Source organism: Pseudomonas sp. (genome assembly GCF_050739775.1).
GTDB lineage: Bacteria > Pseudomonadota > Gammaproteobacteria > Pseudomonadales > Pseudomonadaceae > Aquipseudomonas.
On the sequence record NZ_JBOICA010000023.1, the window covers coordinates 1 to 55,228 of the forward strand.

Consider the following 55,228-nt stretch of genomic DNA (forward strand, 5'->3'; position numbering starts at 1 on the left):
CCCTCTGTGGGAGCAGGCTTGCCCCGCGATGCTTTTAAAATCCGTTAGCCTGCTTTCTTTTATCCTCGCCGCCAGCGATTATGGGCCCTCTCCCACCGCCCGCCAGCGAACGAGCTCATGTCAGCGTTACAACCCACTTCCGCCAGCACCGCCCCGGTCACGCTGCAGATCCTTTCGATCGTCCTCTACACCTTTATTGCCTTTCTCTGCGTCGGCCTGCCAATCGCGGTGTTGCCTGGTTATGTGCATGACCAGCTGGGCTTTAGCGCGGTCATTGCCGGTCTGACCATTGGTCTGCAGTACCTGGCCACGTTGCTCAGTCGTCCGTTTGCCGGGCGTGTAGCCGACAGCAAGGGGACCAAACAGGCGATCATCTATGGTTTGATCTGCATTGCCGCCAGCGGTGTACTGACCTTCGCCTCGGCGCTGACGGTCAATGCGTCGCTGCTGAGCCTGCTGGCCTTGCTCGCCGGGCGCGTGTTCCTGGGGATCGCCCAAGGCTTGATCGGCGTCGCCACCTTGAGCTGGGGCATCAGTGCGGTGGGCGCCGAGCACACTGCACGCGTGATTTCCTGGAATGGCGTTGCATCCTACGGCGCCATTGCCATCGGTGCGCCGCTGGGTGTGTTGGTGGTTGATCAGCTCAACTTCGCCACCCTGAGCCTGATGTTGACGGTGCTGGCTGTGCTGGCCCTGCTGATGATCCGCAGCAAGCCTTCGATGGCGGTGGTGCGAGGTGAGCGCCTGCCATTCTGGACCGCATTCAGCCGGGTCGCACCCTGCGGCATGGGCCTGACTCTGGCTTCGATCGGCTACGGAACCCTGACCACCTTTGTCACCCTGTTCTACCTGGAACAAGGCTGGAGCGGCGCAGCCTGGTGCCTGAGCGCCTTCGGCCTGTGCTTTATTCTGTCGCGGCTGTTGTTCGTCAATGCAGTCAATCGCTTCGGCGGCTACCAAGTGGCGATTGTCTGCATGAGCACCGAAGCCCTGGGCCTGACCTTGCTGTGGCTGGCCCCCAGCCCGTTACTGGCGCTGGTCGGCGCCGGGCTCACCGGATTCGGTCTGTCGCTGGTGTATCCTGCATTAGGCGTGGAGGCCATCAAGCAAGTACCGGTGGCCAGCCGCGGTGCGGGCCTGGGTGCCTATGCAGTGTTCTTCGACCTGGCCCTGGCCATCGCCGGGCCGTTGATGGGGGCGGTGGCCCTGCATCTGGGCTATGCCTGGATCTTCTGTATCGCCGCCTTGTTGTCGCTGGCCGGCGTCGGCCTGACGCTGGGGCTGGCGCGTCGCGCCGGCGCTTACTGATCGGCAGTATCGAGGCCCGCAGGAAAAAACCGACAGCAGACCTAGCCTGCTGTCGGTCCTGGTCAAGCGCTGGCGCTGATCAAGCCGCCGCGAACAGTGCGTTGCTGATCTGCAACCGGGCAGCGTTCAAGGCATTGGCGCGATGCTCTTCACCATAGGCCAGGCCGTGGGCACGGACGATTTCCAGGTCGGTGATACCGATGAAGCCGAGGAATACCTTGAGGAACTCTTCGTGACCAACAGCGGTCGGTTGGCCGGCGTGCAGACCACCGGCAGTCGATACCAGGATCACCTTCTTGTCGCCGCACAGGCCTTCAGGGCCGGCTTCGGTGTAGCGGAAGGTCTGACCGGCCACGGCAACGCGGTCAATCCAGGCCTTGAGCTGGGTCGGGATGGTGAAGTTGTACATTGGCGCAGCAATCACCACTGCGTCGGCATCGAGAAACTCTTGCAGGGTTTCGCTGCTCAGTTGGGCTTCATGTTGCTGCGCGGCGTCACGCAGTGCTTGCGGGGTACCTGCAGCCACCAGGGTGGCGGCAGAGAAATGGCTGATGGCGTCGGCGGCCAGGTCACGGTAAACCACTTCCAGGGATGGATCGGCGGCTTTCCAGGCATCGACCACGCTGCGGCTCAGCTGACGGGAGGCGGAATTGTCGCCCAGGATGCTCGAATCGATATGCAACAGTTTCATGGGACTCTCCTATATGAAGACCGCATCTGGGCGATCACGATGGAGAGAATCCTATCCGGATGGCGAATAGCTGATAAGTCAGCAAAAATGCGTTAGTTTGTCCTACTGACAGGACAATGGTGATCGCCATGCAAGACCTCAACGACCTCTTCTACTTCGCCCGGGTGGTCGAAGCCGGTGGTTTTGCCGCCGCCGGACGCTTGCTCGGGATCCCCAAGTCGCGCCTGTCGCGGCGTATTGCCGAACTCGAGGAACGCCTGGGCACACGTCTGCTGCAGCGTACTACCCGCCAGCTTAAGTTGACTGCGGTGGGCGAACGCTACCTGCGCCACTGCCAGGCCATGCTGCTGGAAGCGGAAATGGCCGACGAGGCAGTCGCCAGCATGACCAGCGAACCCCGAGGCCGATTGCGAGTGTCGTGTCCGGTGGGTTTGGCTCATACCCTGTTGCCACAAGTGATCAGCCGTTTTCTCGAACAGTATCCGCTGGTGCAGTTGGACATGGTCCTGCTCAATCGCCGGGTCGACCTGATCACCGAAGGTATCGACGTCGCCCTGCGTGTGCGCGACTTGGGTGACGAAGACCCAGCCCTGGTCACCCGGCGCCTGCGCCAGGCGCAGATGTACCTGGTGGCAGCGCCAGCCTTTGCAGCGGCCCATGCCCCGGTCACGCCCGAGGACCTGACAGGTTTACCGGTGCTGGGCGCCGTCGACGCCGACCGCCTGGTCCACCTGCGATTGCTCGACCAGAGCGGCCACAAACATGAACTGGCCATGGAAGCACGCCTGGCCATTGACGATTTTGTCGTGCGCAAGACGGCAGCGATGGCCGGCCTGGGCTTCACCGCCCTGCCCATCATGCACTGTGAAGAAGAACTGGCCCGTGGTGAACTGGTGCGGCTGCTGCCAGACTGGTCGCTGCCTGGGGGTTATCTGCAAGCGGTCTACCCGCACCGGCGCGGCCTTCTGCCCGCTGTGCGGGTGTGGATCGACCATTTGCTGGCGTCCTTTGCCGACTGTGGGGAGCGTTATGTCTGAGGGGAAAATGAGCGAAGCGCAGGTGGCGGACTTCTGCCTGAGCCTGCCCGGCGCGCGGGAGGACTACAAATGGGGCGGTGTGCGAGTGTTCTCGATTGCCGGCAACAAGATGTTCGCGGTACTCGACCTGGCCGGCGCCGGCTTGTCGTTCAAGGTCGACAGTGACCTGTTTCTTGGCTACGCCGACCGCCCCGGCGTGCGCCCGGCGCCGTACCTGGCGCGGGCCCACTGGATCAGTATGACGCCACCCTACCCTATGGGCCGCGAGGAGCTCTGCGACCTGCTGCAGCGCTCCCACCAACTGGTGGTCAGGCGTCTGCCAAAGCGCCTGCAGCCGGGCCTGCTTATCTGAGCAGCGGCCCCAGGGCATTCCCCAGCCAGCGACCCGCGAACAACAGGTGATCGATCCAGAACAGCTGGTGCAGGGCGACAATGGCCCAGAAGCTCAACTGAAACGACAGTTTGCGGGTTTTATGCCGAAAGGCCTGTTGCGCCAACAGTGCCCCGGGCCAGCCCCCACACAGCTCACTGGCGTGCAGGAGCTTTTCCGGGGTGCGCCAGCCTTGGCTGCGGGCCTGGTGCTTGTCACGCCAATACAGCGCAAAACTCACCAGGCTGGCCAGCGGATAAGCCACAGCGGGCAGCCAGGACTGACCGCTTACCAGCATCTGCAGCGCACCACCCAGCGGCAACAGGCACAGGCCAACGAAGACCAACAGCTTGCTGCGCAGGTGCTGGACCGCGCCGTTGGCGGTACTGGCGCGTCGAACAGACGGTTGTGAACGGCTCATCGGTTCAACCGTGCGCCGTGGCCCAGTCAACCCAGCCGAACTGCCAGGTTGCCAGGATGATCAGGCCGAAGACAATGCGGTACCAGGCGAACATGGCATAGCTATGGTTGGCGATGAAGCGCAACAGCCCGCGCACAGCGATCATGGCAAAGATGAACGAGACCACGAAGCCGATGGCGAACACCGGAAAATCACCAGGCTGGAACAGCTCGCGGTACTTGTAGCCCGAATACACCGCTGCACCGACCATGGTGGGCATGGCCAGAAAGAACGAGAATTCGGTTGCCGCCTTGCGCGACAAGCCGAACAGCAAACCGCCAATGATGGTCGAGCCGGAACGCGAAGTCCCCGGGATCATCGCCAGGCACTGGACAAAACCGATCTTCAAGGCATCGGACCAGCGCATGTCATCGACCTGGTCGGCCTTGATCACATGCTTGCGGCGCTCGGCCCAGAGCATGATCACACCACCCACTACCAAGGCAGCAGCCACGGTGATGGGGTTGAACAGGTAAGCGTGAATCAGATCAGCAAACAGCACCCCCAATACCACCGCCGGCATAAAGGCGATCAGCAGGTTGAGGGTAAAACGTTGCGCTTGACGCTCCTTGGGCAAACCCACGACCACGTCGAAGATCTTGCGCCGGAACTCCCAGACCACGGCCAGGATCGCACCCAGCTGAATGATGATGTTGAAGGCCATCGCCCGCTCGCCACCGAAGTTGATCAGGTCCGCGACAACAATCTGGTGACCGGTGCTGGAAATCGGCAAGAATTCAGTCAAGCCTTCGACAATACCCAAAATGACGGCCTGCAGGCCAGTCCAAAGATCCATTATTCCCCCACGAAGCGATGCCAATGGCATGCCCCCGTTGTAGTTTCCATAAGCCAAAGCCGATTCGAATGCCCGGTCGTTCAACAGCGACAGTTGGTCGCAAAGTCGACAGAAAAGTTCAGTCACTCTTCAGGTTTGTCCCGACCGGGCCGAAATCCTATCAGACCTCTCGTGTAAACGCTGCTAGTTGGCACTACACACCTTGGTGAATCAGGCACTTAGCCCTTGGTCGAGTAGGTGGTTGGAAAAAAGCATGCTGGGATGCGCAGGACAATAAAAAGAACCCGGGGTGACCGTTGCATGAAGACTCTACGAAATATGTCGATCAACCATCGCTTGTGGCTGATCCTGGTAGTGGCAGTGGTGATGTTGTTGACCTTGGGGGCGCTGATGCTCTGGCAGATCCACGGCGACCTGTACCAGGCCAAGGCAGAAAAGACCCGCCATGTGGTGGAGACCGCCACTGGCGTGCTGACCTACTACCAGGGCCTGGAAGCGGCCGGCAGCCTAAGCCGCGAAGCCGCCCAGCAGCAGGCTTTGAGCGCAGTGCGCGGCTTGCGCTACGACCAGAATGACTACTTCTGGATCAACGACCTGGGGCCAAAGATGATCATGCATCCGGCCAACCCCAAGCTCGACGGCCAGGACCTCTCCGTGGTGCGCGACCCAGATGGCTTCGCCTTGTTCAACGAAATGGTCATGCTGGCCAAGACCCAGGGCGCGGGCAGTATCGGCTACCGCTGGCCCAAGCCCGGTGCCAGCGAGCCGGTGGAGAAAACTTCCTACATCCAGTTGTTCAAGCCCTGGGGCTGGGTCATCGGCTCGGGCATTTACATCGATGACATGCACAACGAATTCCTCCGCCAGCTACGTGACGTCTCTCTGCTGGGGCTTGGCATCGCCTTGGTCATGACCCTGCTGGTGGTGCTGATCGCCCGCAGTATCTCCCGCCCCTTGCAGGAGGCGGTGGACGCCATGGCCATGATCGCCAGCGGCGAAAGCGACCTGACCCGCCGCCTGGACACCCATGGCCGCGACGAGGTGACCCAGTTGGGCGAGCACTTCAATCGCTTTACCGGTAAGTTGCAGGGGGTGATCGGCCAACTGCAGGGTGCGGCCCATGCTCTGGGGCAATCAGCGCTGGATGTCGGCAGCAACGCTAACCAGGCCCAACAACACAGCGAACAGCAATCGGCGCAGATGGAGCAAGTGGCCACGGCGATCAATGAAGTGACCTACGCCGTGCAGGATGTGGCCAGGAATGCCGAACAGGCCTCTAGCGAAATGCGCGACGCCCAGCACTGTGCCGAGCAGGGCCAACACAGTATCCACGGCAGTCTGCAGCAGATCGATCAGCTGTCTGGCACCATCGATGAAGCGGTCACGGTGATCCAGACCCTGGCCAGCCAGAGCACACGAATCGGCAGTGTCCTGGAGGTGATCCGCTCGATTGCTGAGCAGACCAACCTACTGGCCCTTAACGCAGCCATCGAGGCAGCCCGGGCGGGCGAACAAGGCCGTGGCTTTGCCGTGGTTGCCGACGAAGTACGCCTGTTGGCCCAGCGTACGCAGCAATCGACGGCAGAAATCCAGAGCATGATCGAGCATTTGCAGGGTCAGTCCGAGGCGGCGGTCAAGGCAATCGACGCCAGCAGCGCCGCCTCGCGCCAGACCATCGAGCAGGCCAGCGAAGCCGGTGTCAGCCTGGACGCCATCAGCCAGGCCCTGCACAACCTCACCGCCCTCAACGCCTCGATTGCCAGTGCCACCCTGCAACAGTCGCATGTTGTCGAGGAAATCAACCGCAATGTTACTGAAACCGCTGATCTGTCGCGCCAGACGGCCACTGCGGCACAACAGTCGAGCAATGCCGGGGCAGCCTTGAACCAGTTGCGCGAACAGTTGGATCGGTTGTTGGGGCAGTTCCGGGTGTAACACTGTGGGCGGGCTTGCAATACAGGTACAATCCCCGCCTTTGAGCAAACTACCAAGGAACGCCGATGTCCGGCCTCGAACTGTTCGCCGCCGTGCTCGGCGTTATCGCCGTGTGGCTCACGACCAAACAGAATCCCTGGTGCTGGCCCATCGGCCTGGTGATGGTACTGCTCTACAGCTGGATCTTCTTTGAAGTGCGCTTGTATTCGGACATGCTCCTGCAACTGGTTTATGCCGTGCTGCAGCTCTATGGCTGGTGGCAATGGACGCGCCCGGACAGCCAGCACGAAGCCCGTCAGGTGAGCCACCTGGATACCCAACCGATGTTGTTCGGCCTTGGCCTGGGTCTGCTGGGCAGTCTCGCCCTGGGCGCGGCCATGGCCACCTGGACCGATGCCGCGCAACCCTGGCTGGACGCGGCGCTGACGGCCTTCAGCCTGGTGGCGCAGCTATGGATGGCGCAGAAACGCGTGCAATGCTGGCCGCTGTGGATCGTGCTGGATGTGATCTTCGTTGGGCTGTTCCTCTACAAGGCGCTCTACCTGACCGCCGCACTGTATGCCCTGTTCACCTTGATCGCGGTGCAGGGCTGGCGTGAATGGCGGCGCGCTCCTGCATTGGTCAGCGCATGAAGGTCCTGGTCCTGACCGGCCCCGAGTCCAGCGGCAAGAGCTGGCTCAGCGGCGAGATCCAGGCGCATTTCGGTGGAGAGCTGGTGGGCGAGTATGTGCGTCACTTTATCGACGAACAAGGCCGCGACACATGCTATGCCGATATCCCGGCGATCGCCCGTGGCCAATTGGCCTGGGAAGACGCCGCGCGCGCCAGACAACCGTCGCTGTTGATTCTCGATACGCATCTGTTAAGCAACATGCTTTGGAGCCGCACGCTGTTTGGCGATTGCCCGGCGTGGCTCGAAGAAGCTTTGTTGGCGCGCCATTACGACCTGCACTTGCTGCTCAGCCCCGAGTCCATCGCTTGGCACGACGATGGGCAACGCTGCCAGCCGCAGCTGAGCGAGCGCCAGGCGTTTTTCAAGGCCACCCGTGCCTGGCTGGCGCTGCACCAGCAGCCTTATCAGGTGGTGCAAGGCACCTGGGAGCAGCGCAAGTGCGCAGCGTTTGAAGCGCTAACCCGCTTGCTCAAGGCCTGAATAACCGCCCCGCTGCGGCCAAATGTCCATTCCTGAAACACTGGTCACTGCGCAAAGCCGCGATTTAAAGCGGCCAGAGCGCGTGCGCGCAAAAGTGTTAAACGCCTGAAACAGTCGAGTTGCGAGCCCCTTGATGAGCAATGGCGCCCGCAGGATCGACGCTTGTACGCCACCTATGTCTCAGCGGCGTTACAACATTTTTTTTGACCACTCCGACAAATAAAGCCAGACCGTTGTTTTTCAATAATAAATAAAAACCGGCATACCTTCTGCTCTCTTCCTCGCAACGCTGAACAGGGCCAGCACACTGAAGAAGGAATTGCCATCGTGCGCAAATTTGATAAAGGTATTTATCGCCTCCTGCTGCTCGGATGTGCATTGGGATCAAGCTTCAGCTTGCCGGTCCAGGCCGAAAAAAACGGGCTGGTCGTCATTACCCGCGATGTGCAAACGCGCAACGCAGTGCGTGCGCCCCTGGTTCCCGATCCAAACCCGGTCACCGTCAATACCAACCCGTCTGCGCAGATCCTCAAACAAACTAACGAGTTGAACGATGGTGACTTTGCCAGCATCAGCAGCGGTGCAGGCATTACCTCGCTGATCACGCAGCAGACCAACAACCTGGGCGGCAATATCAACAACCAGAGCCAACTGCCCAACCTGGCCGGTGGACGTAGCACAGGCTCCGGCAACGGCATCTCCAACATGGTCAACTCAAGCGTCCAGAAAGGCCTGGCGCCCCTGCAAATCTTGACTGGAGGCCAGTGAGATGAGGCACACGCTGCTGATTCTGGCCACGTTTTGCAGTGCACCGGCCTTCGCCCAACCCCCAGTGATCAATAACGCCAACATCGACAGTTCCGGCAAGCAATACCAGGGCAACCTCACGGTCAACCAGGCTGCTGGCGATCAACAGCAACAGGCAAACGTGCGGGCCTTCGCCATTGGCCATGGCGCCAGCGCGACCACACAGGTTCGCCAACGCTTGCGCACCCATGTCGACCCCACGATCGATGCCCGGTCCAGCATCCAGGGCGACGCCTTCAGCCACGGCAACGGCGCTCTGGGCGTCAACCAGAGCACCGGCGCCAGTAACCAGCAAGCCAACGCACTGCGTATCAGCATCAGTGCACAGCCGCAAAGTATCGACGACAGCGTCCTCATGCAACAGAACGTGGCGCTGCTCAACAGCTCCGATCCAACTGACTCTGCACCCGGCTATCGCCAGGTCGCTACCAGCGACCAGGCCTTCACCGGTAGCCGTGGGGTGATTCAGTTGAATCAGAGCGCCGGGGTGGGAAACCGAACGGCCAACACCCTGAGCGTACGGGTCACGGATTGACGCAAACAGGTAAGAACAACACTTAACCTAAAATAAAGTACGGAGAATCACCATGAAACCCTCGATGGCAATCAAGCCTCTGGTTTTCGCAATTGCTGCGGTCATGGCTGTTGCTGTACAAGCTGGAGAGAACGATCGGCGTGGTCATCACCACGGCTACAAAAAACCTCCAACCAAGATCAATGTCTACGCAGAAGCCAATGCGTACGATAAGCAAAGAAGTACCAACAACCGCATCAAGAACGAAGGGACTGTGAACAAAGCCGAGATGTCCGAGTCCGCCACCGGCACCAGCGGCAACGTCGGCGTCAACGTGGCTGCCGGCGCCGGCAACCAACAAGACAACGCCGCCGCCATCGCCAATGCCGGCTCCGTTTCGGAAATCGATAACACCTTCGTATTCGGCTATGGCGAAGCCACCGCCAAGGTCACTCAGTACAGCAACAACAACAAGGTCTACAACCACGGCGCCACCAACTCGGCGATCATGAGTGGATCGGGCAATAACGGCAGCGGCAACATGGGTATCAACATTGCTGGCGGCGACCTTAACCAGCAGAAAAACACCATGGCAATTGCCAACACCCACTCCCCGCTCGGCAACGCAGTAGCCACCGCCTCTGCCGATCAAAACGGTCCTGGCCTGGAGGTAATCAACAACGCCGATCGGACTTATCGTGTAGATACCCTGACAGTTACCACTACTGCCAGCGGTAGTTCCTCTCGCGAGAAGTCTTTCGAAGCTAGCGGAAGCCAGAGCGCCTCTTCGAGCTTCGAGGTGAGCGGCTCCAAGAGCTTTGAGGCAAGCGGCTCTAAACACTTTGATGCAAGCGGCTCCAAGAGCTTTGAGGCAAGCGCTTCCAAGCGCGCCTCTCTGGAAGCTGATCTGGAAGCTAAATTGAACGCATCCAAGACTGTTTCCTGGGATAATGGCTATCACCACTCGGGCAGCCGCACTAAATCCGTGGAAGCCGAGCTGACTGCATCGCTGGATGTATCGGTCGAAAAATCGTGGGAGAAATCGCACAAATCCTCGTTCGATAAAGAGTTCAACTCCTCGTTCGAGAAAAAGTTCGAGTCCTCCTTCGAAAAATCGGGCAGCACATCGTCCGAATCTGAGTGGGAGAAAGCGAAGAGATTCAGTGAAAGCAGCTCTTTTGATTTGAGCAATACGTTCTCCTACCAAGTGCTGACTCCAACCGGCTGGGCAAACCCTGTAACCAACACTGCAACCCTGAGCGGTTCGGTGAATGGCGGCAGTGGCAACCTGGGCGTCAACGTGGCTGCTGGTGTGGGCAACCAACAAAGCAACTCGCTGGCCATCTCCAACACTTCGATGTAATGACTGAGGCCTGGAGGCCCCCTTCGGGGGGCCTTTTTTCAACCGCACCCGGGGGCGTCCGATCATGCGTGTTATCGCCTTGGCGTTTTTGCTTTGCCTGGCCAGTCTGAGCGAAGCGGCCCAAATGCCGCTTTCCGTGTTGCCGGGTGGTGCGGTGGTGTTCAAGCCCCTCCAGAGTGTGCGCGAGCGCAAATTCGCCGACCTGGTACAACAGAAAACCGACTTCAGTTGCGGCGCAGCCGCGCTGGCGACCATCTTGCGCCAGGCCTATTGGCTGGACGTGAATGAAGAGCAGATCATCGAGGGCATGCTGGCCTACTCCGACCACGATCAAGTCCGTGTCCAGGGCTTCTCCATGCTCGACATGAAGCGCTACATAGAAAGTCTCGGCATGCGTGCCCGTGGTTACCGGGTACAACCCGACACCTTGCATAGTGTCCGCATTCCGGTGGTGGTACTGATGGATGTGCACGGCTACAAGCATTTTGTGGTCATGCAACGCGTCGACAAAGGCTGGGTATACATCGGCGATCCGGTGCTCGGCCATAAACGCTACAAGATCGACGACTTTGTCAAAGGCTGGAACGGCATCATCTTCGCCGTCATCGGCAAGGGTTACGACAAAACCAATGCCTTGCTCGACCCACCTCTGCCGCTGACCGCCAAGAACCGAATCAACACCTTCACCCCGGTGCAAGACGCAGAGTTGATGGATTTCGGATTCATCCAAAGCGACTTCTTCTAATGACAAGGGAGCACGACGCTCCGGGAGCATCCAATGAAGACTCCAATCTGGCTGGCCGTGGTTTGTCTGGCCGCCAGCCTGCCGACCCAGGCACAGACGTTAAAGCCCATTGAACTGAAGGATCAGGAACTGGCGAACCTGCGAGGCCGCTATGTCATGCCGGGACGGATCGTCAGTTTTGGCATTGTCATGACCAGCACTTGGCAAAATGCCAACGGTGAAGTGATCGGCGCAACGTCCTCGATGCAAATCCAACAATCGACCATCAAGCCACAGTTCTATGTGTCGATGATCGACGAAAACGGCTATGGCTCTGCGCGTTCGCAAAGCACCGGAACCGGGACTGTCACTGGCGGCAGCGGTCTCAACAGTACCGAAGGCGTCACCCAGGTAGTGCGTGCCGCTGGTGACTACAACGCGGCCTACAACAACGTTGATATCAACGTCACAAAGGCTAACGAAGCACCGGCAACGCAACAGCAGGGCCAGGCGTTGACCTCGGGCTCAACCTTGACCAGCTCCAATGGCGCGGGCTCGCTGAGCATTTCCTCGACCGGCACCGGTGTGCAGCTCAATATCGTCGCCAGCAACAACCAGGGCAGTACCGTGCAACGTCTTGCCCAGGGTGGGCTGATGCAGAACACCACCGTGCTTGGCGGTGGCAACCGGGTCAGCAACCTCACCTCCCTCAATGTCGTGCTGCGTGACAACGTACCAACCGCCGAGTCACTGAACGGCAACCTGGACCAGCTCAAAGGTCTTCGCACTCTCGGATTCTGATCTACGCTCAGTCTCATCAAATGCAGTCAGAAGGGACGGCTAACCCATGCACCGATCGTTAACGTTCAAAGCTATCGTTTGTTTGAGTAGCCTGACCCCGGCCACATTGCTCTACGCAGCACCGGACCCCCAGGTCGAAGCACTAAAACAAGAACTCATGGAGTTGAAACAGCGTTACGAAGCACAACAGAACGCGCTGATGGTACTCGAACAACGCGTTCGCCAAGTTGAAGAAACACCTGCGACACCTGCTCCCAAACGCCTGACCAGATCCCCCGCCGAAACGGTCAAGGGCGGCCAGGCGGTGGCTGCAGGTGCACCAGGCACCACAGGCAGTTCATACGGCCAATCGCTCAAGGAGGATTCGGAGCCTGCGCAAAGCGTTTCCAACCTGTATGACGAAGCCAGCGGTTTTTTCGGTGGCGGCAAGTTCAGCGTCGAAACAGGCCTGACCTACACGCACTACGATACCCGTGCATTGGTGCTCAACGGCTTCCTGGCACTGGACTCGATTTTCCTCGGCAACATCAACATCGACCGTATCAAGGCGGATAACTGGACCCTGGACCTGACCGCCCGCTACAACCTGGATCAACGCTGGCAGTTCGATATCAACGTCCCGGTGGTCTACCGCGAATCCACGTATTCCTCTGGCGGCGCGGGTGGCGCCGGCCCTGTTACATCCGAAGCAACCGTCACCCGCGACCCAGCCATCGGCGATATCAACTTCGGTGTTGCCTACAAATTCCTCGATGAGTCGGAAAACTGGCCCGACGCGGTCGCCACGCTGCGAGTCAAGGCACCGACCGGTGAGGATCCCTATGGCATCAAACTGGTCAATGACCCAAGCAACGACAACTTGTCGGTACCTGAAAGCCTCCCTACCGGCAATGGTGTCTGGGCGATCACACCGGGTATCTCGCTGGTCAAGACCTTTGACCCTGCCGTACTCTTCGGCAGCCTGTCCTATACCTACAATATGCAAGATTCGTTCAGCGACATCAGCCCCACGACCAACAGCAAAGTCCCAGGTGACGTGAAACTCGGCGACTCCTGGCAGATCGGTGCCGGTATTGCATTTGCCTTGAACGAGAAGATGAGTATGTCGTTTTCGTTCTCGGACCAATTTGCCCGCAAAAGCAAGATCAAGCCCGATGGTGGCGACTGGCAGTCGGTTTCCAGCAGCGACTACAACGCGGCAAACTTCAACATCGGCATGACCCTTGCCGCAACCGACAACCTGACAATTGTCCCGAACCTCTCCATTGGCCTGACCGACGACGCGCCAGACTTCTCCTTCAGCCTGAAATTTCCGTACTACTTCTAATCCTGGCGCCCATGGAGAAGCCCGCTTCGGCGGGCTTTATGCGGGGCAAAATCTCGAATTCACTGGGGCCTGACGGCCCAGCGCTCAGCGAATCTGATGCTTATGCAGCAGCCGGTAGAAGGTTGGCCGGGAAACCCCCAGAACCTTGGCGGCAATACTCAAGTTGTCGCTGTGCCGATTGAGCACATCGCACAACGCCTGGCGCTCGGCCCGGTGTTTGTAATCTTCGAGGGTACCCATGCTCGGTGCGAAAGCATGCTGACTGAGCAACCCCAGGTCCTGGGCCTCGATCTGCCGACCTTCGGCCAGGACCAGGCCACGGCGTACCCGGTTGGCCAGTTCGCGGACATTCCCCGGCCATTCGTGCTTGCCCATCGCCGCCAAGGCGTCCTCGCTGAAAGAACGTGGCCGGCGTCCGGTTTCCAGGCTGTAGAAATGCGAGAAATGGCTGGCCAGCATCGACAGGTCGCCATGGCGGTCACGCAAGGGCGCAGTCACCACCTGCAGGACATTGAGCCGGTAATACAGGTCCTCGCGAAAGCGGCCTCGGTCGATGGCCTGTTCCAGGTCAACGTGAGTGGCCGCCAGCACCCGCACGTCGACCGTAATCGGTTGACTACCGCCGACCCGCTCGATGTGTTTTTCCTGGAGAAAGCGCAACAGGTTGGCCTGCAATTCCAGGGGCAGGTCACCGATTTCGTCAAGAAACAGGGTACCGCCGTTGGCGGCCTCGATGCGGCCGATCTTGCGCTGGTGGGCCCCGGTGAACGCGCCTTTTTCATGGCCGAACAGTTCGGACTGAATCAGGTGCTCAGGGATCGCCCCGCAGTTGATCGGCACAAAAGGTTTATCATGGCGCTGCGACTGGCGGTGCAGGGTGCGCGCCACCAGCTCCTTGCCCGTACCGCTCTCGCCACGAATCAGTACCGGCGACTCGGTGGGCGCCAGTTTGCTGAGCAACTTGCGCAGCTCGCGAATCGGTCGGCTGTCACCCAGCAGTTCGTGCTCGGGCTCATCCACATGAACATTGCCCTTGCCCCGCAGGCGCGCCATGCCGAAGGCACGGCCAATGGTGACCTGTACCCGCGAGACATCAAACGGCAAGGTATGGAAATCGAAGAACCATTCACAGACAAAATCGCCGACGTTCTGCATGCGCAGCTCATCGGCGCTGAGCACGGCAATCCACTCGGTATTGCTGCGACTGATTAGATCTTTGACCGCATCCGGATGCTGCAGGTGCGAGGCTTGCAGGCGCAACAGGCCGACATCGCAGGGATGCTCCAGGGCCGAGGGCAAGGTACAGCTGTGTACATCCCAGCCGACATTGCGCAGGCCTGGCAATAAGCGGTGGCAGTCGTCGCAAGGGTCGACGATCAGCAGGCGGCGATTGGATGCAGGTTCAAGCATGACCTTTCCTTGGCGCCAATTGTTGGAAATTTAAATAGAAACAGCAAGTTGGCAGGCCCGTTTGTAACAGTAGCAACGATGCGTCAAACGCCCACTACCGCCTGTCAGCAAAGCGCCAAAACCAGTACCTTACGGGGAATTTTCTTGAACTTTCAACGTCTCAGGCCGCGCACGTCATCGCTGTTTTTTTACCGATAAACAAAAAAACTTGAAGCCTGTTGTGACTCGACCCTGTACTGCGTGCATCAGTACAAGTAACTCACCGCTAACGCGGTTGTTTTATCTTGTTTGGGCCCACAGAGAGACCGAACCCATGAACGCCCCGCTGCGTGTCAACGAAGCACTGCTGATTGCCGACCACGCCTTCGAACCCTTCCAGTGTGTTGCTTGGGATTCGCCTAATGGTACAGGTGAACTGAGCCTGGCAGTGATCGACCGGACCAGCACCCGCATTGGCAGCAAGCAGGTGCCCAGCAGCACCTATTCCGACCCGGCTCAACTGGCCAGCCTGATTGAAGAAATGCGCGCCGAGTTGAAAAAACAAGGGTGCGACCTGCAGCCCTGGTCGATGCCAAAGTAAGTAGTAGCGGCACCTGTTTTGATATTGGCTGCGCATCTTCGCGGTGCGCACCCGGCAACTTCGTTATTGCAAAAAATTATACTGCGGCACTTCGCCGCAGAATTCCTAACGTACTGTTCTATACGCGCTTTATTTATCCAACGATCTTGAAACTTTCAATCGACCGGTAGTCGGCCTGTAACTGCTGCGCCAATAAATGCGCGCGTCCCAGGCGCACTGGCGAACATTCGATATCCACCAACAGGCTCGGGCACGGAAGCGGTTGCAGCGGCTCCCAGGCTTTGAGCCGGCCGTCAGTCAGCACCAGACAGCGCTGCTGTTCTTCTGGATGCTGACGTTGGCGTGCCTGCAGCCAGTGCCGCGCCTGCCCCAGGGCGGCCAACAAGGGTGTACCACCGCCTGCGCCCAGGCTGTCGAGCCAGGGCTGCAGGGCTGCCGAGGCTTTAAGGCCATGCCGCTGCCAGCGCGGCGCGTTGCCGCTGGCGGTGAGCAGGGTCAGGCGTGCACGTTGCCGGTAAGCCTGATCGAAGAGCCCGGCCAGCAGCCCCTTGGCCTGACTTAGCGCCTGGTAATGGCGGGTCGAAGCCGAGGCATCGACGATCACCAACCACAGTTCATGGGCGCTGGCGGTGCGCTGCTGCCAACACAGGTCACGGCGCTGGCGGGGACGGCCCTTGAGCAAGGTGGCCGGCCAGGCTACCTGGCCCGGCGTTGCCTCGCGGGCACGCCCGCGCTGTCCTTGCTTGAGCGCCCCTGGGCGGGGCCTGGCATCCGCCACCTGGGGTCGACGGATGCTCAGGGCTTTTTTGCCCAGTTCGGCACCTCACGCCGGGCACCGGTCGCTGTCGCTTGCGGCAGCATTTCGCCCCAGGCGCCCTGCCCTTGCTGGATACCCGCCCCTTGGCCAGCCTGAGGTTCTGGTGCTGGGCTATGCGCAGGCGATTGCGGTACTTCGCGGCGCCGATGACGCAAGGCAAACTCGGCCACTGCCTCAATATCCTGCGCTTCGATCTGCCCAGCACCGCGCCAGGCGGCATGGGCGCGGGCGGCGCGCAGCCAGACCAGGTCGGCGCGCAAGCCATCGACCCCGGCGGCAAAACAGCGCTCGGTGATCTGCGCTAGGGTCTGATCGTCCAGGGCGATCAGTGGCAGTTGTTCACGGGCAGCCTGGCAGCGCGCGCGCAATTGCGCCTGTGCCGCAGCCCACTGCGCGCCAAAAGCCTCAGGATCGGCATCGAAATCCAGCCGCCGGCGGATAATCTGCCCGCGGGCCTCGGGTTCCGGCTGACCATCAAGGGCCACATTGAGTCCGAAACGATCGAGTAATTGCGGGCGCAGTTCACCCTCTTCCGGGTTCATGGTGCCAATCAGTACGAATCGCGCACTGTGGCGATGGGAAATGCCGTCGCGCTCGACCCGGTTGGTGCCACTGGCAGCAACGTCCAGAAGCAGGTCGACCAGATGGTCGGCCAGCAGGTTGACCTCATCGACATAGAGCACGCCACCGTCGGCCTTGGCCAAGACGCCTGGGGAGAACTGTGCCTTGCCCTGCCCCAGCGCGGCGTCCAGATCGAGGGTGCCGACCAGACGCTCTTCGCTGGCACCCAGCGGCAGGGTCACGAACGGTCCTTCGCCGAGCAAATCGGCAAGGCCTCGGGCCAGTGTACTCTTGGCCATACCGCGCGGGCCTTCGATCAGCACACCACCGATTTTCGGATCGATAGCGGTCAGGCACAGAGCGAGCTTCAATTCATCGGCGCCGACCACGGCCGACAGCGGAAAATGTGCAGGTTCAGTCATCTCAGGTCTCTTCTTCGCCTTCCAGCAATTGCTCTTCGAGAGCCGCGCGGTAATCCCCCGGTTCCTCCCACAGGCCTCGCTGCTGGGCTTCGAGCAGGCGCTCGGTGATATCGCGCAGGGCTTGGGGATTGTGCTGGCGGATAAAGTCGCGGGTCGGGCCGTCAAGCACATAAGCCTCGGCCAGCGCCTGGTAATGGTGGTCGTCGATCAGGTGCGTGGTGGCATCGAAGGCGAACAGGTTGTCGACCGTGGCCGCCAGCTCGAAAGCACCTTTGTAGCCATGACGCTTGACCCCGTCGATCCATTTCGGATTGAGCGCACGGGCACGAATGACCCGGTTGAGTTCTTCTTTCAAGGTGCGGATGCGCGGACGGTCCGGCTGACTGTGGTCGCCGTGGTAACTGGCTGCTGGCTTGCTTCCCAGACTTTCAACTGCCGCCAGCATGCCACCTTGAAACTGGTAATAGTCGTTGGAATCGAGCAAGTCGTGCTCGTGATTGTCCTGGTTCTGAAGCACCGCCTGGACCTGACTCAGGCGCCGGGCAAAGTCGGCCCGCGCCGGTGTGCCTTCATCCGCTGCGCCGTAAGCATAACCGCCGTGGTTGAGGTAGACCTCGGCCAGATCCTTGCGCTCATGCCACAAATGCCCGTCGATAGCGTTCTGTACGCCGGCGCCATAGGCCCCGGGCTTGGCGCCAAAAATCCGCCAACCGGCCTGGCGCGCAGCCTGCTCGCTGCTCAAGCCCTGGCGCTCAAACTCGACCCGCTCGCTGCGGACCCTGGCCGCGAGCGGGTTGAGGTCATCGGGCTCATCCAGCGCCGCCACCGCCTGAACCGCTGCGTCGAATAGTTTGATGAGGTTGCCGAAGGCATCGCGGAAGAACCCCGAGACGCGTAACGTCACATCCACCCGTGGCCGGTCAAGCAGGCTCAAGGGCAGGATTTCAAAGTCATCGACCCGCTGGCTACCACTGGCCCACACCGGGCGCACGCCAAGCAGGGCCATGGCCTGGGCGATATCATCGCCACCGGTACGCATGGTTGCGGTGCCCCATACCGACAGGCCGAGCTGGCGCAAGTGGTCGCCATGGTCCTGCAGGTGGCGTTCGAGTATCAGGTTGGCCGAGGCAAACCCGATGCGCCAAGCCGTGGTGGTCGGCAGGTTGCGTACATCGACGGTATAGAAGTTGCGCCCGGTCGGCAGCACGTCCAGACGTCCGCGACTGGGTGCGCCGCTGGGGCCTGCCGGAACGAAGCGCCCTTGCAAGGCCGCTAGCAGCCCTTGCAGTTCTGCAGGGCCACAGGCATCCAGTTGCGGTGCGACGGTTTGTTGCAGGGACGCGAGTACAGCGCGCACGTCTGACCACAGCGGCTCCTGGGGCACTTCAGCGGTACCTGCCAAGGTGTGTGCGAGGTAATGTCCGGCGAGGAGTTCCAGGCGTTCGCGGGTATCGCCCGTGGTCCGCCACAGCGCCTCATCCTGTGCCTGCAACAGCGCCGGACGCGGGCCATCCCAGGGCTCACCAAGGTCACAATCGAGCGGATCGAACCCCAGCGCCAGGGCTTTGGCCAACGCCCGCAGCAAGCTGGCATTGGCGCCACGGCCATCACCACGCTCGACCCGCAACAGCGCCAGCAAGGTATCGATGCGCAAGCGCCCGGTCGGCGACTCACCGAACACATGCAGGCCATCGCGGATCTGCGACTCCTTTAGATCGCACAAATAGGTGTCCAGACGCGGCAACCACACTGCCGCGTCATCCAGCGCGCCTTCAAGTTGCAGCTCGCGGTCAATATGGTTATCGCGCAGCAGCTCGAGAATATCCCGTTGCAGCTCGCGGGCACGGCGCGGGTCGAGCAGTTGCGCCTCGTAGTATTCGTCGGCCAGCGCTTCGAGGTGACGCAGTGGCCCGTAGGTTTCGGCACGGGTCAACGGTGGCATCAAGTGATCGATAATCACCGCCTGGGTCCGGCGCTTGGCCTGGGCGCCCTCGCCCGGGTCATTGACGATGAACGGATAGATGTTGGGCAACGGCCCGATCAACGCGTCCGGCCAGCAACTGGCGGACAAGCCCACGCCCTTGCCCGGCAACCACTCCAGGTTGCCGTGCTTGCCGACATGGATCAACGCATCGGCGGCAAAGCCATGGCGCAACCAGAAATAGAACGCCAGGTAGCCGTGTGGCGGCACCAGGTCGGGATCGTGGTAGACCGCACTCTGGTCCAACTGATAGCCGCGGGCCGGCTGGATACCGACAAAGGTCAGGCCAAAGCGCAGGCCGGCGACCATCATCCGTCCATTGCGCAGCATCGGGTCCTGCTCAGGCTCCCCCCAGCGCTTGCGCACGGCATCCTGATTGGCCTGAGGCAAGGTGGCAAAGGCATTGCGATAGTCTTCCAGGGCCATGCTCTGCAGGCAGGGGCGCTGGTCAAGGCTGTCCAGGTCATTGCTGACGCCACCCAGCAGTGCCTGGATCAGCGCCGTGCCGCTTTCGGGCAAGGCGCTCAACGGGTAGCCCTGCGCTTGCAGGGCACGCAGGATGTTCAAGGCTGCCGCTGGCGTATCCAGGCCGACACCGTTGCCGATACGCCCATCGCGGGTCGGGTAGTTGGCCAGGATCAAGGCCACGCGCTTGTCCTGGTTCGGCAACTGCGCCAGATCGCACCAGCGTCGCGCCAGTTCGGCGACAAAGTCCATGCGTTCGGCATGCGGGCGATAACAGACCACATCCGACTGGCTGCGCTCACTGCGCCAGGCCAGGTCCTTGAAACTGATCGGCCGGGTGATGATGCGCCCGTCCAGTTCCGGCAAGACGATGTGCATGGCCAGGTCGCGGGCACCCAAGCCTTGCTCGCTGGCCTGCCAGCCCGGCTCGTTGTCCTGGGCGCAGATTGCCTGCAGCACCGGGATATCCCGGCGAAACGGCCGCAGGTGCGGTTGCTCCGGGCTGGACTGGGCAAAGCCGGTGGTGTTGATGATCAACGCCGCGTCGACCTGGTCCAGCCAGTCCTCCACCTGACTCAGGCAACCGGCCTCCTTGAGGCTGGCCACCGCGATCGGCAAAGGGTTGAGCCTGGCGAGCTGCAAGCGTTCGCAGAAGGTGTCAATAAAGGCAGTGTTGGCCGCCTGCAGGTGCGAGCGATAAAACAGGATCGGCACCACCGGCTGTTCAGCCTGCCACTCGGAGAACCAGTCAGCCAACTCGGCGCTGGCCTTGCGCGGGTGATACACCGCCGTGCGCGGCAGCTGTTGCGGCTCGCTCCAGGGGTAATCGCGTTGCAACCACTGGCTGGCCAGGCAATTGAACAGGTTCAGGGCATTGGCCTTGCCGCCCTGGCGCAAGAAGTGCCAGAGCCGCTCGGACTGCGCTGCCGACACGCTACTTAAGCGAGTAAGCTCCGGGTCCGGGCGATCATCACCCGGCACCAGGATCAACTGCACGCCACGTGCCGCCAGCTCCAGCAACTGTTCGACACCGTAACGCCAATAGCCGACGCCGCCGTGCAGCGACAGCAGAATCACCTTGGCATGGCGCAATACCTCGTCGACATAAAGGTCGACCGAAGCATGATTTTGTACCTGCATCGGGTTGGCCAGACGCAGGCTGGGGAAATCCTCGGGCAGCTGCTGGGCGGTTTCGGCCAGCAGTGCCAGGTGCGAGTCGCCGCTGCAGAGAATGACCAGCTCGGCCGGGGTCTGGCCGAGGTCGGCAATACTGTCATCCGGTACAAAACCACCGGGCTGGGTCCGCAGCAGGTGCATGGATCAGGCGCTCAGGGCGGCGCGCAGGCTCGCTTCCAGATGCGCCGCATCCAGTTCCTGGCCGATCAGCACCAGGCGCGTGGTGCGCAGCTCTTCGCTGCGCCAGGCGCGGTCGAAGTGCTTGTCGAAGCGGGTGCCTACACCCTGGATCAGTAAGCGCATCGGTTTGCCCGGGATTGCCGCAAAACCTTTGACCCGCAGGATGCCATGCTGTACCACCAGTTGGGTCAAGGCGTCGAGCAGCAGACTTTCGTCGGCTTCGGGCAGTTCGATGGAGACCGAGTCGAAGGCATCGTGGTCGTGATCGTCGTGATCGTCACCGTCATGGTGCGAATCATGGTGAGTACGACGGCCATCGATATGCGCTTCGGATTCGGCGCCCAGGCCCAGCAGTACTTCCAGTGGCAGGCGGCCGCTGCTGGCTTCGATCACTTTGACTGCTGGCGGCAGCTCTTCCTGCACTTCGGCACGGACCTTGGCCAGGTCATCGGCGGCAATCAGGTCGGCCTTGTTCAGCACCACCAGGTCGGCGCTGGCCAACTGGTCGGCGAACAGTTCATGCAGCGGCGATTCATGGTCCAGGTTCGGGTCAAGCTTGCGCTGGGCATCGACCTGCTCCGGATAGGCAGCAAAGGTGCCCGCCGCCACAGCCGGGCTGTCGACCACGGTGATCACCGCGTCAACCGTGCAGGCGTTGCGGATTTCTGGCCACTGGAAGGCTTGCACCAGCGGCTTGGGCAGGGCCAGGCCGCTGGTTTCGATGAGGATGTGGTCGAGGTCGCCACGACGGGCCACCAGTTCGCGCATCACCGGGAAGAACTCTTCCTGCACGGTGCAGCACAGGCAACCGTTGGCCAGTTCATAAACGCGGCCGCTGGCCTCTTCTTCAGTGCAGCCGATGCTGCACTGCTTGAGGATCTCGCCGTCGATGCCCAGCTCGCCGAACTCGTTGACGATCACCGCGATACGCCGCCCCTGGGCGTTGTCGAGCATATGCCGCAGCAGCGTGGTCTTGCCCGAGCCGAGGAAGCCGGTAACGATGGTGACGGGGAGTTTGGCCAGTGTTTTCATGTCGATGCCCTTGGCAGGATGGCGGGCATGCGGGACGAGAGCCACAAGCATCTATGCCTGGGCGCGTTCGCCACCGGATCACCCCGCCCGGTTTATGTCGGAAACTGTCCGAGGCAGGTCTCCTGGCTTGCATTGCACCGGCTTAGGGCCAGTCGAACGACGCCTTCCCGCGGGGACGCAGTGGCTGTGTCGAACCTTTCAATGCTTACAGTTGCGGGGGCAGCCGCGGCTTCAACCGCGTTCCCGTCTTAGCTTCGGCCAGCGCCGAAGAACCTCGAAGCGGCTAGGCTACGCAGTGGCCGGTGAGCGGTCAACTGCTGTCACGATTGACGCCTGCCTTCGCCCGTGATTTGCTAGCGCTATTCGTTTGGGTGCCCTTGACAGGGTGAAACTGGGAAACCGGTGCGTCATACATCTTTTATCAGAGGTGTACGACAACTCCGGTGCTGCCCCCGCAACGGTAAGTGAGAAAAGCGTCAGAACCACTGTGCCCGTAGTCCGGCATGGGAAGGTGACGCCTTTGGCTGAGCAGTCTTTCAGCCCTCGCCAGCCCGGAGACCGGCCCAACACTGATCTGACAAACCCGCGGTGGGCGGGCGCTGTTGCAACCCCTGGACGAGTTCCGTGCAGGGGTTTCCTGCGCTTGCCTGTTGCCGAACAACACCAAGAGGAAAGCGCCATGCCTATCAGTACCGCCAGTCACTCAGCCGTTACCCCTTCAAGCCTCAGCCAGCGCCTGCTGGTTGCCGTCGGTGCCTCGCTGCTGGGCCTGTGCCTAGTGTACTTTGCCGGTTTCTCGCACATCGAAGCGGTGCACAACGCTGCCCACGATACCCGCCACAGCGCCGCCTTCCCTTGCCACTGAGTGCCATCCGATGATCAAGCGTATTGCCAGTACCGCAGGGTTTGCCGGCCTGCTGGCCGCCCTGTTGCTGACCCTGCTGCAAAGCTTCTGGGTCGCGCCGCTGATTCTTCAAGCGGAAACCTATGAAAGCGCAGCGCCTGCGGTTGAAGCGCATGAACATGCCCCTGGTGTGGCTGCCGATCACCACCACGACAGCGAAGCCTGGGCGCCGGAAGACGGCTGGCAGCGTGTTCTGTCGACCACCGGAGGCAACCTGGTCGTTGCCGTTGGATTTGCCCTGATCCTCGCCGCACTCTATACCCTGCGCTCGCCAAACAGCGTGGTCAGTGGCGCACTGTGGGGGCTGGGTGGTTTTGCCGTGTTCTGCCTGGCGCCTACTCTGGGCCTGCCAGCAGAACTGCCAGGTACTGCTGCAGCCGATCTGGCCCAGCGCCAGACCTGGTGGGTCGGTACCGCTGCCGCCACCGCCGTCGGGCTTGGGTTGATCGTGTTCGCCCACAACTGGCTGCTTAAAGCGCTGGGCGTGGTGCTGCTGGTGGTGCCTCATGTAATTGGCGCGCCGCAACCTGAAGTGCATGAAATGCTTGCCCCAGAAGCCCTGGAAGCCGAGTTCAAGGTCGCGTCCCTGCTGACCAACGCCGCGTTCTGGCTGGCCCTGGGTCTGATCAGTGCTTGGTTGTTCCGTCGCCCGAGCCAGGCCTGAAGCCCATGCAAGTGTTCGTCGGCCTGGGTTGCCGGCGAGGTTGCCCAGCCGAAACCCTGGGCAAGCTGCTGGAACAGACCCTCAAGGCCCACGACTTGCCTCTGAGCGCAGTCGCGGGCCTTGCCAGTATCGACCTCAAGCACGACGAGCCCGGGCTGCAACAACTGGCCCGGCGACTCAAGGTCCCTCTGCTATTCTTCTCCGTCACACAACTGGCCGCCTTCGAGCAGCGCCTGAGCCATCGCTCAGCAGTTGCCTACCAGCACAGCGGTTGCTACGGCGTCGCCGAAAGCGCGGCGCTGGCGCTGGCCGAGCATCTCGCAGGCTCGGCACAGCTGCGCGTTACCCGTACCCTGCTGAGCGACGCCAGCCTGGCATTGGCCACGGCCACAGGCTTTGGCGGATAATCAGCGCTTTCTTTTCAAGGACTCTGCATGACCGTCTATTTCATCGGTGCCGGCCCCGGCGATCCCGAGCTGATCACCGTCAAGGGCCAGCGCCTGATCCATCGCTGCCCGGTGATCATCTATGCCGGTTCCCTGGTACCGGCCGCCGTGCTCGAAGGGCATCGCGCCGAGACGGTCATCAACAGCGCCGAGCTGCACCTGACGCAGATCATCGAAGCCATCCAGCACGCGCACGACCAGGGCCTGGACGTGGCCCGTGTGCACAGTGGTGACCCGAGCCTGTACGGTGCCATCGGTGAGCAGATCCGTTACCTGCGCGAGCTGGGCATTCCCTACGAGATCGTCCCCGGCGTTACCGCAGTGGCCGCCAGCGCCGCCCTGCTCGGCTGCGAACTGACCTTGCCGGACATTGCCCAGACGGTGATCCTCACCCGCTACGGGGACAAGTCACCGATGCCGCCAGGCGAGCAACTGGCTGACCTGGCCCATCATCGGAGCACTCTGGCGATTCACCTTGGGGTCAAGCACCTGGAGAAGATTGTCGAGGAACTGCGCCCGCATTACGGCGGTGATTGCCCGATTGCGGTGGTCCATCGCGCTACCTGGCCAGATCAGGACTGGGTGCTCGCCACCCTTGATGGTATTGTCCAGCAGGTACAGGCCAAGGGTTTTCGCCGTACCGCATTGATTCTCGTGGGCCACGTGCTGGCCAGCGACAGCTTTTCCGAATCGGCGCTGTACCGCGCCAGCCATGCCCATCTCTATCGCCCCTGACAGAGGAGCTGACCATGCTCGAACTGCGCCCCAACTGTGAATGCTGCGGCCGCGGCCTGCCCGGTGACAGCCAGGATGCGCTGATCTGCTCGTTCGAATGCACATTTTGCAAGGACTGTAATGAACATCAGCTCAAGGGCCAGTGCCCTAACTGCGGCGGTGAGTTGGTGAAGCGACCACCACGGGCGGCGGCGAAGCTGGCCAAGTATCCGCCGTCGACCACGCGAATCGTCAAGGAACAGGGCTGCCCAACCCACTGACTTTGTGGGGGCTTGCCCCGCGATGCGATTTGACTGAGAAACCGCAATCGCGGGCACTTGCTCCCACTCACGGGGCTTGATACTGACTCAGGTATTTGTCCAGGGTCGCCTTGTCGCCGCTGTCATCACTCGCCACTTGCCACAAGCGCCGCTCGATACCTTGAGCCAGCAAGTGCCCCACCGCTGACTCGATGGCCGACAACACACACAGCTGTGCCGGTTCGTTGGTGGTGTAGCCCACCTCGGCTTCCAGCAACTTCTTGAACTCGATGAACTTGAACACCCCGGCGCTGCGCCCGACCGAGTAGATGGTCTTGCTGGTCATGACGTTGGCCAGCACCTGGCCGCTGCGCACATCCACTGCCCTCAGGTTGACCGACACCTGGTCGACCCGGTACTCGCGGGATATGTCGATCCCCAGATACCGCGCCCCCTCACCACCACTGCGCACGTTGGTGTCGTAGGCGATGATGCCGCCTTCAAGCATCAGGTTGGCCGCCTGCAGGGGTGGCAGTTCCCCCTGAATGTTCACCGGCGTGTCAGGCTTTTTCTGTGAAGCGCGAATGATCTTGCGTTCAGTCAGCAGGTTCTGCAGCCCTTCACGCTCCAGCACCACGAACCAGCCGCTGGCCTGCAAGGCGTCCATCAGCATGCTCGCCGCCCCCTGGGTGACGCTGGTGGAAAAAGAACTGGCCGGGGTCGGTTTGTATTGCCCGGTCTGGTCGCGAAAGCCATACACAACCGCCATCAGCCGGCCTTTGGGCCGGGGCATGTTGAGCAGGTCGTAGTAGGTCGAGGCCCGCGGCGTAAGCGTCGGGCTTTCGCCGTCCTGCTCGGCCGGCATCGGTTTGCGCAGGCTGCAGCCTTGCAAGGTGGCCAGGATCAGCAGTGTGGTCAGAAATCGTTTCATGATTGTCACTCCCCATTGTCCCACCCTTCAAGGGTTCAGGCCGTTCACCAGAACTTCTGAAATTTCACCTGTTGCCCGGTCGGTAATCTGGACAGTCAAAGCCCCAGAGTCATCGAGCACGTTGATGATGAATGCATCCGTCTGCAGGCTGCCGGTAGTGCCGTTGTTGATGTTGTTGAGCAGTTGCGACAGCAGCCGCGATTCAAGCTGGCTGGTGAAGCGCTCCAAGGCTGAAGTGCCGGCCAGTGCCGAGGCACGCTCCTTGATATCCGGGTCTTCATGGTCGTTCTGCGCCTGGGCGTTATTGAGCAACCAGGTGCCGTTCAGCGGGTTGCCGCCAAACGCCGGGTTGACCGGGGTGTACACCAGTTCGGTGGCACTGGCCTGGCTGCCCAAGGCAGTCAGCAGGACCAGGGAGGCCAGGCGGCAGGTATTGTTGTTCATAGCTCGTCCCTCTCAAGATCGGTGGTGTCCTGCAGCAGCATCTGCAGCTTGCGCTGGATGATCTGCGCCTTGACCAGGTCAGCCGCTTCATAGGCGGCGTCTTTCAGCGCTGTGGTGTTGGGTGGCAGAAAACGCCGGTAGATCACACGTTGCTCATACTCGACCGTCACCAGGCTGCCCCAGCGTGCATCCGGTCGTTCCCGTACCACCAGGTTGAAATCCAGGCGGCTGGTGGCACGCAGCCGCTCGGCGAAGCTGTAATAGAATTCGTGGCCGATATGCGAGATGGTGTTGTCGACGATAAAGCCCATCATCTCGTCCTCGCCGCCGCCACGGGCGGTGCCGGCCAGCAGCACCAGGGCCAGGGCGCAGGCCGTCAGTTTGCGGTTCATTGTTCTGCTCCCTGGGCAAGGCCCTTTTGCCCACCGGCGGCGGATTCGGCAAAGGCTTTTTCGGCCACGAACTGCCAATCGGAGTAGTGCTCAAGGCCCTCAAAGTCCGACCACTGGGCGGCAAAGCCGGTCTGTTTCAGCGGTGTCTGCTCCGAACGGCTGTGGACCCCGGTGATGCGCCCGTCGATAGAGCGCAGCAAACCCCAGTCGTCGCTGCCGGTAATCGGATCGGGATACAAGCGGCGCAGGTGGCGTTTGCGGTTTGGATAGCGCGGGTCCTCAAGCAGTTCGTCCAGGGTCTGCGGGTACTGAGCCAGGCCTGGCGAGTTGCGGTAGTAGCTGCGCAAGGCCTGGGCATACTGGCTACCGACCCAGAGCAGGTCACGCTCACGTTCGCGCAGGGCCTGGGTCGACCACAGGGTGACGGTCGAACCCAGGGCAATCCCGGTCACGGCGATCAGCAACAGCACGCCCAGGTAGGTGAAGCCCGCCTCGGCGCCGCTACCACTCGGCATATAAGCTGCCATCACGCGCCCTCCCGGTTGCACCGCTCTTGATATCGGCCACGGAACCGGCCACGCCTTCCGGAGGCGCCACTACCTGCCACTGGTCGCGGCGCTCGGTGATCGGGTCCAGCGGGGCGTTGCGCAGGTAGCGGTGCTCGACCAGTTGCTCCAGCGACTCGGGATAACGCCCGGTGTCGCCGTAGTAGTGATCCAGCGCTTCGCGCATCACCGCCAGGCTCTGGCGCAGGGTGGCCTCTCGCGAGGTTTCCAGGCTCTGGAAGTAGCGCGGCATGGCAATGGTCATCAAGGTGGCGATGATCGCCATCACCACCAGCAACTCGATCAGGGTAAAGCCTTGGTTGCGTCGCATGCTGGTCACCATTGTCCGTAGGCGATGCCGTTAAGGCCCTTGCCCGACGCCTTGGAGTAGACGTCGAAGACGTCCTCCCCTTCACGCGGGCTTTGTGCCGAACTGTCGTAGGCGCGCAGTCCCCAACCGCCTTCGTCGTCTTTCTTGCGGCTGAGCAACGGGTCGTGGGGGATGCGCCGCAGGAAGTAGAACTTGGCGCCTTTGGCGCTGCGCACATCGCGCACGCCGTCCACCAGCACCTGCAGGCTGGGGGGATAGCCGCTGGCATTCAGCGATTTTTCGATGTAACCGGCGTCGAAGGCACGCTTGTAGGCGTCGATGCCATCGCGGATCTGGTACAACGCGGCTTTCAGCTCCTGCTCCTTGCCCCGGCGCACCAGGGTTTCGGTCAGCGGTGCGGCAATCGAGGCGAGCAACCCGAGCAGCGCCAGGGTCAGCATCACTTCGATCAGGCTGAAACCTGCCATCGCGCGTTTCATGGCTCAGGGCCTCACAACAGTAGGCACGGCGGCCAGCGGCTGCTGGTCGTCCACCTCGATCGTGCGATTGAGGTTGCGGATCTGCATACTGGTTTCGGTGCCGGAGGGGAACTCCATGTCCGAAGGACTCTGGTATGGCAGGTTGCGTACGATGCGCGGAGTGATCGACAGCACCAGTTCCGACTGGCCCTTGTCGTTCCTGTTGCTGCCAAACAGGCGGCCCAGCCCGGGGATGTCGCCGAGCAACGGAATCTTGTTGCCGCTGGCCCCCTCGTCATTGCGTACCAGCCCCGCCAGCACCTGGGTTTCGCCGTCATGCAGGCGCAGGCTGGTCTGGGCGTTGCGGGTGTCGACCTGGACCGGGATAGTGCCTTGGCGAGTGGGCTCCAGCGGTTTGGCGTTGCTGACTTCGAGGGCGACCTTGATCGCCACTTCGTTGTTCAGGTGCACCACCGGTGTTACCTCGAGTTTGAGACCGACATCCAGGTAGGTGATGCTTTCGGTGATCACCGGTCCCTGGGTCGAAGGCACCGAGGTGGCGCTGATGATCGGCACCCGCTGACCGATGTGGATACGCGCCTGCTCGCGGTTGCTGACGCGGATCACCGGGCTTGCCAGGGTGTTGATGTCGTTGTCCTGGGCGTTGATCTTGGCCTGGGGCGACGGCGAGATGGTAATGCGCGAGGAGTCGATGCCACGCAGTTGATCCAGCGTGCTGACTGCCTTGCCTTCTTCGTTGAGTACCCCGAAGGTGTTGGGCCACTGCAAGCCGAGTTCGAGGATGCGCGAACGGGCGATCTCCATCACCTCCACCTCCAGCACCACTTCCGGGTTGGACTGGTCCTGGGACTGCAGCAGCTTCTCGGCCATGCGTACCGCATCAGGGGTATCGCGCATGGTCAGGGTGTTGAGACGCTCATCGACAAACACGTCACGGGTCTTGAGCATGGTCTTGACCATGTTCAGCGCGGTGTTGGAGTCGATGCTGGTCAGGTAGAAGGTGCGCATGACCAGTTCCTGGTAGTCCTTGGTCTTCTGCGGCGAGTCCGGATAGATCAGCAAGGTGTTGTCGTTCACCACTTTCTGGTGCAGTTGGTTCTGCTCCAGCAGCAGCGCTACGGCATCTTCAATACGCACGTCTCGGACGAAGATGGTCGCCTTCATGTCCGGGCGCAGGTCCTTGTCGAAGATGAAGTTGAGTCCGGCCACCTGAGACAGCACCTCGAAGATGGTTTTCAGGTTGGCGTCACGAAACTCCAGGGTCACCGGCCGTTCCATCCTGGTCCGCAACTGCGGGTTGGGCTGGGCGGTGCGGCTCTGCACCAGCTCGATGTCCTTGCGCAGGGCCAGGCCATCCTGGTTCTGCGGGTCGAGCAGGAGGACTTCACGCATATGCCGCTCGGCACCAAACAGATCGCCTTGGCGCAACGCCGCCTGGCCGAGTGCTACGCGTTCGTTGATGTTGCCGATCTGCTCGATCTGGCGTACCGCCTCCTGGGCCCGACGGTTGTTCGGCTCCAGGGTCAGCACCCGCCCGTAGCCCATGCGCGCCCCGGGGAAGTCGTGGCGGCTGCGGTCGCTGTCTGCCTGACTCAGCAAGGCTTCAACCGCGTGGCGGCGGCCCTGGACCACGGCAATATTCAGTTCGGTGTCGCGCGGATTCTCCTTCAGCGCGTCTTCAAGCAGGGCAATGCCTGCCTCGTATTGCCCTTCGGCGATCAGCGCCTGGCCGTCCTTGCGTACGGCACTGGTGCCGCAGCCAGCCAGGGCGACGCAGAGTGCAAGCATCAGGAATGGCGCCTTGTTGCAGTGCCTGGACGAAATCATGGTGCGCTCCCTACAGACAAAGTCTGGGACAGGTGCAACGGCAGATAGACCACGCTCAGCTCCGTGGCGGAGATGTGCTCGATCCGGTAGAGGTCATCAATCACGTCGCCGCGGCGCACGACGTAGAGTTTTTCGCCGCTTTGCAGGAATACCTGTTGATCGTCGCGATCATCCAGGCGGCCGACAAATTGAAAGGGCAGCGCCGGTGCAACTGGGGGCAAGGCCACAGGTGCCAGCGCAACGGGTTGTTCGGTAACCGTGGCCATCTGTGCCAGCGGTTTCCAGCTCTTGCTCGGGAACAGGTCCCGTAGCTTGAGGACAGCAGGCTTGGCACCTTGAGCGGCGGCTTCGCTGGCGGCAGCCGCGGTCTTGTCGGTGACGGCGACAACCGCTTGGCGGTCAGCAGACTCGTCGTCGAAGAAGGCGCCCGGAGCCCAGGTCAGTACCGCGGCAGATCCGAGAAAGGCCAGCCAGGCCAGACGGCGTTGAGTGTTCATCATGACCTCGACAGATAAAGGGTCATACGCAGGCGACCGGTCAGTTCGCTGTCACCGATCTGCTTGCGCTGCAGGTCGACGTCTTCAAGCACCAGGGCCGGCAACTGGCCGAGCAAGGCGTGAATGAAGCGGCGGATCTGCGGGTAGCTGCCGCGCACTGGCAAGAGAACCTGGTAGCGCGCCAGCTGAGTCTTGGGATCGACTCCCAGGGCGTACTCCCCGCGGGCCAGGCTGATATGCTCGGCCTTGGCCAGGCTGTAGATACGGTCGATGGCCACGGTGGCCTGAGGCTGGGCCGGCAGTTGTTTGTGAAAGTCTTCCAGCTCGCGTTGCGGCACTTGCGGCAGCTTCAGGTCGCCACGCTTGAGCTGCTGCAACTGCGCTTGCGCTTGCTCACTGCGCAACTGCTGTTGTTGCAGCTGTTGCCATTGCGGCAGCACTACCGCCGCGCCATACAGCAGGGCCAGCAGTATCAGGGCAGCGCCTGCCAGGCCAACCACACCCAGCTGCCGTGCGTGCTCATGGACAATCAGGCTATGGATGCGCATTGCCGATCTCCCAGGTGGCCGACAGGTTGAATTGCACGGGGTGCTCGGCTTGCTTGGCCATGATTTCGTGGTTGAGCAGCGACACATCGCGCAGCTCGCCACTGGCTTCCAGGCGTTTGTGGAAGGTCAACATGGCTTCCAGGTCGCGGGCTTCGGCGCTGATACGGACCTGGCCCTTGCGCGCATCGGGGGTCAGGGTCAGTAGCGCGACGTCGTCCTGAGGCAAGGCTTCAAGCATCTCGAACAGACGCTCCCAAGGCCGCTGCAGTTGCTGCGAGACGCTGCGCATCTGCGCCAGTTTCTCGGTTTGTTCACGACTCTGCGCTGGGGTCAGCGCGGCGACGTGCTCAGGGCGCTTGCCCAGTTGCCGCTCGAACGCCTCCAGTTGTTGATCAAGCTCGGCCTGCTGCTGGCCGAAACCTTGCGCAAGGACAACGGCGCCAGCCAACAGGCTGACACCGACGCCCAGCAGCACCCAGACCGAGAGGGCCGTGCGCCGTGGCTGAAAGTCCAGCTCCAGGCGGCGCATTTCAGGCCACCGCCCGGGTCATGCGGCACAGCACATCCGCTGCATCGCCGCCCAGCTCGCACAAGTGCACGCCATCCAGTTCCGGTGGCTGATCCTGGCGGCCCGGCGCATGCAGGAACACCGGCAGCCCTCGTTCATTGGCGTTGAGTTCGCGCTGGCGGGCAATCAGTGCTTGCAGGTCGGCGTCACTGTCGCTGCCACCCTGGGCGCTGACCTGCTGCCAGACGCCGTTCTGGGCCAGCAGGCAGACACTGCGCTGTGGCTCGGCGAGCACGAAGAGAAAGTCGCTCTGCCCCAGTTGCTCGGCAAAGCGGTTGTAGGCCGCCATCAGGTATGGACGCACCGAGCGCAGGCGCAAGCCCAGGTCGCGGCAATGGCCGTGCAGCCGTTGCAGCAAGGCTTCCGGCACCGCCGTGGCGATCCGCGCAACACCTGCGGCTTCAGGCGAGACCACCAGGCGCCAACCGTCCAGGCTCTGCCCGTAATGGGCCTCGAAGCAGGCCCGGGCATAGTGGCGCAGTTCATCGGGGCGGCTGATGGCGGCGCTCCAGGGCACCAGGCAGAAGCGGCAGTACTGCGCCGACAGCAACAGTTGCAGTTCGGCGCCCTTGCAGCACTGTTCAGCCAGCAGGCTGTGCAGCGTGTCCAAGGCCAGGGTGGTGGCCTGGCTGCGCTCGGCGATAAAGCCCAGGCTACCGAGCCAGTGTTGTTCCGATCCCTGGCGTTGGCACAGGCCGACACCCTGGGCGCCGAGCACGGCGATAAAGCGATCAGGCGACAAATGTGACACGATTGATCTCCTCCAGGGTGGTCCGGCCATCGCGCACCAGTTCCAGTGCCGAGCTGCGCAGCAGGCGCAGGCCGCGTTGACAGGCCAGGGCCCTGATCTGCGCCAGGGGCCGACGTTCGACGATCATTTGCCGCAGTTCGTCGTCCAGGTGCAGCAACTCGGCAATCGCCGTACGCCCGCGATAACCGCTGCCCCGGCACTGGCCGCAACCGCTGCCATGAACAAACCGGTATTGCCCCACCTGCCCCGCTTCCAACCCGGAATCGCTGAGCTCTTCAGCACTGGGCTGGTGGGGGCTGGCGCAGTGCGGGCAGACCAGGCGAATCAGACGCTGGGCCAGCACTGCATTGAGGGCGGAGACAAAGCTGTAGGGATCGACCTGCATCTGGCTGAAGCGGCCGATCACATCGAAGACGTTGTTAGCGTGAATGGTGGTGAACACCAGGTGCCCGGTCAGTGCCGATTGCACGGCGATCTGTGCGGTGTCCGGGTCGCGGATCTCACCGACCATGATCTTGTCCGGGTCATGGCGCAGAATCGAGCGCAGGCCGCGGGCGAAGGTCAGGCCCTTCTTCTCGTTGACCGGAATCTGCAGCACCCCCGGCAACTGGTACTCAACCGGGTCTTCGATGGTGATGATCTTGTCCACGCCGTGGTTGATCTCGCTGATCATGGCGTAGAGGGTCGTGGTCTTGCCGCTGCCGGTGGGGCCGGTGACCAGGATCATGCCGTAAGGCTCGTTGGCCAGGCGGCGCAGGCTGCGCAGGGTCTGCTCTTCGAAGCCCAGGGCCTGCAGCTGGACACCGCTGACGCGATCTGCCAGGTCCTGTTTGTCGAGCACCCGCAGCACTGCATCCTCACCGAAAATGCTCGGCATGATCGAGACGCGGAAGTCGATCTGCCGGGCACTGATGCCGATCTTGAAACGACCGTCCTGGGGCACGCGTTTTTCACCGATGTCCAGTTCGGCCATGACCTTGATCCGTGAGATCACCTGTTCGGCGAACTCGCTGCCGCTGACCTTGCTGATGCTGTTGAGCACCCCATCGATGCGGTACTTGATCACCAGGCCGGTGCCGGTGACGCCCAGATGGATGTCGCTGGCGTGCATCTTCAGGGCGTCATAGAGGGTCGAGTTGACCAGCTTGACCACCCGGCTCTGGTCTTCGCTGATGCTGGCCAGCGACAGACTTTGCAAGGTGTCGAGTTCGTTGACTGCCTCGCTTTCGGTGTCCAGCGAATCGACCGCGTGAAAGCTTTCTTCGTGGCGGGCGAGAAAGCCGGCAAGATCGGCGGCCTCGACCAGGTACAGTGGCGCACCTTGCAGGCATTCATCGATCCAGGCCAGGCGCGCGGTGTCGAAGGGGTCGGCAAACACGCCCAGGGCCTGGCCATCATGTTCGAGGAAGAGGAATTCGCGTTTCAGGCACTGGGCCAGGCTGACCCGGTCGAACAGCGGCGTGGCGGCGAACAGCGCCTGGCCGTCCAATACCGGGTAATGCAAGGTGACGCCCAGGCGTGCGACAAAATCGGCGGGGTTCAGGCCACTCAGGCGTTGCAGGGTATCGAGCAGGCGTTCGGCGTTCTGTTCGGCGCTGGCGCGTGCCTGGGCCAGCAACTCACGACCAAGGGCTGCGGGGGCACCTTCCTGGGTAGCGACAACAGCGAGCGACACGGTTTCCATGACTTGCTCTCCGGCGCGGGGCGCGGCAAGCCATGTTCAGGTCTGCTCGCGCGTTATTCCCCGGTGAGCAGTTGGTCGTCGTCCGGTTCCGGCGGCCTCACGCCACTACGTCGGCGATCTGCCAGGACCCAACTACCGTCGAACAACTGCAGGGGGAAGCTCTCACTCCTGCTCTGGCGTCGTTCGACGAACCCTGTGTCCGTGTTGCCCTTGCTCCCGGCCTCGCGCTTGATGCCCATCAGGTCGTTGACTGCGCGGGCCAGTTCCGCCAGCGGAAAAGGCTTGAACAGGATATGACTGACGCCCAGCTGGTTGGCACGCTCACGGACCTCGGCGGTCGGGTGGGCAGTGATCAGCACAAAATGACAGTTCCTGCTCTTGCGCACAGTCTCCAGTACCTGAAACCCCTCCATGTCGGGCAAGCGGAAATCGAGCACTATCACGTCAGGTTGGGTGCGCTCGGCTTCACCGATGGCACTGGCCCCGTCGTAGGCAACATGGACGTTCAGGCCTTGCGCATCCAGGTAAGCCTGGATATTGCCCGCAAGGGTCTGTTCGTCATCGACTACCAATACTGTGTTAACCAAGGTCGACTCCTTGAAGCACCACAGGCCCGGTTTCCCGGTCTGGCGAAGTGCGACCTTGTATAGGCTTACGCATGCTTCGTGCCAGACCAGAGACGGCGCTTATTACTGTGCTATGTCATTGATTCTTTAAGAGTAGACGCAAATGGGCTATGACCCCTTCCCCAATCCCGGGGACCGGCTAGCGTTTTGCCCCTACTGGTATCCCCAACATTGGGGGGCCGATGAGCCGTCAGTCAAGTCGTTGCACCTGCCCGGCGTCACGCAGACGCTGCAGCAAGGCTTGGCGCGCCTGCGCCTGTTGCTGATCGACCAGTAGACGTTTGGCCAAATCCAGTCCCTGCTGATCTTCGACAGAGGCGCTGGCGGTTTGGTTCTGCGCCTGCGGCAAAGCGCTGGCATTGGCCAGGTAGAAAGCGCGAACCTCGGCCGGGTCCGGCTCCGGAGCCTGTGAGGCCTGCATAAATACCTGCTGCGCGGCCAGTTCGTGGCGGGTGTAGTCGGCAAAACTGCTGGCATCGAAACCGGCATCGGCCAGACGCTGCGCAAAGGTTTTTGCAGTGCCCAGGGCCTGGCGCAACTGGTCGATCTGCGCGTTCACCTCACTGTCGCTGACCTTTATCCCCTGGCGCTGGGCTTCTTGCCAGAGCAACTCCTTGTCGATCAGGTCATTCAGCGCCTGGTCACGCAAACGTTTGTACACGCTGGGGTTCCGAATGCTGGTCAGGGCCCTGCCCTGGGCCTGCAGGTAGTCAGCAAAATAGCGGTCCAGACGCATCTGGCTGATCGGCACGCCATTGACCTGAGCAGCGGGAGGGCCGTCCTGGGCCTGCAGTTGCAGAGCCACCAGGCACAACAACACAGAGAGCAGCTTCATGGCGAATTTACCTCAGCGACAGGACGATAGGCAGCCACCGGATAGAACACCGGGCCGGGCATTTCCAGGGTCACCACATGCGCCCCGGCCAGCCCCTGACGGCGGCCTGGACCAAAGCTCAGTGGCGGCGTAAGACCGGTCTGCACATCGTGCAGGCTCTCTAGCGCCTGGATGAGTTTTTCGCGGCTGGCATCGCGCCCCGCGCGCTTGAGGGCATCACCGAGCAATTGCACGGCACACCAGGTGCCGACCTGCAAAACACCTTGGCGACCATCCAGCCCCTGGCGCAGGCGCATATCGCTCAGCGCCTGGCGCCCTGTTGGCGTCCAGTCATCGGGTACGAACGGATACGCCAGGAATACCCGCCGCGACCAGGCGTCAGGCACCTGCGGTAACTGGCTGGCGACCTGATGGGCGGCGGCAAACAGGTAGGGCGTACGGCCGGCCTGCTGCAGTTGCGCGATCAGACGGGCGAAATCCTCGGCCTGGCCAAGAAAGAACAGCGCCTGTCCTTCTGCAGCCTGCTCAGTGAGGCGCTGGGCCTTGACCTCGCTCCAGCCGCGACGTTGCAGTTGCTGCTCAAGGTGTTGGGCCAGGCTTGCCTGGGCCGGGTCGGCATAGACAATCCGTGTACCGGCCTGCAGCAGCGCCAGGTTGGCCTGGGCATAATCGGCCAGGCTCAGCAACTGCTCATCCAGCCCCGGCAAGGGGTCGAAGATCTGCGTGCTGCTGGTGAGTACCGGCGCGCTGCCAATCAAGGGCACCCGCGCCTGTTCCAGGCGAGTCGCCAGGGTCGACTCCAGGGCCGGCGCCAGCGGCGAAATCAAGGCGAATACCTGTTCCTGTTCGAGCAATTGGGTGAGGGCCTGTTCGGCGCTGGCCAGATCAGGCCCCGGATCGACATTGATCAACTGCAATTGCCTGCCATGAATACCGCCTTGCTGGTTAAGTTGCTCGATACGGTCCTCAAGTACCGCCGCCACCACCCGCGCCGGCGCAGCCAGAACGCCTTGGCCCGGCAGCAAAGTGCCCAGGCGCAAGGTCTGTTCCTCCAGGCCTGGATCGCGCTCATCGGCCAGGCGCTTGAGGTAGGCACTGAGATTGCGCTGGTCGGCCATGCTCAGGACGAAGCGTGGCATGGCCGGGTCCAGACGATTACCGGCCGGATCACGGCCCTCCTGAATCGCCCGGGCCAGGCTGGATTCGGTATAGGCCGGATAGGTCCGGCCATTGACCTTGCGCAGGCCCTGCCCGGCCGCCAGCCGTTGCCAGCTCAGCACCGGAGGACGCACACCACCCTCGGCCCGGCCCAGTCCATCGGCGCCATGGCAACTGCCACAGGGCACAACGCTGGCCGGCACCAGCATGTCGGCGGCACCGACCCGCGCCGACACCTGGGCATCGCTGCTCGACAGACCCTCGCGATACAAGCGCTTGCCTGCCAGCTCCGCCGGGCTCAGGTCCAGGGCCAGGGCGTTGCTGCTGGCAGTGAGCATCAACAGCAGGGCCCCGGTACGCAGCGCCGTGATCATGATGTTCAACGCCCGGCCAGGGGTTGCGACAGCAATTGCAGACGTTGGGCAATCGCCATGGGCGGTGCATCGGGGCGGATCTTGCTCCAGCGCTTATTGGCTACGTCGCCAGCAATCAGCTGGGTGGAATGTTGCTCGGGGCTGGGGATCAGGTGACCAAGGCGCATCAGCACCAGGTCCATCTGTGCCTTGTCACCGGTCAGAAACAGCCAGTTGGGACCGTCCACACCCTGCTTTTCGGCAAATGCCTTGAGCACTTGTGGGGTGTCGTTGGTGGGGTCACTGCTCAAGGAAATGAACGTTACTTTGCTAGCCGCCTCTTCCCCCATCGCTTCACGCACCTCGCGCAACTTGCGGGTGATCAGTGGGCAGGCATCGTTGCAGTGGGTGAAGATAACATTGAGCAGCACCACCCGATCCTTCAGCACATCGCTGTAGAAACGCAGACTGCGGCCGTTCTGGTCCTGCACCAGGCTGTCAGTGAAGTAGGCCTGGGCATCATGGGTGCCTGCGGTCGGCGTGACGGCGCTGGTGCTGGTGCTGGCCTGGGGCGCGTGTCCTTCATGGGCAAACGCCACCGAGCTCAAGATCCACAGACAGGCCAGCAGCACCAGCCAGTCGACGCCGCGCATGACCGATTTGCTTGCAGTAACGGCGCTCATGGTTGCACCTCCTGGGCGATGGCGGTGTGTTTGGCATGCACGCGTTTGGCACTGAGACGGTCGATTTCGCTGACCAACAGCGCCGGATCGGTGAAGCCGTAGAAACGTGTCCATTTGCCGCTGCGACCGTCACCCACGAGTATCAGCGGCGGATGCTCGCTGAGGTTGGCGCTGAAGCTGCCCAGGCCCTTGAGGGTTTCATTGACCGCATAGGGCGAGCCGGTCAGCCAGCTCCAGCCCGGCCCGACCTGGAAGGCCTTGGCGTAGTCTTGCAGGCGCTTGGAGTCGTCACGTTGCGGGTCGACGCTGATCGATACCAGTTGCACTTCATTGCCGAGCCGCCCGCCCAGTTGTTTCTGCACCTTGGCCATGATCGAGGACACCACCGGGCAGACCGTGGTGCAACTGGTGTAGATAAAGCCCATGACCACCAGGCGATCGGCCACCAGGTCCTTCTCCAGGCGTACCGGCATGCCATTCTGGTCCAGCAGCTGGACATCGGCAAAACGCACCGAGGCCTTTTCCTGGTGAGCGGCGGGTGCAGCATGGCCACTGTGATCATCATCGCCACTATGATCGACACCGCCATGGGCCTGGGCGAAACCACAACTGGCGGCTAACAGGCAGAGGCTGAACAGTCTGCAGCGATCAAGCATTTTCATCGCACACTCCTTGAACCCACATCGGACGCTTGTTGAGCCGCGGCGGGGAGTACCCGCAGGCTGGTGTAGTTTTTCTCGGCAAAAGCACTGCCCAAAGACGGTGCCTGCACATGCAGGTACCAGGCGCCAGCTTCAGCCAGCTCCAGGGATGCTTCGTAGACCCCGTCGCCGACTTCATGCACGCGGCTGTCGCGGGCCCGTGACGACGGTGCGAGGAAGTAGCGCACGCTCAGGTCCTTGATGCCATTGCGCGGGGTGCCATTGCCTTCGACGATACGAAAGCGCGCCGTAAAGGGGCGGCCCTGCACCACCGTGGGTTCAAGCATGAACTCTACCTGCGGCGACTGCCGGTGCGGTGCGCTGGGTGAAGCGGCTACCTCGGTGCTGAAGCAGTGGATGATCTGCGGCTGGTTGAGCAGAAAGGCCACGTCGAAGGTACCGGCAGCAGGGAGCTTGATCGTCGAGCTGTAGACCCCCGGCGCCACTTCGCGCAGGCTGCGGTCGATGACCAGGGCCGCGCGGGCATTGTGGCCGCGGTTGGCGTAGCCGGACATCGGTGCGTTCATGCCTTCGGCATAAAAGTAGGTCGTGTTGTCCACCGGGTTGACGACGAACACCGAGTTATCATCGCGGGCCACCGTCAGGCCCTGGGCCAGCGGCAGGTCACCGGCCTGGCGCGGCGCCGCCGGCCCGGCTTCGAAGCTCTGGACGATAGGTTGACGACCCTCGCCGAGGCTGCCCAGGTTAACCATGGCGACCTTCGCTGAAGCCAGGCCGCGGATATAGGCATAGGCCTTGGTAAAGGTCAGTTGGTAGGGTTCGGCGGTCACCGGCAGGCTGTGGATCAGCCGGTCGGTACTGGCGTCGATCACCAGCGCCTGGCTTTCCAGGGTATTGAGGACAATGCCGAAACGCCCGTCACTGCTGAAGCGCATCGGTCCCAGGCCCTGTTTGCCCTCAATCCGCTGGCGCAGTTCATGGCTGCGCGCATCGATGACGCTGATGCTGCCGTCGCGCCCATCGGCCACATAGACCGCCTGTGACAGCGCCGAATAGGCAACCGACAGTGGATGCGAGCCGACCTTGAGGGTCTTGACCAGACGCATCTCGCTGGCATTGATCACGCTCAGGGTGCCGCTGTCGCGGTTGCTGACAAAGGCGTAACGCGAGTCGGCGCTGAAGGCGATTTCGTGATGGCCGGTGCCGGTGGCAAAGAACTTCATGTTTTTGCGGCTGGGCACATCGATCACGCTGACGCCGCTGTGCGCCGGGTCACTTGAATTGTTGCCGACCCACAGCAGGCGCTGGTCCGGCTGCAGGGCCACCCGCAACGGCTGCTTGCCGGCCTCTATGCTGCCCACGCGCTGGAATGTCTCGGTGTCGATCAACGCCACTTCACCGCGTTCGGGGATAGACACGAATACCTGTTTGTCGTCGTTACTGGCCACCCAGTCCATCGGCACGCCAGGCAGTTCGATGCGCGCCAGGGTGCTGGTAACCCCACCGACCGAGACTGAGGGATCGATCACGGTCAGGCTGGCATCCTTGTTCAGTACCAGCAGGAAGTAGCTGTTGAGGTCCAGCAATGGACGGGCGCCGATACTGCTTTTGAGAAACAGCGCCACCCGTGCCTTGCAGGTCTTGTTGCGGTCTTTGGCCGCGTCGCCGGTCAGCGCCGGGTCCAGCCAGGCGCCCGGGGACACGCCCGACAGTGGCTGGCCGCTGTTCTGGTCGGTGATTTTGAAACGCACGTTGGCAAACGCGCCCTCCGTCAGCACCCCGTCGTTGCCCAGCGGCCGGGCCTCGAACTCGACGGTGACACCGTCGCGGCTGAGCCGGTGCAGCGCCTGTGGATCGCTTGCGGCCAACTCGCTGCGCGGGTCGCACCACAAGCTCTCGTAACTGACCCCCAGGCCTATCAGGGTCAAGCCTGCCATCAGGCCCAGGTACAACGGTCTATTTTTCTTGTTCATGACCTCTCCCCTTTTCCCTTACTGCGCTGGCGGTGTAGACGGTGGTGCTTCTTCTGTTACCCGCAGGATCCCCCACAGTCCCGAAGCATTGCCGAAGGCGGCATAGTCGCGGAACAGATAGTCACCCGGTACCGCGTTGCTACCCCCGGCACTGGGCACCATGAAGCTGAAGTGCGCAGCCGGTAGCACGCTTTCCTGGGCGCCGATGAACATGGCCTGCGGGTTGAAGCCAAAGCGCACCGAACCGATACCTGGCAAACTCAAGGGGAAGCCGTTGATGTCGGACTTCTCGGCCTGGTAGTTATGCAGTGGCCACAGGTGGCCATCGAGCTGATAGGTAACGCCACGGCTGCCACCGGTAGGCATCAGCACATGGTTACGCAACGCTTGACCAGGCTTGGCCCACAGCACCGGGGTTTGCGGGTCGCCGCCGACCAGGGCGTTGCTGTAGGCCATATGGGCGTTAGGGACATCCGCCCAGCCATTGCCATCGGCATGCCCGAACGGCGCATCCGGGGCCAGGCCGAAGCGGAACCACAGCGGCTCGGTCTTGTAGTTGATGGCCATGTTCGAGTTGTCTTTCGGATCACCCGGTACACCGTTGCCTTCAGTGCCCATGCCTTCCACCGGCCGGCCATCCGCCCAGCGCATGTTCAGCGCCCGCTGCCAGAGCGTGGCAAAGTCGCGGTAGGCTGGCTGCCCCGGTACTTGCACCGTGGCCGAGGCACGGCTGGCACTGTCCTCGGTCCAGGTGGCGGTCTGCGGCAGGATGCTCATGCCACCGATCAGGCCCTTCTGGCCCTGCTTGATGACATCGGCCGGGGTGATGTTGAGCCCACCGAACTCGATGGCTGTGGCGTTGATGTTGTCCACCGAGCGCCCCATCTGCATCACCGGCTTGCCTTCACGCTCCAGGTGCCCGGCGTAGTACTGGTACACCTTGTGCGGATAGGCGCCGCTGCTGCCGTTGCGAGGCGGTACGGTCTGCACCGGGTTCTGGCCGACGTTGACGCCGTCCGACTTGGTGATGTCATAGGACAGCAGTTGCGTATGCAGGCCAACATGGCTGGACGGACGCATCAGGTTGTTGTTGAAGGCGGTGGAGCCTTCGCTGCCCTGACGGTCACGCTTGACCACGTTCTGCATCACCGCAGTGCTCGGCAGGTCCGGCATCACCAGCGGCAGGCGGTTTTCCAGGGTGACCTTCAGGCACTCACCGGCAGCGGCACGCAGTACCAGCGGCTCGATCGGTACACCGGGCTTGAGTTTGCCGGTGGCAGGGTCGAGGTCGGCCTTGCGCACGTAGAGGATCGCGGTCGGGTCATGCAGCGGCCCGCTGTGGCCGCCGATGGTGAAGGTCGCACCATCTTCGGGGTCGGTCACCGTTACTTGCGGGATGCTGGTGCGCCGGCTGTTGTAGACCAGGGTACCGCCATTGGCCTTCAACGGGCCGCCCACGTGCTGGCCGACGCCGCTCGGGTCGTTGATGCTCACCCCCAACGGATTGCCGAGGATATCGTTGGCCAGGGCCGCCACCACTTCGTAACTGCGCTGCACGGTCGGCCGGGTGCCAATACCGTTGGGGTTGGCGGTAAAGCGCGGACAGATGCCGTCAAACGCCACGGTGTTGCGCGCCGCCATGGGCAATGGGTTGTTCGGCAGCGGGAACAGGTCTGGACGGCTGGCGGTGTAGTTGCGCATTACCCCCCAGATACCGTTCCAGTAGCCTTCGTGAGCGGCGTCGAGCGAGTACAGGTAGTCGCCGTTGGGCGCCGCCGAGCTGGAGATCATCGACACCGGCGCCATGAAGCCCAGTTGTTCGGAGATGCCCACCATCTGCGAGGACCTCCACCCCGAGTTGGAACTGTTGCCGAAACCCGAGCTGTTCTGCAGCCACTTGACGCCATGCAGGGTTACGTTGTGTTCCTCTTCATAGCCGCCAGCGTGCATGCGCAGGCGCACGTTGTCACCCGAGTAGGTGCGCAGCATTGGCGTGAACGGATCACCCGGTTCGGCGCCCGCCTTGTTGATGTGCGGCGGGAACAGCGTCGTGCCACCGGTGGGGCCGACGGCCGAGGTGATGGCCGCTGGCGACAGGTTCATCGCCGGGATGGCACGGTCGGTACGGCTCTGCATGGCGAATGCCAAGTCACCGCCCAGGCCATCGGCCTGCATGCCGCGCTTGCCGTCCGGGGCCACCTTATTGGGGTCGTAGACCCGCAGGGCCAGCGGCTCGTTACGGTAGTTGACGACGAACATGCCAGGGTCATCCACCGAGATGGCTTGTGGGCAAGGCCGCGACGGGCAGCCTGGGGACAGGCCGCCACGGGACTCGACCACTGCTTCGAGCAGGTTCGACGCCGCCTGCCGCACAGGCGGGTTGATCGCGAAGCGAAAGCTGTCGGCGGTTGCCGGGAACGCCTGGGCATCAGGAATACCGTCAGGACCCGCACCGACATACACCCCAGCCTCGTAGGCGTGCTGGAAGTCGCTGTACTCCAGGAAGAATTCACGGTAGCTGTCGTTGCGACCGTCGCCGTCATGGTCGCCAGTCTTGACCACGGCCTGCCATGAGGTCGGCCCGCCGTCTTCACGCAGCGCGGTGTTGTATAGCTGCTCGCCGGTTTCGGCGTGGTACCAGGTCGACCCGGCTGGCTCGGCCAGTACGGTGGCGTACAGGCCCAATTGCTGGTGGGTCGATGGGCCGAGGTGGTCGTGGGTGAAAATGGTGCCCAAGCCACGGTCGACGTTGTGCACGTTGACCACTGGATCGGCGAACCAGCGCTGCATGGCCGTGCGTGCACCCATCCAGTCGGCGCGACCGTAGCGGCCGAAGAACGGATGCGCCTTGGCGACCGGACACTCGGCACTGCCTTCGCGCGGATCGCTGCTGGTGCATTGGTTGAACTGGCGAATGGCATGGATGCGCTCGACCACGGTGCTGGGCGAGAGAATGCCGTCTTCGTAGTTCCAGCCGTTAGCCGAACCATCGGCTGCGGTCAGGTCCCATTTTGGCAGGTGGATATGCTGGCCGATCACGTCGGTCGGGGTGCGCACCTGGTAGTCATCCATCTCGTAGTAGTTCGGAATCAGGTTGGTGTGCTGGTACATCACGCAATCGAAGGTGTTCATGCGCATCACCAGCGGCTCCGGTGGGCGCTGCTTGTTGATCACCGACCAGGCGTCCTCCCAGAGGGAGATAATGCGTGCCTGCGGGAAGTGGTAGCCGACCTTGTTGTAGACCGCGTCGTACTGGATGTAGGCGCCCTTGTAGATCCGTGGGCGGTCGGCGGTAAAGGTCGAAGAACCGGTGAAGCTCATGCCATCCAGGCGCTCGCCGCTGGCAAACTCACCGGCGCCGGCGGCCAGGGTCAGGCGCTTGGCGCGGTCGTCCATGCACGGCTCGAAGAACGGCGCACCGGCGGTTGGCGCCGCCCCATTGGTGCGGAAGCTGCGTGCCACCGTCTGGCTGTCTGGCAGCACCGCGTAGCTTGGATGTTCAAGCTTGGAATGGAAGCTCATGGCCGCCTGCTCGACCTCGGTGCCTTCTTCCGGCAGGAACACCGCCTTGGCTTTGGTGATCTTCTTGGTGAAATCCAGTGCGGTGGTGGTCACATCCGCCTCGCCACCGGCTGCCAGGCCATCAAGGGTATGACGTGGCAAGCCGCCGTCCCAGCCGCCAACCTGGGCCGGGTCGAGGTTGGCCCACAGGGCCTCGCCGGTGTTTTTCAGCTGTTGTGCTTTGGCCGGGTCGAGCATATCCAGCGGTGGAGTCGGAGGACGTTGGCCAACGGTGCTTTCCATGCCGCCAATCCAGAAGGGGTAGCCAGGGTTTTTCAGGCTGCCATCGGCGTTGCGGTTGGCTGCACTGCGATCGACCAGGACCAGCGAGCCGACGGCCCGCGGTGCGCCATCATGATGGCCGGAATCGTCATCACCCTCGTCGTTTTCGGCGACCAGGGTTTCAGCCAGTTTCGGAATCACCGCCACTTTGCCGGGCATCGGCGCCATGGCCTTGCCTGGCAGCGGGACGATGGCGGGAATCGGGGTACCGGCGATGATTTCTCCGTCCGGCAAGGCGCGCGCGCCAGCGGCCGGCTTGCCGCTACGCAGGGCATACGGCTCGGTGTGATAACCGTCCGGACCTTGGGCGGAAACTTCAAGACGGGTGCCCTCCTCGAACACGTCATGCACCCGCCACATGCTCCACATACCCTGGGCAAAGTGCGGGTAGAAGTGGCAGTGATAGATCGCATCGCCCGCTACACGGTTGCGGTTGCCCGAGCCGCCGTTGGCGATTTCATAGGTATAGCCGACACCTGGGCCAATGCCCTGGGCATCGGTATAGTCGGAGTTGTCGTCATTGGGGTTGAACAGCCACTGGTGCCCGTGCAGGTGGAAGATGTGCTGCTCGTGGCCGTTGTGGGTGTTGCGGAATTTGACGAAGTCACCAATGTAGCTGTGGTTGACGTTGGCCGGTTCAGCCGGGAACAGCGCCATGGTGGCCTTGACCCCGACCTTGTCGGCGTTCGGTGTCTGCCCTGGGCGAATGTTCTCGAGGCCAACGTTGGCCGGCACGTCCACCAGCATGGCGACGTCACCGACCGTGTGCGAGCTGAGGAAGAACTCTTCGTAAGCGCACGACAGGCAGTCATGCATCGGCCCCACCCCCAGGCGGTTGGCCACCACTTCAGCGCCCATGCCGCCTGAGCCGTAGTTGATCATGAACGAATCGCGGGTCGGTTCCAGGACATGGCCCATGACCGGGTCAGCCCAATAACCGGGGAACGCCTGGGTGACGGCGGCCTCGTCGGTGAACTGCGCGGCAAAGTCACGGAACGGTTCCAGGCGATTGGGTACCGCCGGGTTACGCTTGCCGATGCTTTCCAGCGGGTAGGTCGAGGGCGGGAAGCTGCCATCGGCATTGGGGCCCATGACCACGGCGTCGGTTTCACTGGAGATGATCTCGTTGCCATCAACCATGGCGATGATCGGCGAGCCGGCCTTGCCTTCACGGATCCAGGGTTCGCGCTGTGGATAGCGGGCCTGGTAATCGACGATTGGCTGGCCGGTAGGTGCACGGCCGGTGGTGGCCAGGCGCATTTCTTCTTCGGTCAGGGTGTTGCGGTAGGTCCGCGCATTTTTCGGCAGCACCACCACCTGGCCGAACAGGCCGTTGGCAACGTTACCGGCAGCGCCCTCACCACCAAAGGTGGCGCCTTGGCTGGTGGCGGCGAAAGCGCCTTCGCGCTCAGCGTACAGGGTGTAGGTGCGGCTGGCACCTGGGGCAATCAGGAAGTTGCCGTTGCGCCCGGTGTTGGCGGCAATGTCGGCGATGCTGTTGACCGCCTGCATGCCATTGACCTGAAAGCCGACATGGCGATCGCTGACCTGCTCATCGGCGACGAAACCGTGCTCGGTGCCGCCTTGATTTTCATTGCCTTCGGCTGCTTCGTTCCCTTCGCCTTCGACTTCGCTCTCTTCCTCGTGATCGAAGCCGTGCTTGTTCGGATTAGCCTGATAGGCCAACAGGTTCTGCAGGTTCACGGTCAGGCAGTCACCGGCCGCCACCCGCAGCACGATCGGCCGCGGCCGTTTGTCCGGGCGCAGCGTGACCTTGCCCGGCACTGCCGCGCCACCATTTTCCAGCGACACCTGGTGCTCGTCAACCACATCGCGGCGCAGGGCGAACATCATGCCGTTGGCATTCTGCGCGCCGAGGCGGTTGAACATCAGTGGCTGGTCGAGCGCCACCACGTTGGCCACCAGATTGCGCTCGCAGCGCACGGCGGCTTCGCTGACTGTTTGCCAGGCAAACGTGGCGGCAGCAATCAGCAGTGAAGTCAGGACGGAGCCTTTGATCGGAGTCATCATGGCGTGCCTCTGGTGGTGCAAGTGAACTCTGGAAGGGCTCGAGCAAGCCTCATGCCATTGTTTTTTATTGTTGTTTTACAGTCACTTAAACTATTTAGTGAATCTCAATTGGGGGCTATCCCCCGGTATTCCCCACTATTCGGGGGGGCCCGCTCCCACCGGTTCCCCGCGCCTTCACAACGGCGCATCCATCGCCAGCCCCTGCAACCGCCGATACTGGCGCAACACTTTCGGGACATAACGCTGGGTCTCGGCATAGGGCGGCACTACCCGGCCCCGGCGCATCACTGCATTGGGGCCGGCGTTGTAGGCCGCCACCGCCAGGGTGATGTCATTGTCGAACAGCTTGAGCATGCGTTTGAGGTAGCGCGCTCCGCCCTGAACATTGGAGGCCGGGTCCAGGACATTCTTGACCCCAAGCTCACGGGCGGTAGCAGGCATCAACTGCATCAACCCGGAAGCGCCACTGGGCGAGCGGGCATTGGGGTCGTAGCGCGATTCGGCGTGGATCACCGCATGCAGCAGCGCTGCAGGCAGGTCGTTAGCCTTGGCCGCCGCCGCCACCAGCTCGGCATAGGGCATGCCCGTGATCAGCTGCGCCTGGCTGCTATTGGCCAGGCTCGCCCCCAGTTCGCTGATGACCCGTTTATAGATGCGGCCAGGCCGGTGGACGTTGGACAGCAGGTAACTGCCGTCGGCCTTGATGGAGATGTACACATCGGCCTGGACCGGGGGGGTCCAGGTCAGCCAGACAAAGAGTCCTGCAGTGAGCCAGTGCATCGTGCCGCCCTCCCCGTTGCGTTCCCCGAAAAGTGGGGCATATGCCCCGATTGCCGAGGCTTTTAGCTACTGACGCAAGCACTGTGCCGCCTTGCCAGGCCGGTACCGCAAAGGCTCGGCGCAGACGCGCACGGCAATTGCATAAGACCTTGCAAGCGCACAATGGAGGGCCTTGGCATGAACAATAAAAAACGCTCACAGCAGGGGTTCACCCTGCTCGAACTGCTGGTGGTGTTGGTGGTACTGGGTCTGCTCGCCGGCATCGTCGCACCCAAGTACTTCAGCCAGTTGGGACGCTCGGAGGCCAAGGTGGCGCGGGCGCAGATCGAAGGCTTGAGCAAGGCCCTGGACCTGTACCGCCTGGAGGTGGGGCATTACCCCAATTCCGAGCAAGGGCTGCAGGCGCTGGTCACGGCGCCCAGCGACGAGACGCGCTGGTCTGGCCCCTACCTGCAGAAAAAAGTCCCCCAGGACCCTTGGGGGCGTAATTACATCTACCGCCAGCCTGGCGAAAACGGCGAGTACGACCTGCTCTCCATGGGCAAGGACGGCCAGCCTGGCGGCGAAGGCGAGAACGCCGAGGTCACCAGCTGGCAATAAGCGGAGGATCTACACATGCGCTACGAGCTCAAGGCCTTGGGGAAATCCGGTGTGGTCCTGCTGACGCTGGACGCCCAGGACGCCGGACAAGCCCGCCAGCAGGCCGAACAACAAGGCTTGCGGGTGGTCAGCGTGCGCAACTGTGAGCGCTTCGCCACGTTGCGCTGGCGCCGCAGCGAAACCTTCAACCTGGTGCTGTTCAGCCAGGAGCTGACCACCCTGCTCAATGCCGGCCTGCCGCTGATCGACGCGCTGCAAAGCCTGGCGGAGAAAGAGTCGGCGCCCCAGGCACGCAAGACCCTAGGCGAGTTGGTGCGCCTGCTCTATGAAGGCAAATCCTTCTCGCAGGCCTTGGGGCAGTTGCCCAGCGTGTTTCCGCCGCTGTACATCGCCCTGGTGCAATCAAGCGAGAAGACTGGCGCCCTGGGTGATGCCCTGGGACGCTACGTCGCCTACCGCCAGCGCATGGACGAAGTGCGGCAGAAGATCGTCAGCGCTTCGATCTATCCCTTGCTGCTGTTGTTGGTCGGCGCTGGCGTGGTGCTGTTTTTGCTGGGCTATGTGGTGCCGCGCTTCAGCCTGGTGTTCGAAGGCCTGGGTACTGAACTGCCCTGGCTGTCACGTTGGCTGATGCAGGCCGGGATGTTCCTGCATGCCCACCAGGCACCGCTGGGCCTGGGGTTTCTCGGGCTGATGGCCAGCCTGTTCGTGCTGCGCCGCGAGCCGCGGGTGCGGCGCTGGCTGAACAGCCAGTTGGAACGTCTGCCTGCCCTGCACCGGCGCCTGGTGATGTATGAACTGGCGCGTTTCTACCGTTCCCTGGGGATCCTGCTGCAAGGTGGCATTCCGATTCTCACCGCCATGGAGATGGCCCGCGGCCTGCTCGGCGTCGCTGCCAGGCAGCGCCTGGAACAGGCCTGTGAGCGGGTCCGTGAAGGCCTGTCATTGTCCGCGGCGCTGGAGGCTGGGCAACTGGTGACGCCAGTCTCCCTGCGCTTGCTGCGGGCCGGCGAGCAGTCGGGCAATCTCGGGCAGATGATGGAGCGCAGCGCCGACTTCTACGACCAAGAAATCAGCCGCTGGATCGAGTGGTTCGTGCGTCTGTTCGAACCCTTGCTGATGACCTTCATCGGCCTGTTGATCGGCCTGATCGTGATCCTGATGTACATGCCGATCTTTGAGTTGGCCTCCAGCATTCACTAGCGGCCAACGTGACAATCCTGCCGGCTTGCTGTATAGATTCGGCCACCAAGGGGAGCCCGGCAACGGGCTGAGAAACCGCTGACAGCTGCAGCGCGGTGACCCTTCGAACCTGATCCGGATCATGCCGGCGAAGGGATGGGGATTGCCAACCTGCCTTTTTGCCGGTCTCACTGCGAGGCCGCCCATGCCAGATTTACCCGGTCTCGCTGTCGCCATCTTTGATGGACAGCACAATGATCCGGTACTTGGAAAGCGTTAGATTTCCGCAATACTGGAAACAGAGACTTAGAAGTCCAGGTGCTTCAAGGTCGGCCTAATGACCTTCGTCCATTCGAGCAAACAAAGGGATTAGGCGTCTGGTCAGTGCAGAGGGCGGCAGATGGAACTTGTGTGGGCGACTGAGGGTTTAGTGATCGCTGGTCAACCCTATCCGAAGTTTCCCATTTTGCTTTGGGACTCGATGGAAAGTGCGTCCCGGCCAATCAGTTCTTTCGTCACTATCTGCTTCGTGGGGTCATTGGCTCTAAGCGATCCTGGCCCAGCACCGGACGTGCTCTGTATGACTTCTTCAGCTTCCTCCAAGCCCACGAGTTGGATTGGCGCGACGTGGATCGTGGCGAGGCCAAGAGCCTTGTGGCGGCCTATCGGGACTACTGCCTGATAACGTGCAGACTGGTACCCCAAACCACTCGCCAGCGCCTGCATTATATCTGCAAGTTCTACGAATTCGCGCTGAAGGAAGGGTGGGTGAAGCGCCTACCTTTTGCCTATGAAGAACGCACGTTGAGGCGAGAAACAGGCTTCCTTGCGCATGTTGATGCCAGTGGCGGCAAGGTCCTGGGAAACGATGTGATGCCGCGTAGCCACAAGGGCCTGCCCAAGTTCCTGAACATGGCGGAAATCAAGGCGCTCCTGGCCGCTGCGGAGAACCCCCATCACCGGATGATGATGCGTCTGGCGCTACATACGGGTCTGCGCCGCGAGGAAATTGCCACGTTCCCGCTGGCCTATGTCGTCGATCCGGACAAGGCGGGACGAACCTAAATTGGGAGACCTCGACCTATGCCTGCGTAAGAGCTCGCACGCGTTGTACTCTGCACAAATCCTCAAAGCGCGTGTTCCCGGTGCGGTAATACCGCCAAGATCTGCTGAGGATCCGCAGTTGTATGCGCGCTATTGACACAGGTACACACCTGCCTGCTTTGCCTCTGGGCAGGAATACAGGGGTCTTCTCGCTACTGTTTCGTTCTATCGATCATCTTCCCGAATGGAGGACGGATGTCGGCACAGCGGCTCGACCTCAATCGCCATGTACGGGAATAACGGGAGTTGCACGAGCAAATCGTGCAATTCCTGAACACTATCGACATCGAAAATGCTGTAGTTGGCGTAACGTCCGGCAATACGCCATAAGTGACGCCACGTTCCTTGCGTTTGTAGCTGCAAGGCCAGTTCTTTCTCGTCAGCTTTGAGTTTGGCAGCCTTTTCAGGGGCCATGTCGACAGGTAAATTCACGGTCATTTTCACATGGAAAAGCATATCGCCCTCCTCAGGCTTGTTGAATAGAAGTGGATGTCTTGTCGCGACGGAAAAACGCGAGACGGTCCTCATCCAGCCCCACACCCAGCCCAGGTGATTTTGGTACGCACAGTTCGAAGTCACGGTAAACCAGCGGCTCGCTCAGAACGTCTTCCGTCAGTAGCAACGGACCAAACAATTCAGTGCCCCACGCTAATTTGTTCAGGGTGATAAAGGCGTGAGCCGAAGCCAGCGTGCCAATGCCACCTTCGAGCATGGTGCCGCCGTACAACGCGATACCTGCGGACTCAGCTATCGATGCTGTGCGCAGCACCGCGCGGGGTCCACCGTTTTTGGCGATTTTCAGGGCGAACACCGAAGCCGCGCCTTCACGGGCCAGGTTGAACGCATCTTCTACGGACTCGATGGACTCGTCGGCCATGATGGGGGCTGGGCTGATTGCATTCAGGCGAGCCATGCCAGCACGGTTGTTACGTGAAATCGGCTGCTCAATCAGGTCAATTCCGTTGTCACTTAATACCCGGCACGCGCGTAACGCAACGGCTTCATCCCACGCCTGATTGACATCGACCCGAACACTGGCGCGCTCGCCCAAGGCTTTTTTGATCGCTATGACATGGGCCAGGTCCTGATCGACCTCTCCAGCGCCAATTTTCAACTTGAAGAGTCGGTGCCGACGTAGCGCCAGCATGTGTTCCGCTTCTTCGATGTCTTTGCCGGTGTCGCCACTGGCCAAAGTCCAGGCGACTGGCAGGGTATCTCTCAGGCGGCCGCCTAGCAGCTCGCTGACGGCAAGCCCCAGCCGCTTTCCCTGTGCGTCAAGCAAGGCCGTTTCAATACCGGATTTGGCGAACGTGTTGCCTTTGATACTGCGCTCCAGGCGATGCATCGCAGCGTTGTAATTGGCACTGTCTTGCCCGATCAGCAACGGCGCAAAGTGCGCATCGATATTGGCTTTTATACTTTCCGGGCTCTCGTTGCCGTAAGCCAGTCCGCCAATGGTGGTGGACTCGCCAAGGCCTTCGATGCCATCGGCGCAACGTACACGAACGATCACGATGGTCTGGTTCTGCATGGTGTGCATCGCCAGTTTGTGAGGGCGAATGGTCGGCAGATCGACAATTATCGTTTCAATCGAGGTAATAGCAGCTGGATACATGTCGACACCTCAGAGGTTATAGACGGCTTGATTGGTAGCGTAGGGAGCGTGCCCATGCATTAGAACGGGATAGTCAACTTCATCCAGTAGGCATTACCTTCGGCACGGTTTCGCACCTGGTTTTCCTTTTCCCACTTGGCAGTCAGAAACCAACCCGTGTTACTGCTGTATTTCACCGAGGGGCCGATCGCGATGGATCTGCCTTTGTTATCTTCGATGCGGTCGCCGTTCTGTCGGTCGTCCGTGGTTTGGTAAAGTACATAGCCCCCTACCCCCACCACCCAACCGTTACCCAGGCCCCAGCCGACCGCGTAGTCGACATGCAGTTCCTGACCCGACAGGTAATCGGTCGAATCATTGCGCAGGTTAAAGTCATACATCGTCTTGGCATCTATGTTCAAACCGTTCGGGTCGATGTATGAGATTGCCAGGACCGGCTCGATCACCCAGTAATTGCGGCCGATATTGGCCAGATCGCCTCGATCATATTCACCCGTCGGGGCAATAAAATCCAAAGCCACGATGCTGTGCAGTTTCTCGCTGTGATGAAAGCCCAGTGCAGGCCCGAAGATCATATCGCCCAAACCCTGCTTGCTCTGCGATTGGCCATTGACCTCAACCTTGAGGTCTACCAGCGGAGCAATCGCATGGAACCCCAGGTTGCCGCCAAAAACAGTGTGCTCGGTGACCCAGATCAGCCGAGGCGAGACTGAATTGGCGCGTACCCGAAAATCCACCGGTACCTTGTCGCCACGGTTGTCGCGTAGCGAATCAGCTTCGTAGTGCCCAACATAAAACTGCGAATAAAACCCGGGTGGCGGCATAGCCCCCGACATGTAGTTTTCCGCGCCCATGGGGTAGGACGAACCGCCATTCTCCGTCGCTTGAGCTGTCATGCTGGCGACCGCCAGTAGGCTTAAACCGGCCTGGCACAGATAACGCACGCAACTTGCCTGTGATACTGCTCTCATCGTAATGACCTTTTGTTGTTTTTATAGTCGGCCGGCACCCGCTGACGGTTGATCAGCCAGCGGGGTGGCGTGTTTGAACAGCGAACTCAGATTCTTTTGAACAGCGCTGATTTGGTGGTCTCGGTGGCGCCATCGGCGGCGCTATAGAAGCGCTCCATGAAAATGTCACGTTCGAACAGACGTCCTTGCATCAAGCAGGTAATGGCGGAATCGATCATGATCGGCGGCCCGCACAGGTACGCCTTGCGGCTGCTGAAACGACCGTCGAAAAACTGCTTTGCCGCATCATGGACGTAGCCTTTGAACCCGCCCCACTGCGCGTCGTCTGCCGCCTGGCTCAATGCGGGTACGTAAGTGAAGTTGGCGTGTTGTTGCGCCAGCGTCTCGAACAGCGTGTGGTTGTAAAGTTCGGCACGGTTCCTCGCCCCCTGGAACAACACGATTTGCCGGGAGTCGCCGGACTCCAACAGATCCAGGATCATCGACTGAGGGCTCGACAAACCCGAGCCACCGGCGATGAAAATCAGGTCTCCACTTTGCGAGGTGCGGACGAAGAACTGTCCATAAGGACCCGACATCTCGACGGCGTCACCCACTTTCAATTGATCGTGAATCATGGGGGTGGCCAAGCCGCCATCGACCCGACGCACGTGCAGTTCGACCTCGTCGGCACGACTGGGAGGGTTGGCCAGCGAGAACGCTCGGGTGCCCTCGATTCCTGGAAGCTGCAGGTTGATGTACTGTCCGGCCTGAAAGGCCATCGGCCGATCAAGTTTGAGGTGCACACCCTTGATGGTCGGCGAGAGGTCGACCAACTGGGTGACCACGGCGTGATAGTCCTCGACAGGATGCCCCAGAAAGTCCGGGTCAGCGTCGATATCTGCCTCGATCACCATGTCGCTTTGTGGGATTGCGCAGCAGGCGAGCACCTTGCCCTCATCCCTTTCCATATCCATCAAGGCAAATGATGAAGCTGCACCCAGGTCTGCTTCGCCTTCGAGCACCTGGACCTTGCAGGTGGCACAGGTACCGTGACCACAGGCAAACGGCAACCAAACGCCTTGGCGCAGCGCCGCCTGAAGAATCGTCTGGCCCTCTTCCACCTCTATTTGCTCGCCGGTGGGTTCGATGGTTACTTGGTAGCTCATCACCGCATCCTCAGTTGAAAGTACCGGCAACGCCGTTCAGGCCCGGTGTGTTCAGGTGCAGCAGGCTTTTGTGGTCAATACCGTTGGCGATCAAGCTCGCTGCGTTGTCCGGCGTGAAGGGCTGGTCGTTGAGACGCCACCGGGCGCGGTCAAAATCGACATGCGGCGCATCGGGGTGCTGTGAAATCGCCGCTTTGACTACCTGTTCGATAAAATCCTCGAACAGCATGTGCGGCGGCAGTGGAAAGGTGAACGGCGCGCAGAACATCAGGTGCTTTTCCCAGCACAGGTAAACCAGTTGCAGGCCGTTGAAATTGTTCTGGCTATCCAGAGGTTGGGCCTCATAGGCGCCAATTGCGGTCACGGGCATGATGTTGTCCTTCTTGTTGTCGGGTAGAAGTTGAAGCGGACCGCGCAGCCCGCTTCAATGCAGCGCCTCAGGCTTCAGCCGGTCTTGAGCAGGTCCTGATCAGCGGGGGCTGCCGCTGGCGCGCTGTTGCGATCATTCGGGTGCCAGTCCTGCCAGCGCCGATGTTCGGTGGAGCCCAGGTACTCAAAGTTGTCTTCACCAGGGGTGATGTTGTAGTAGTCCCGCACAATCGACTCGACATCCGCACCGCCACAGTTGCCCTGCAGAATCTGATGCACGGGCAACCAGGCCTGAATGTATTTAGTCGGTTCGTACGTGAAGATGTCGCAGCAACCCTGGGAGCAGAAGTGATAGCGCTCTCCCTCGTGCTCGACAGAACGATGGCTCAGGGTGGTCCGCTCATCCACTTCGGTAAACGACAGCGGGATCTGGCAGATCTGGCACAGCATCGGCAGGGTCGGGTTGTAGAACCGCTCGCCCTTCTCTTGCAGCGCGCGCCAGTGTTCGAAGCGTGGGCGATAGATCTTGTCGAAGGTGTCGGGGTACTTGGCCAAGAGCCAATCCAGCTCTTCGTCGGTAGGCATCCAGGTATGGAAGTTGGTCGCCTGGCTGTACTGATAGAAGATCGACCACGCCTGGTGACTGATGTGATCCTTGCCGATGTTGGCGTCTTCAACATGCTTGGGCGGACGAATGCCGTAGCGCTCCAGATCCTTGAACAACGCGCCGCCGGCCTCTTCGAAGTACACGCCCCACGCCTCAGCCCAGGACATCACTTTGTTCGGCAGCATGTAGTCCATCATCATCCCGACCAGGGTCAGCAGCCGGTAGCCACGCCAGAACCATTTGTCGATCCAACGCTGGATGATCGGTACGTTGTCTTCGTGCTGCTCCAGCAGGAACTTGATCACCTCAAGGCCGAGGGTCATGTGCCGCGCTTCATCAGACTGCGCCGAGAAGCCAAAGGTGACGGTGGCCATGTCGCCGTTGAAGGCGGCGCCAGACATGAACGGCACGAACAGCAAGTTGGTCAGCACGTACTCGAACGAGAACGAAATCGCCGTGAGGAACTCGAACGGGCCTGCGGTGCGTGCGTCTTCGAAGAACGACTTGGGTACTGAAAGGAACCACACCCGGTCATGCATATGGGCGAAATCATGCAGGCCGTTGAAGTGCTTGTTGTAGTGACTCATGGCATGGATTTGGGTCTGCACATGCCGCAGTTCGTCAATGGCCTGCATCTGGCAGGCGATCCGTGCGCCAGCGCCACTGAACTGCCGGCCGACGCGGGCAAACCCTTGGTAAGCCTGGTACTCCAGCGGTGTCACGCCTGACAGGAACAGCTTCAGGGCGTTGACATAACGGGCGTCCGACAGCGTGGTATGGCCGTTGTTTTGCG

At 61.6% G+C, this 55,228-nt stretch carries 54 protein-coding genes, 2 pseudogenes and 3 riboswitches (1 of these 59 cut by a window edge); of the genes and pseudogenes, 22 read left to right on the forward strand and 34 right to left on the reverse strand.

Annotation, left to right across the window (positions count from 1 at the left end; all coding sequences use genetic code 11):
- Window positions 1-117 precede the first annotated feature (117 nt).
- The gene (locus ACRESH_RS13705; protein WP_431742502.1) at window positions 118-1,308 is read left to right on the forward strand and encodes an MFS transporter; all 1,191 of its coding nucleotides are present in this window, start codon (window positions 118-120) and stop codon (window positions 1,306-1,308) included.
- Window positions 1,309-1,387: 79 nt separating this feature from the next.
- On the opposite strand, the gene ACRESH_RS13710 is transcribed toward ACRESH_RS13705, so the two are convergent.
- Window positions 1,388-1,999 carry an FMN-dependent NADH-azoreductase gene (locus ACRESH_RS13710; RefSeq protein ID WP_431742503.1) on the reverse strand — a complete coding sequence of 204 codons (612 nt, stop codon included), beginning with the start codon at window positions 1,997-1,999 and terminating at the stop codon, window positions 1,388-1,390.
- A gap of 128 nt (window positions 2,000-2,127) precedes the next feature.
- Here ACRESH_RS13710 and ACRESH_RS13715 point away from each other — a divergent pair, with 128 nt between their 5' ends.
- On the forward strand, window positions 2,128-3,036 hold the full coding sequence (locus tag ACRESH_RS13715) for a LysR substrate-binding domain-containing protein (RefSeq protein ID WP_431742504.1): 909 nt from the start codon (window positions 2,128-2,130) through the stop codon (window positions 3,034-3,036).
- Window positions 3,029-3,388 (forward strand): MmcQ/YjbR family DNA-binding protein, encoded by a 360-nt coding sequence (locus ACRESH_RS13720; RefSeq protein ID WP_431742505.1) that lies wholly within the window; start codon window positions 3,029-3,031, stop codon window positions 3,386-3,388. Before ACRESH_RS13715 ends, ACRESH_RS13720 begins: the two co-directional genes overlap by 8 nt.
- On the opposite strand, the gene ACRESH_RS13725 is transcribed toward ACRESH_RS13720, so the two are convergent.
- Together ACRESH_RS13725 and ACRESH_RS13730 are read right to left on the reverse strand one after the other, a co-directional pair.
- The gene (locus ACRESH_RS13725; protein ID WP_431742506.1) at window positions 3,381-3,827 is read right to left on the reverse strand and encodes a DUF1294 domain-containing protein; all 447 of its coding nucleotides are present in this window, start codon (window positions 3,825-3,827) and stop codon (window positions 3,381-3,383) included. The genes ACRESH_RS13720 and ACRESH_RS13725 overlap by 8 nt on opposite strands.
- Before the next feature lie 4 nt (window positions 3,828-3,831).
- Entirely contained in the window at window positions 3,832-4,662 is an 831-nt protein-coding gene (locus ACRESH_RS13730; protein WP_431742507.1) for an undecaprenyl-diphosphate phosphatase, read from the reverse strand.
- Window positions 4,663-5,052: 390 nt separating this feature from the next.
- Here ACRESH_RS13730 and ACRESH_RS13735 point away from each other — a divergent pair.
- From ACRESH_RS13735 to ACRESH_RS13780, 10 genes and pseudogenes are all read left to right on the forward strand, one after another.
- Window positions 5,053-5,739 (forward strand): annotated as a pseudogene (locus ACRESH_RS13735) (cache domain-containing protein); the annotation flags it as partial.
- 270 nt (window positions 5,740-6,009) lie between these two features.
- Window positions 6,010-6,597 (forward strand): annotated as a pseudogene (locus tag ACRESH_RS13740) (methyl-accepting chemotaxis protein); the annotation flags it as partial.
- A gap of 65 nt (window positions 6,598-6,662) precedes the next feature.
- A complete protein-coding gene (pnuC, locus tag ACRESH_RS13745; RefSeq protein WP_431742508.1) occupies window positions 6,663-7,229 on the forward strand; it encodes a nicotinamide riboside transporter PnuC in 567 nt (188 codons plus the stop codon).
- On the forward strand, window positions 7,226-7,750 hold the full coding sequence (locus ACRESH_RS13750; protein WP_431742509.1) for an AAA family ATPase: 525 nt from the start codon (window positions 7,226-7,228) through the stop codon (window positions 7,748-7,750). Before pnuC ends, ACRESH_RS13750 begins: the two co-directional genes overlap by 4 nt.
- 327 nt (window positions 7,751-8,077) lie before the next feature.
- A complete protein-coding gene (locus ACRESH_RS13755) occupies window positions 8,078-8,518 on the forward strand; it encodes a hypothetical protein (RefSeq protein ID WP_431742510.1) in 441 nt (146 codons plus the stop codon).
- Window position 8,519: 1 nt separating this feature from the next.
- Window positions 8,520-9,092: an adhesin gene (locus ACRESH_RS13760; protein WP_431742511.1), complete on the forward strand. Its 573-nt coding sequence runs from the start codon at window positions 8,520-8,522 to the stop codon at window positions 9,090-9,092.
- A 52-nt stretch (window positions 9,093-9,144) separates the two neighbouring features.
- Window positions 9,145-10,434, forward strand: coding sequence for a heme utilization protein (locus tag ACRESH_RS13765; RefSeq protein ID WP_431742512.1), 1,290 nt, complete (start codon window positions 9,145-9,147; stop codon window positions 10,432-10,434).
- A gap of 64 nt (window positions 10,435-10,498) precedes the next feature.
- Window positions 10,499-11,179 carry a C39 family peptidase gene (locus tag ACRESH_RS13770; protein WP_431742513.1) on the forward strand — a complete coding sequence of 227 codons (681 nt, stop codon included), beginning with the start codon at window positions 10,499-10,501 and terminating at the stop codon, window positions 11,177-11,179.
- Between the two features lie 33 nt (window positions 11,180-11,212).
- A complete protein-coding gene (locus ACRESH_RS13775; protein ID WP_431742514.1) occupies window positions 11,213-11,959 on the forward strand; it encodes a hypothetical protein in 747 nt (248 codons plus the stop codon).
- 46 nt (window positions 11,960-12,005) lie between these two features.
- Entirely contained in the window at window positions 12,006-13,286 is a 1,281-nt protein-coding gene (locus ACRESH_RS13780) for a hypothetical protein (protein WP_431742515.1), read from the forward strand.
- Between the two features lie 84 nt (window positions 13,287-13,370).
- Here the strand turns inward: ACRESH_RS13780 and ACRESH_RS13785 are convergent, their stop codons facing one another.
- A complete protein-coding gene (locus ACRESH_RS13785; RefSeq protein ID WP_431742516.1) occupies window positions 13,371-14,696 on the reverse strand; it encodes a sigma 54-interacting transcriptional regulator in 1,326 nt (441 codons plus the stop codon).
- Between the two features lie 313 nt (window positions 14,697-15,009).
- Here ACRESH_RS13785 and ACRESH_RS13790 point away from each other — a divergent pair, with 313 nt between their 5' ends.
- The gene (locus tag ACRESH_RS13790; protein ID WP_431742517.1) at window positions 15,010-15,276 is read left to right on the forward strand and encodes a hypothetical protein; all 267 of its coding nucleotides are present in this window, start codon (window positions 15,010-15,012) and stop codon (window positions 15,274-15,276) included.
- 133 nt (window positions 15,277-15,409) lie between these two features.
- On the opposite strand, the gene ACRESH_RS13795 is transcribed toward ACRESH_RS13790, so the two are convergent.
- Genes ACRESH_RS13795 through cobW form a run of 4 tightly spaced genes read right to left on the reverse strand, consistent with a single transcriptional unit; the run spans window position 15,410 to window position 21,910 of the window.
- Window positions 15,410-16,054 carry a vWA domain-containing protein gene (locus ACRESH_RS13795; protein WP_431742518.1) on the reverse strand — a complete coding sequence of 215 codons (645 nt, stop codon included), beginning with the start codon at window positions 16,052-16,054 and terminating at the stop codon, window positions 15,410-15,412.
- A gap of 17 nt (window positions 16,055-16,071) precedes the next feature.
- Entirely contained in the window at window positions 16,072-17,076 is a 1,005-nt protein-coding gene (locus tag ACRESH_RS13800) for an ATP-binding protein (protein WP_431742519.1), read from the reverse strand.
- A 1-nt stretch (window position 17,077) separates the two neighbouring features.
- Window positions 17,078-20,839, reverse strand: a complete 3,762-nt coding sequence (gene cobN, locus ACRESH_RS13805) for a cobaltochelatase subunit CobN (protein WP_431742520.1) — start codon at window positions 20,837-20,839, stop codon at window positions 17,078-17,080.
- 3 nt (window positions 20,840-20,842) lie between these two features.
- Window positions 20,843-21,910: a cobalamin biosynthesis protein CobW gene (gene cobW, locus ACRESH_RS13810; RefSeq protein WP_431742521.1), complete on the reverse strand. Its 1,068-nt coding sequence runs from the start codon at window positions 21,908-21,910 to the stop codon at window positions 20,843-20,845.
- A 95-nt stretch (window positions 21,911-22,005) separates the two neighbouring features.
- Window positions 22,006-22,202: riboswitch (cobalamin riboswitch) on the reverse strand.
- 62 nt (window positions 22,203-22,264) lie between these two features.
- Window positions 22,265-22,491: riboswitch (cobalamin riboswitch) on the forward strand.
- A gap of 98 nt (window positions 22,492-22,589) precedes the next feature.
- Here cobW and ACRESH_RS13815 point away from each other — a divergent pair.
- From ACRESH_RS13815 to ACRESH_RS13835, 5 genes are read left to right on the forward strand one after another with little or no spacing between them, the layout of a single operon-like run.
- Window positions 22,590-22,775 carry a CbtB domain-containing protein gene (locus tag ACRESH_RS13815; protein ID WP_038611292.1) on the forward strand — a complete coding sequence of 62 codons (186 nt, stop codon included), beginning with the start codon at window positions 22,590-22,592 and terminating at the stop codon, window positions 22,773-22,775.
- 10 nt (window positions 22,776-22,785) lie between these two features.
- On the forward strand, window positions 22,786-23,478 hold the full coding sequence (locus tag ACRESH_RS13820) for a CbtA family protein (protein ID WP_431742522.1): 693 nt from the start codon (window positions 22,786-22,788) through the stop codon (window positions 23,476-23,478).
- A gap of 5 nt (window positions 23,479-23,483) precedes the next feature.
- Window positions 23,484-23,885 carry a cobalamin biosynthesis protein gene (locus ACRESH_RS13825; RefSeq protein WP_431742523.1) on the forward strand — a complete coding sequence of 134 codons (402 nt, stop codon included), beginning with the start codon at window positions 23,484-23,486 and terminating at the stop codon, window positions 23,883-23,885.
- A gap of 27 nt (window positions 23,886-23,912) precedes the next feature.
- Window positions 23,913-24,659, forward strand: coding sequence for a precorrin-4 C(11)-methyltransferase (gene cobM, locus ACRESH_RS13830; RefSeq protein WP_431742524.1), 747 nt, complete (start codon window positions 23,913-23,915; stop codon window positions 24,657-24,659).
- Window positions 24,660-24,673: 14 nt separating this feature from the next.
- Entirely contained in the window at window positions 24,674-24,919 is a 246-nt protein-coding gene (locus ACRESH_RS13835) for a DUF1272 domain-containing protein (RefSeq protein ID WP_431742525.1), read from the forward strand.
- 67 nt (window positions 24,920-24,986) lie between these two features.
- Here ACRESH_RS13835 and ACRESH_RS13840 read toward each other — a convergent pair whose 3' ends face one another.
- The 20 genes from ACRESH_RS13840 to ACRESH_RS13935 all read right to left on the reverse strand — a co-directional run bounded on the left by ACRESH_RS13840 (window position 24,987) and on the right by ACRESH_RS13935 (window position 46,839).
- A complete protein-coding gene (locus ACRESH_RS13840; protein ID WP_431742526.1) occupies window positions 24,987-25,829 on the reverse strand; it encodes a CsgG/HfaB family protein in 843 nt (280 codons plus the stop codon).
- A gap of 27 nt (window positions 25,830-25,856) precedes the next feature.
- Window positions 25,857-26,273, reverse strand: coding sequence for a curli assembly protein CsgF (locus ACRESH_RS13845; RefSeq protein WP_431742527.1), 417 nt, complete (start codon window positions 26,271-26,273; stop codon window positions 25,857-25,859).
- Window positions 26,270-26,665, reverse strand: coding sequence for a curli production assembly/transport protein CsgE (csgE, locus tag ACRESH_RS13850; RefSeq protein WP_431742528.1), 396 nt, complete (start codon window positions 26,663-26,665; stop codon window positions 26,270-26,272). The genes ACRESH_RS13845 and csgE overlap by 4 nt, the downstream gene beginning before the upstream one ends.
- Entirely contained in the window at window positions 26,662-27,192 is a 531-nt protein-coding gene (locus tag ACRESH_RS13855) for a type II secretion system protein (RefSeq protein WP_431742529.1), read from the reverse strand. The genes csgE and ACRESH_RS13855 overlap by 4 nt, the downstream gene beginning before the upstream one ends.
- Complete coding sequence (locus tag ACRESH_RS13860) at window positions 27,167-27,541, reverse strand: type II secretion system protein (protein ID WP_431742530.1); 375 nt, start codon at window positions 27,539-27,541, stop codon at window positions 27,167-27,169. Before ACRESH_RS13860 ends, ACRESH_RS13855 begins: the two co-directional genes overlap by 26 nt.
- 5 nt (window positions 27,542-27,546) lie before the next feature.
- Window positions 27,547-28,020: a prepilin-type N-terminal cleavage/methylation domain-containing protein gene (locus ACRESH_RS13865; RefSeq protein WP_431742531.1), complete on the reverse strand. Its 474-nt coding sequence runs from the start codon at window positions 28,018-28,020 to the stop codon at window positions 27,547-27,549.
- A 3-nt stretch (window positions 28,021-28,023) separates the two neighbouring features.
- Window positions 28,024-29,847, reverse strand: coding sequence for a secretin N-terminal domain-containing protein (locus ACRESH_RS13870; RefSeq protein WP_431742532.1), 1,824 nt, complete (start codon window positions 29,845-29,847; stop codon window positions 28,024-28,026).
- Window positions 29,844-30,344 carry a hypothetical protein gene (locus tag ACRESH_RS13875; protein ID WP_431742533.1) on the reverse strand — a complete coding sequence of 167 codons (501 nt, stop codon included), beginning with the start codon at window positions 30,342-30,344 and terminating at the stop codon, window positions 29,844-29,846. Before ACRESH_RS13875 ends, ACRESH_RS13870 begins: the two co-directional genes overlap by 4 nt.
- Complete coding sequence (gene pilO / locus ACRESH_RS13880; RefSeq protein ID WP_431742534.1) at window positions 30,344-30,892, reverse strand: type 4a pilus biogenesis protein PilO; 549 nt, start codon at window positions 30,890-30,892, stop codon at window positions 30,344-30,346. The genes ACRESH_RS13875 and pilO overlap by 1 nt, the downstream gene beginning before the upstream one ends.
- Window positions 30,879-31,421, reverse strand: a complete 543-nt coding sequence (locus ACRESH_RS13885) for a PilN domain-containing protein (protein WP_431742535.1) — start codon at window positions 31,419-31,421, stop codon at window positions 30,879-30,881. Before ACRESH_RS13885 ends, pilO begins: the two co-directional genes overlap by 14 nt.
- A 1-nt stretch (window position 31,422) precedes the next feature.
- Window positions 31,423-32,211 carry a hypothetical protein gene (locus ACRESH_RS13890; protein ID WP_431742536.1) on the reverse strand — a complete coding sequence of 263 codons (789 nt, stop codon included), beginning with the start codon at window positions 32,209-32,211 and terminating at the stop codon, window positions 31,423-31,425.
- The gene (locus tag ACRESH_RS13895) at window positions 32,192-33,895 is read right to left on the reverse strand and encodes a GspE/PulE family protein (protein WP_431742537.1); all 1,704 of its coding nucleotides are present in this window, start codon (window positions 33,893-33,895) and stop codon (window positions 32,192-32,194) included. Before ACRESH_RS13895 ends, ACRESH_RS13890 begins: the two co-directional genes overlap by 20 nt.
- Window positions 33,896-33,948: 53 nt before the next feature.
- Window positions 33,949-34,482, reverse strand: a complete 534-nt coding sequence (locus ACRESH_RS13900) for a response regulator (protein ID WP_431742538.1) — start codon at window positions 34,480-34,482, stop codon at window positions 33,949-33,951.
- Between the two features lie 229 nt (window positions 34,483-34,711).
- On the reverse strand, window positions 34,712-35,356 hold the full coding sequence (locus ACRESH_RS13905; RefSeq protein WP_431742539.1) for a SurA N-terminal domain-containing protein: 645 nt from the start codon (window positions 35,354-35,356) through the stop codon (window positions 34,712-34,714).
- The gene (locus ACRESH_RS13910; RefSeq protein WP_431742540.1) at window positions 35,353-36,888 is read right to left on the reverse strand and encodes a cytochrome c/ABC transporter substrate-binding protein; all 1,536 of its coding nucleotides are present in this window, start codon (window positions 36,886-36,888) and stop codon (window positions 35,353-35,355) included. Before ACRESH_RS13910 ends, ACRESH_RS13905 begins: the two co-directional genes overlap by 4 nt.
- A gap of 5 nt (window positions 36,889-36,893) precedes the next feature.
- A complete protein-coding gene (locus ACRESH_RS13915) occupies window positions 36,894-37,550 on the reverse strand; it encodes an SCO family protein (protein WP_431742541.1) in 657 nt (218 codons plus the stop codon).
- Complete coding sequence (locus ACRESH_RS13920; RefSeq protein ID WP_431742580.1) at window positions 37,547-38,206, reverse strand: SCO family protein; 660 nt, start codon at window positions 38,204-38,206, stop codon at window positions 37,547-37,549. Before ACRESH_RS13920 ends, ACRESH_RS13915 begins: the two co-directional genes overlap by 4 nt.
- Window positions 38,207-38,208: 2 nt before the next feature.
- Entirely contained in the window at window positions 38,209-40,185 is a 1,977-nt protein-coding gene (locus ACRESH_RS13925; RefSeq protein WP_431742542.1) for a cytochrome D1 domain-containing protein, read from the reverse strand.
- An 18-nt stretch (window positions 40,186-40,203) separates the two neighbouring features.
- A complete protein-coding gene (gene mnxG / locus ACRESH_RS13930) occupies window positions 40,204-46,059 on the reverse strand; it encodes a manganese-oxidizing multicopper oxidase MnxG (protein WP_431742543.1) in 5,856 nt (1,951 codons plus the stop codon).
- Between the two features lie 174 nt (window positions 46,060-46,233).
- Window positions 46,234-46,839 carry a lytic transglycosylase domain-containing protein gene (locus tag ACRESH_RS13935; protein ID WP_431742544.1) on the reverse strand — a complete coding sequence of 202 codons (606 nt, stop codon included), beginning with the start codon at window positions 46,837-46,839 and terminating at the stop codon, window positions 46,234-46,236.
- A 177-nt stretch (window positions 46,840-47,016) separates the two neighbouring features.
- On the opposite strand from ACRESH_RS13935, the gene gspG reads away from it, so the two are divergent.
- The 3 genes from gspG (at window position 47,017) to ACRESH_RS13950 (ending at window position 49,686) form a co-directional block, all read left to right on the forward strand.
- A complete protein-coding gene (gspG, locus tag ACRESH_RS13940) occupies window positions 47,017-47,439 on the forward strand; it encodes a type II secretion system major pseudopilin GspG (protein WP_431742545.1) in 423 nt (140 codons plus the stop codon).
- Window positions 47,440-47,454: 15 nt separating this feature from the next.
- Window positions 47,455-48,642 (forward strand): type II secretion system F family protein, encoded by a 1,188-nt coding sequence (locus ACRESH_RS13945; RefSeq protein WP_431742546.1) that lies wholly within the window; start codon window positions 47,455-47,457, stop codon window positions 48,640-48,642.
- 38 nt (window positions 48,643-48,680) lie between these two features.
- Window positions 48,681-48,795: riboswitch (TPP riboswitch) on the forward strand.
- 453 nt (window positions 48,796-49,248) lie between these two features.
- The gene (locus tag ACRESH_RS13950; protein ID WP_431742547.1) at window positions 49,249-49,686 is read left to right on the forward strand and encodes a hypothetical protein; all 438 of its coding nucleotides are present in this window, start codon (window positions 49,249-49,251) and stop codon (window positions 49,684-49,686) included.
- A gap of 204 nt (window positions 49,687-49,890) precedes the next feature.
- On the opposite strand, the gene catC is transcribed toward ACRESH_RS13950, so the two are convergent.
- From catC to ACRESH_RS13980, 6 genes are all read right to left on the reverse strand, one after another.
- Window positions 49,891-50,181: a muconolactone Delta-isomerase gene (catC, locus tag ACRESH_RS13955; protein WP_431742548.1), complete on the reverse strand. Its 291-nt coding sequence runs from the start codon at window positions 50,179-50,181 to the stop codon at window positions 49,891-49,893.
- A 10-nt stretch (window positions 50,182-50,191) separates the two neighbouring features.
- The gene (locus ACRESH_RS13960; protein WP_431742549.1) at window positions 50,192-51,340 is read right to left on the reverse strand and encodes a muconate cycloisomerase family protein; all 1,149 of its coding nucleotides are present in this window, start codon (window positions 51,338-51,340) and stop codon (window positions 50,192-50,194) included.
- A gap of 59 nt (window positions 51,341-51,399) precedes the next feature.
- Window positions 51,400-52,236, reverse strand: coding sequence for a SphA family protein (locus ACRESH_RS13965; protein ID WP_431742581.1), 837 nt, complete (start codon window positions 52,234-52,236; stop codon window positions 51,400-51,402).
- Between the two features lie 161 nt (window positions 52,237-52,397).
- A complete protein-coding gene (locus ACRESH_RS13970; protein ID WP_431742550.1) occupies window positions 52,398-53,459 on the reverse strand; it encodes an NADH:ubiquinone reductase (Na(+)-transporting) subunit F in 1,062 nt (353 codons plus the stop codon).
- A gap of 10 nt (window positions 53,460-53,469) precedes the next feature.
- The gene (locus ACRESH_RS13975) at window positions 53,470-53,829 is read right to left on the reverse strand and encodes a phenol hydroxylase subunit P4 (RefSeq protein WP_431742551.1); all 360 of its coding nucleotides are present in this window, start codon (window positions 53,827-53,829) and stop codon (window positions 53,470-53,472) included.
- Between the two features lie 74 nt (window positions 53,830-53,903).
- Window positions 53,904-55,228: the 3' portion of an aromatic/alkene/methane monooxygenase hydroxylase/oxygenase subunit alpha gene (locus ACRESH_RS13980; RefSeq protein ID WP_431742552.1), read on the reverse strand. It continues 235 nt past the right edge of the window; the window shows 1,325 of its 1,560 coding nt (coding positions 236-1,560); its start codon lies off the right edge, out of view; it ends in the stop codon at window positions 53,904-53,906.

What these genes read in the sequence shown, in the direction of transcription:
- ACRESH_RS13820 (WP_431742522.1), top strand. Translation starts at nt 22,786, where the DNA reads ATGATCAAGCGTATTGCCAGTACCGCAGGGTTTGCCGGCCTGCTGGCC.
- ACRESH_RS13935 (WP_431742544.1), bottom strand. Translation starts at nt 46,839, where the DNA reads ATGCACTGGCTCACTGCAGGACTCTTTGTCTGGCTGACCTGGACCCCC.
- ACRESH_RS13910 (WP_431742540.1), bottom strand. Translation starts at nt 36,888, where the DNA reads ATGATCACGGCGCTGCGTACCGGGGCCCTGCTGTTGATGCTCACTGCC.
- cobM (WP_431742524.1), top strand. Translation starts at nt 23,913, where the DNA reads ATGACCGTCTATTTCATCGGTGCCGGCCCCGGCGATCCCGAGCTGATC.
- cobW (WP_431742521.1), bottom strand. Translation starts at nt 21,910, where the DNA reads ATGAAAACACTGGCCAAACTCCCCGTCACCATCGTTACCGGCTTCCTC.
- ACRESH_RS13720 (WP_431742505.1), top strand. Translation starts at nt 3,029, where the DNA reads ATGTCTGAGGGGAAAATGAGCGAAGCGCAGGTGGCGGACTTCTGCCTG.
- ACRESH_RS13960 (WP_431742549.1), bottom strand. Translation starts at nt 51,340, where the DNA reads ATGTATCCAGCTGCTATTACCTCGATTGAAACGATAATTGTCGATCTG.
- ACRESH_RS13730 (WP_431742507.1), bottom strand. Translation starts at nt 4,662, where the DNA reads ATGGATCTTTGGACTGGCCTGCAGGCCGTCATTTTGGGTATTGTCGAA.
- catC (WP_431742548.1), bottom strand. Translation starts at nt 50,181, where the DNA reads ATGCTTTTCCATGTGAAAATGACCGTGAATTTACCTGTCGACATGGCC.
- ACRESH_RS13785 (WP_431742516.1), bottom strand. Translation starts at nt 14,696, where the DNA reads ATGCTTGAACCTGCATCCAATCGCCGCCTGCTGATCGTCGACCCTTGC.
- ACRESH_RS13705 (WP_431742502.1), top strand. Translation starts at nt 118, where the DNA reads ATGTCAGCGTTACAACCCACTTCCGCCAGCACCGCCCCGGTCACGCTG.
- ACRESH_RS13975 (WP_431742551.1), bottom strand. Translation starts at nt 53,829, where the DNA reads ATGCCCGTGACCGCAATTGGCGCCTATGAGGCCCAACCTCTGGATAGC.
- ACRESH_RS13775 (WP_431742514.1), top strand. Translation starts at nt 11,213, where the DNA reads ATGAAGACTCCAATCTGGCTGGCCGTGGTTTGTCTGGCCGCCAGCCTG.
- ACRESH_RS13865 (WP_431742531.1), bottom strand. Translation starts at nt 28,020, where the DNA reads ATGAAACGCGCGATGGCAGGTTTCAGCCTGATCGAAGTGATGCTGACC.
- ACRESH_RS13845 (WP_431742527.1), bottom strand. Translation starts at nt 26,273, where the DNA reads ATGAACAACAATACCTGCCGCCTGGCCTCCCTGGTCCTGCTGACTGCC.
- ACRESH_RS13905 (WP_431742539.1), bottom strand. Translation starts at nt 35,356, where the DNA reads ATGAAGCTGCTCTCTGTGTTGTTGTGCCTGGTGGCTCTGCAACTGCAG.
- ACRESH_RS13970 (WP_431742550.1), bottom strand. Translation starts at nt 53,459, where the DNA reads ATGAGCTACCAAGTAACCATCGAACCCACCGGCGAGCAAATAGAGGTG.
- ACRESH_RS13825 (WP_431742523.1), top strand. Translation starts at nt 23,484, where the DNA reads ATGCAAGTGTTCGTCGGCCTGGGTTGCCGGCGAGGTTGCCCAGCCGAA.
- ACRESH_RS13925 (WP_431742542.1), bottom strand. Translation starts at nt 40,185, where the DNA reads ATGAACAAGAAAAATAGACCGTTGTACCTGGGCCTGATGGCAGGCTTG.
- ACRESH_RS13770 (WP_431742513.1), top strand. Translation starts at nt 10,499, where the DNA reads ATGCGTGTTATCGCCTTGGCGTTTTTGCTTTGCCTGGCCAGTCTGAGC.
- ACRESH_RS13945 (WP_431742546.1), top strand. Translation starts at nt 47,455, where the DNA reads ATGCGCTACGAGCTCAAGGCCTTGGGGAAATCCGGTGTGGTCCTGCTG.
- ACRESH_RS13840 (WP_431742526.1), bottom strand. Translation starts at nt 25,829, where the DNA reads ATGAAACGATTTCTGACCACACTGCTGATCCTGGCCACCTTGCAAGGC.
- ACRESH_RS13750 (WP_431742509.1), top strand. Translation starts at nt 7,226, where the DNA reads ATGAAGGTCCTGGTCCTGACCGGCCCCGAGTCCAGCGGCAAGAGCTGG.
- ACRESH_RS13895 (WP_431742537.1), bottom strand. Translation starts at nt 33,895, where the DNA reads ATGGAAACCGTGTCGCTCGCTGTTGTCGCTACCCAGGAAGGTGCCCCC.
- ACRESH_RS13725 (WP_431742506.1), bottom strand. Translation starts at nt 3,827, where the DNA reads ATGAGCCGTTCACAACCGTCTGTTCGACGCGCCAGTACCGCCAACGGC.
- ACRESH_RS13780 (WP_431742515.1), top strand. Translation starts at nt 12,006, where the DNA reads ATGCACCGATCGTTAACGTTCAAAGCTATCGTTTGTTTGAGTAGCCTG.
- ACRESH_RS13870 (WP_431742532.1), bottom strand. Translation starts at nt 29,847, where the DNA reads ATGATTTCGTCCAGGCACTGCAACAAGGCGCCATTCCTGATGCTTGCA.
- pilO (WP_431742534.1), bottom strand. Translation starts at nt 30,892, where the DNA reads ATGCGCATCCATAGCCTGATTGTCCATGAGCACGCACGGCAGCTGGGT.
- mnxG (WP_431742543.1), bottom strand. Translation starts at nt 46,059, where the DNA reads ATGATGACTCCGATCAAAGGCTCCGTCCTGACTTCACTGCTGATTGCT.
- ACRESH_RS13800 (WP_431742519.1), bottom strand. Translation starts at nt 17,076, where the DNA reads ATGACTGAACCTGCACATTTTCCGCTGTCGGCCGTGGTCGGCGCCGAT.
- ACRESH_RS13915 (WP_431742541.1), bottom strand. Translation starts at nt 37,550, where the DNA reads ATGAGCGCCGTTACTGCAAGCAAATCGGTCATGCGCGGCGTCGACTGG.
- ACRESH_RS13710 (WP_431742503.1), bottom strand. Translation starts at nt 1,999, where the DNA reads ATGAAACTGTTGCATATCGATTCGAGCATCCTGGGCGACAATTCCGCC.
- ACRESH_RS13790 (WP_431742517.1), top strand. Translation starts at nt 15,010, where the DNA reads ATGAACGCCCCGCTGCGTGTCAACGAAGCACTGCTGATTGCCGACCAC.
- ACRESH_RS13815 (WP_038611292.1), top strand. Translation starts at nt 22,590, where the DNA reads ATGCCTATCAGTACCGCCAGTCACTCAGCCGTTACCCCTTCAAGCCTC.
- ACRESH_RS13965 (WP_431742581.1), bottom strand. Translation starts at nt 52,236, where the DNA reads ATGACAGCTCAAGCGACGGAGAATGGCGGTTCGTCCTACCCCATGGGC.
- ACRESH_RS13855 (WP_431742529.1), bottom strand. Translation starts at nt 27,192, where the DNA reads ATGGCAGCTTATATGCCGAGTGGTAGCGGCGCCGAGGCGGGCTTCACC.
- pnuC (WP_431742508.1), top strand. Translation starts at nt 6,663, where the DNA reads ATGTCCGGCCTCGAACTGTTCGCCGCCGTGCTCGGCGTTATCGCCGTG.
- ACRESH_RS13765 (WP_431742512.1), top strand. Translation starts at nt 9,145, where the DNA reads ATGAAACCCTCGATGGCAATCAAGCCTCTGGTTTTCGCAATTGCTGCG.
- ACRESH_RS13760 (WP_431742511.1), top strand. Translation starts at nt 8,520, where the DNA reads ATGAGGCACACGCTGCTGATTCTGGCCACGTTTTGCAGTGCACCGGCC.
- ACRESH_RS13920 (WP_431742580.1), bottom strand. Translation starts at nt 38,206, where the DNA reads ATGCTTGATCGCTGCAGACTGTTCAGCCTCTGCCTGTTAGCCGCCAGT.
- ACRESH_RS13860 (WP_431742530.1), bottom strand. Translation starts at nt 27,541, where the DNA reads ATGCGACGCAACCAAGGCTTTACCCTGATCGAGTTGCTGGTGGTGATG.
- gspG (WP_431742545.1), top strand. Translation starts at nt 47,017, where the DNA reads ATGAACAATAAAAAACGCTCACAGCAGGGGTTCACCCTGCTCGAACTG.
- ACRESH_RS13835 (WP_431742525.1), top strand. Translation starts at nt 24,674, where the DNA reads ATGCTCGAACTGCGCCCCAACTGTGAATGCTGCGGCCGCGGCCTGCCC.
- ACRESH_RS13875 (WP_431742533.1), bottom strand. Translation starts at nt 30,344, where the DNA reads ATGAACACTCAACGCCGTCTGGCCTGGCTGGCCTTTCTCGGATCTGCC.
- ACRESH_RS13715 (WP_431742504.1), top strand. Translation starts at nt 2,128, where the DNA reads ATGCAAGACCTCAACGACCTCTTCTACTTCGCCCGGGTGGTCGAAGCC.
- cobN (WP_431742520.1), bottom strand. Translation starts at nt 20,839, where the DNA reads ATGCACCTGCTGCGGACCCAGCCCGGTGGTTTTGTACCGGATGACAGT.
- csgE (WP_431742528.1), bottom strand. Translation starts at nt 26,665, where the DNA reads ATGAACCGCAAACTGACGGCCTGCGCCCTGGCCCTGGTGCTGCTGGCC.
- ACRESH_RS13885 (WP_431742535.1), bottom strand. Translation starts at nt 31,421, where the DNA reads ATGCGCCGCCTGGAGCTGGACTTTCAGCCACGGCGCACGGCCCTCTCG.